Source organism: Pseudomonas sp. FW305-20 (assembly GCF_058788075.1).
In genome coordinates, this window is record NZ_JBYTAJ010000020.1 from 57,672 (window position 1) to 115,308 (window position 57,637).

Consider the following 57,637-nt stretch of genomic DNA (forward strand, 5'->3'; position numbering starts at 1 on the left):
TCGTCTGGATTTCACGCCGCAGGAAGCGTCGATTGCCGTGCACGTCACTTGCAGCACGCAGCACCTTGGTGAAAGCCAGGCTTTGATTGATCTGGCGCGTAAATGCAGCAAAAACGTGGTTATTCCCGAAGGCATTCACTGCTGCGGTTTTGCGGGGGATAAGGGTTTTACTACGCCGGAACTGAACGCACATTCGCTGCGCACGCTCAAGGATGCGGTTCAGCAGTGCAGCGAGGGGATTTCGACCAGCCGCACGTGTGAGATAGGTCTGACGCAACACGGTGGAATTGATTACCACGGGCTAGTCTATTTGGTGGATCGGGTAACGCAGGCGAGGGTCATGCAAGAAAAATAGAACCCTGATGCGCTGCCATAGTCCACAGAATAAGCCCGGACGTTACCGGGCTTTACCCATACTCGGCAGCCCGTCCTGACGGCCAGCGATGCCTGGACCCTCAGTTCAAGGAGTTACATATGAAACGTTCTGTACTGTTAGGTCTGTTCGTTACTGCCTCACTGATGGCGTCCACCTCGTTTGCCGCTGAAGACCTCTGTGCGGTCAACTTGAAAACCATCGAAAATGCCAAGGCACAGACTCCTCCGGAGATGGCTGATCAGGTCATGGAAAGCGTCACGAAAGCCAAGGCAGATCAGGCAAAAGGCACCAAGGAAGGGACTGACGACTGCATCGCCGAGACCGAACAAACCATCCAGCAAATCAAGAACGCTAACAAAGGCGGGAAGTAACCCGGCTCAAGGCCAACCTTCGGGTTGGCCTTGTTGGCGTGCGCTTGGAGCTGCACATTTAAGCCATAACGCGATCCGTATGCGTTGCTGGTGAAATTGCTCCCCAAAAACCGAATTCCTGCGCAGCGCCGTGGTCTTTTGAGTAGGCCTCATCCATCGTGGCTTGTTTTTCGACTCGGCCGAACCGCCCGCTCATACGGCAGCACCGAGACCATCAGTACTAGGAGATATCCATGAAACGTACCGCACTCGCTGGTTTGTTCATGTCTGCTGCAATGTTGGCCTCTCCCGTGTTTGCAGCGGACAACGACCTTTGTACGAGCAAACTGCAGGAGCTCGAGGCCAAAGTGAATTCGCTACCAGCGACCTCCACCAACGCACCGGAGATCAAAAGACTGCTGGCCAGCGCCAAAACTTCAAAAGCCTCCGGAGACGACAAGAAATGCGCCACCGAGGCTATCCAGGGATTGGCGCTGACACACTGAGTTATGAACCCAACCCATGATCACTCGCGACCAACCTTCGGGTTGGCCTTCTGACGTGTGTTGGCGTACACTGCGCAGGCTTGTTGCTCACTTTGATTCACAGAGCAACAGGCTCGGGGCCGTTTAGGATTCGACGCCGGTTGCGAAACTTTAGGTGCATGCCGAGTTGGTAACAGAACTCGTAAATCCACTGTTGCAACTTTCTATAGTTGCCAATGACGAAACCTACGGGGAATACGCTCTCGCTGCGTAAGCAGCCTTAGCCCTTCCCTCCTGGTACCTTCGGGTCCAGCAATCATCAGGGGATGTCTGTAAACCCAAAGTGATTGTCATATAGAACAGAATCGCCGTGCAGTACGTTGTGGACGAAGCGGCTAAAACTTACACAACTCGCCCAAAGCACCCTGCCCGTCGGGTCGCTGAGGGTTAACTTAATAGACACGGCTACGCATGTAGTACCGACAGCGGAGTACTGGCGGACGGGGGTTCAAATCCCCCCGGCTCCACCACTTCATCATCTAAAGACGTCCACGGACGTCTTTTTTTGTGCCTGCGATCCAGTAAATACGGGGCTTTCAGCGCTTATGGGAGCTTTGGAGAGTTTCTGAGTTCCAGGCGGTTTGGTATTCCCAATGATTTTCCAAGGCATCCGGTGCTTTTTGGGGGATACCAAAATGGTGTCAGAGGTAGCTCTCATGCCTGCTCCAGCCCTCCGCCTTTCCGACCGCCAGTTCAAGGCAGTCAAAGCTAAAGCCAACGATTACGTCCTCAGCGATGGTGACGGCCTGCGCCTCCGGGTCAGGAGCAACGGCTCAATGCTGTGGAACTTCAACTACCGCGATCCGATAACCAAGAACCGTATCAACATGGGACTGGGCACTTATCCAGAGCTCTCGTTGGCGAACGCTCGAAAGAAAGTCGTTGAGGCACGTGAGCTACTTGCACAAGGAAATTTTCGAAAGCGGCGTTGTTTTCAGGTCCGGAATACATGCAGTGTGAGCGACCGCCAAATGTCCTCGGCGTACGCTGGGGGTGACGGAGTCCTTCTTCAGCTCAAACCAAGCGGCAGCAACGTTCTCGAATGTGTGTTCTGTCTCCGCTCGCTTGGCTTCGTTCTGAATGTTGCGTTGCACCTTGGGATCTATCGCTATTACCTGATGAGCTTCCGGAGCTCATGCTGAAATTGCCAACGCCACAATCAAAAGAACGACCCGCTGCCTGTTCGAATGGCAGTTGCACACCATGACCCGTCCTGCCGAAGCGGTAACCACCCGATGGGTAGACATCGACTTCGACAGACGGATCTGGACCATCCCCCCCCCGGAGCGCATGAAAAAACGTCGCCCGCATAACATCCCATTGTCTGAACAGGCACTCGCGCTGCTGGAGGCACACAAGTCCCACAGCGGCCACAGGGAGTACGTGTTTCCGTCGGACAGAAATCCACGTACCCACGCCAATAGCCAGACTGCCAACATGGCGTTGAAACGTATGGGTTTCCAAGACCGCTTGGTCAGCCACGGCATGCGCTCCATGGCCAGCACCATCCTGAATGAGCATGGCTGGGATCCGGAACTGATCGAGGCTGCTGAGCATGAAGTCTCCGTTCACCACCGATTCAAGGCGAGCCTTGACCTCAACATCGAACCATCCATTAGTTTGATTTTGATCAACCTCTCCTTGGCTTTGCTAGCTAGACTGAAAATCAATACGACGTAATAAGTCGAGGGTGTACTTCATGTACTGGTTCCGCCGTCACCGCCAAAGCCTATTACACCTCATCCTTGTGGGATGGGTGCTAGCTGTGGCCGTGATGGCAATCCAGGGTTGTCTGGTGCAACCGAATCACAATATAGCCGCGCCACACCATGCCGAGCAGCATGTAGTGGATGGTCATGCTCTCCACACCAGTGGTTGCCTTCAAAACTGTGAGGACACTGCCACGGCGATAAAACCTGCAGCGCAGATTCCTGCGTTGGATCCTATCCAGTGGGCCGTTCTTTTACTGTTAACTGCTGCAGTAGTAATGTGGGTGCTTGCCCCTGAGAAAAAAACCTCCTTCGCCACTCTTGTGCTGAAGCGCCCCGCCCCACCGAAAGTCCCAGCCCGCCTGACTTTCGTCCGTTTCAACGATTAACCCCCCCTGCCTCAGAGTGACAGAGCACTGATTGCTCTGTCCTGCTGCGTCGCTTTTTTGCGGCTCGGTTATTCCTGCTTACCTCCCACAATCTCAGGAGTTCACCATGCAAATGCATTCTAAATTCGTTCTAGCTGCCATCTTGGCTAGCAGCGCACTCATTGCCTCTGCCGAGGATGCGCATCATCCAGCCGATGCACCCGTTGACTCAGCCGAGAACACAGCCTCCGCATCGACGGACATGACAAAAGCCATGACCGAGCAAATGCAGAAAATGCAGGCAGCACATGACAAAGCGGCATCGGCTAAAACGCCTGTTGAACGCCAAGCCGCCATGCAAGAAGGCATGAAAGTGATGAAGGACAGCATGGCCATGATGGGCAAGGAGCAGAGTGCAATGGGTTGTATGGGCATGTCTGGAGCTAAGGACGGCGCAGGCAAAGGAATGATGGGCATGATGATGCAGATGATGGAGCAGCAGTCGTCGATGATGGAAATGCCAATAAAAAAGTAAATGTGCAGTAGCGCTGCGGCACATCACATGGGGCTGGTGCTGGCTGGGTTAACGCAGATCGCACCCGTCTGATGTGTGTTGAGCCTGCCCACTTGTGCACCTGTTTATGCCCCATGACCACGGCGACCATCAGCAAAAGGCGAACAGCAAACACACGCGGCAAAGAGGAGTACCTACCATGAACCATACCGAATCGGCCTACGGTCTCTGGTCGCTGGTCATCATCAACTCACTGGTGTTTATCTTGTTCGCCTTCAGCTTCGTCCGGCCGAAGACGAGTCGCGATTGGCGCTCCTTCGGCATGTTCTCGGCGTTCCTGGTGGCTCTGTTTACCGAGATGTACGGTTTCCCGCTGACGATCTACCTGTTGATGCCCTGGCTCACTCGCAACTTCCCCGGTATCGACTTCCTCTCGCACGATGCAGGGCATTTGCTCGAAACCGTTCTGGGCTGGAAGGTCAACCCGCACTGGGGGCCATTTCACATTATCAGCAACTTGCTGGTCGCTGGCGGCTTCTGGTTATTGGCGGCCGCGTGGCGGGTGCTCTACAAGGCCCAAAGTACTGGGCAACTCGCGCTCGACGGGCCTTATGCGCGGATCCGTCACCCGCAGTACGTTGGCTTCGTGCTGATCATGTTCGGCTTTCTATTGCAGTGGCCGACATTGATCACCCTGGTGATGTTTCCAATCCTCCTGCTCGTCTACGCCAAGCTCGCGAAGCGGGAAGAACGGGAGATGCTTGCGCACTTCGGCGATGCCTACCGCACTTACTGCGAACAGACGCCGGCGTTCCTGCCCTGGTCAACCCCCCGCAGTCCCGACATCCCTACTGACGCGCCTCCCAGTTCAGGAAAACAATCATGAACGCTCCCTGGAAAACCGGCATTGCTCTGGCCCTGACCATGGCCATTTCCTACACGGTCTGTGCGCTGCTCTATGCGCTATGGCCGGCGCAAGGTATCGCTTTTCTCAACGCCTTGTTCCATGGACTCGACTTTGGTCGTCTTCAAGCCCCGCAAGACTACGGGTTAACGGCTTTCGTCGGGCCACTGCTGGTCTTGACCGTATGGGGCGCGATAGTCGGCACCTTGTTTGCCTGGCTGTCCGGCAAGCTCTGTGGCAAGTCTTGATAGCCGCTTCAGGCAGGAGACAGTGATGAACGAATCACACATGCAGCATAGCCAGCACCAGCCGGCGTTTGCATCAGGGAACATGGCGAAAGATCCGATCTGCGGAATGATGGTCGATAAGACCACAGCGTTGTCACGGGAACGTGGTGGGCGCAGCTATTACTTTTGCAGCGATACCTGCCTGCGCACCTTCGAGTCGCCAGAAAGAGAACTGAAGGCGATGAAAACCCGCGTGACTATCGCCCTCACCGGTGTACTGGCCCTGGCGCTTTTGCGTGCGGGCGCCTTCATCGCGCTGGCCGCCGGTGCCACGCTACTGACTTGGGTACCGATCCCTGCGCTCCCTTGGTTCACTTGGGGTATATGGCTTTTCCTGTTGGTCACTCCGGTGCAGTTCATCGGTGGCTGGAGTTTCTACAAGGGGGCGTGGAACGCCATTCGCACCCGTAACATCAACATGGATTTCCTGATCGCCCTCGGCACATCGGTCGCCTATTTCTACAGTGTCGCGGTGCTGTTCTTCCCCGACGTCCTGCCGGTGAAGGTGGCCGAGCGCGACGTCTATTTCGAAGTGTCGGCGGTCATCATCGCCTTCGTACTGCTGGGTAGGTACATGGAGGAGATCATCAAGAAAAAGTCCTCGGCCGCAGTACGGCGCTTACTCGATCTCAAACCGGCGATCGCGCATGTGATTCGTGACGGGCAAGAAGTCGACTTGCCCGCTGAAAGCGTCATGGCCGGCGAGTTCCTGATAGTCAAGCCAGGCGAAAAAATCCCTACCGATGGCGATGTCAGTGACGGTCAGTCAACGGTAGATGAGTCCATGCTGACCGGCGAGTCGATGCCGGTCGACAAACACCCGGGCAGTCCGGTGATCGGAGGTACGCTCAATGGCAGTGGTGTGCTCACTTTCAAGGCGAGCAGGATCGGTGCCGATACCGCACTGGCGCAGATCATCAGGATGGTCGAGGAGGCACAGAGCAGCACCGCGCAGATCCAGCGCTTGGCCGATCAGGTCACTGGCTATTTTGTGCCTGCGGTGGTGGCCGTCGCGCTGTTGGCGCTGGTCGGCTGGTCTCTTGCGGGGAATTTCCCGCAGGGGCTGTTGGCCTTTATCGCGGTTCTGATCATTTCCTGTCCCTGCGCACTCGGCGTGGCGACGCCCGCCGCGTTAATGGTCGGTGTTGGCAAGGGGGCTGATAACGGCATCCTTATCCGGGGCGGCGAAGTACTGGAGCGGGCAGAAAAACTGAGTACGGTGGTGTTCGACAAAACCGGCACCATTACCCGAGGCGAACCCAATGTAACCGACGTGATTTCGTTCGGCACAGCGTCGGAAAACGAGGTCTTGAAGCTCGCTGCCGCCGTGGAGTCCGGTTCAGAACATCCGCTGGGAGCTGCGATAGTGCGCGCCGCCCGGCATCGCGACATCAGCCTGCCGAAAGCGACCGGCATCAATGGCATCGCCGGTCACGGCATCGAAGGCAGTATCGACAGTCGCAAAATCTGGCTGGGCAATCGGCGTTTATTCGCCCGCCAAGGCATTGCAACCGAGGCGGCCGAGGAGCACCTCATCCGCCTGGAAGCCGATGGCAAGACCGCCATGCTGGTCGGTGTCGACGACCGTTTGGTTGGGGTGATTGCGGTGGCCGACACCATTAAACCCGAAGCGGCTGAAGCCGTTGCGGCATTGCAGGCAAGCGGCATCAAGGTCGTGCTTCTGAGCGGTGACAACCACCGTACTGCCGAAGCAGTCGCGCGACAGGTCGGCATTGAGCGAGTGATTGCCGAGGTCTTGCCGGACGACAAGGTCGCAGTGATCCGTCAATTGCAAAGCGAAGGGCAGGTCGTGGCCATGGTGGGCGATGGTGTCAACGATGCACCGGCACTGGCCACCGCTGACATTGGCATCGCCATTGGCTCGGGTTCCGATGTAGCGAAGGAAACCGGCGGCATCATCTTGCTCAAGAACGATGTACGCGACGTGGTCAACGCGATCAAGCTGTCGCGCGCAACCATGGTCAAGATCAAACAAAACCTGTTCTGGGCATTCATCTACAACAGTATCGGCATTCCAATCGCGGCCTTTGGACTGCTTAATCCCATCATCGCTGCCGCCGCAATGGCACTCAGCTCCCTATCGGTAATCGCCAACTCCGCGCTGCTGAAGCGTGCCCGCATTGGCTTGAGTCAGGAGGCTAAATCATGAACCGCGAAGTTTTAATTATCTGTCTTTTGGTGAGTATTGTGGGCATTGCAACGGTGGTTTACCTGTTGGGGCTGACCGGCAAATCGTTCGCCATAGCAGCAATTTTCCTGCTGTGCCCGGTCTTGGTCGGGGTGCAACTTTTTCGCGGCATGCGCCAATTTGATAAGGACATGGCCGAGGCTCATCGGCAACTGAAAAGGAAGAATCTGCCTTGATGCTTTATGCGACTCACCGCCCTAAATATCCAACGCATTGGACACATAAACCGATGCTCTGGCTCGCTATGCTCACATCTACGATAGCGCTTAAGCAGAATTGGAAGTGGCCTTACGTTATAGCCGTCCCTCCCGTTCCCTCCAAGGAGTGCCATCATGAATCAACATAACTTGCCCCAGCACCGCGCGAGGGGAACTAACTGGTACTTTTTAGGCTTCCTGGCCATCGCCGGTTATTTCCTGTTCACCGAACACAGGGCTCACGTTCTTCCGTATCTGCCATTCCTGCTACTACTGGCCTGTCCACTGATGCATTTTTTCATGCACCGTGGGCATGGGTATGGCGGACATGAGCATGGTGAAAGTGGTGAGCATGACAGTTGCTGTGGCCATCAGCACACCAGCGCTCGCAATAGCCAGGAGCATGACCACGATGGTCTACCCGATAACAAGACGAAGTAACCCGATCGTCCACATTTGATCCGTTGACAGGCAATCTCCATTCATAGCTGAGACTGAAGGTGCAGAGTTATCGTCGATGTTCACCTCGAACTGCGTGCGTCATGGCTATGTCGCTAACCATGCGGGACAGGATTGAGGAGCCAGATTAGTTTCCGGGGTATACAGCAATGACCTGGTCTGCGCCTGCTTTGGACAAGCCGATTACCCGGTAAGCATCATGTTTCCCGTTGACTTCCATGCCTGGAGATCCAGCCGGCATGCCATGAACGGCGATCCCGAGAAGGTCGTCACGTTTGCTCATCGCAATGATTTGCTCGGCGGGCACGTGACCTTCAACAAACTTTCCATTGATCATTGCTGTGTGGCAGGACGAGAGTCGTGGAGCAACACCGAGAGCTTTCTTGACGGCGCTAATGTTGGTTTCTAAATGGTCACAAACCTTAAATGAACAGCATTACCGCCAAGTGCGGGCTTTGTTGCATCTGGGGTTTGATCAATTCTGCAGGCAGCATCACCATCACCCGGCAAAACATTCCTACGGCTCCTATGCTGCGGTGCACCTGCAACCACTTGAGCAACAACTTCACTCAGGAAGATCAACATGAACATATGGATCGCAGCCGTCCTGGCCGTCATGGTTTCGGTGCATGTACACGCCGCCACCGAGATCGCCCCTCATGTCGAGCAGGTTGCCTTCAAAAAGGGCTCCGACACTGTAAAGTTCGCCCATTCCATCAAAGGCCCGCTCACCGCGCAGTACCGTCTGAACGCGAAGGCCGGCCAGATGATGACTGTGGACTTCAAGTCTTCCAACGCCTCTGCCTACTTCAATATCACCGCGAAAGGTGCGGACTATGCGCTCTTTAACGGATCGATCATGGGCAATCACTTTTTGGGCCCCTTGCCCGCCGATGGCGAATACACGGTTCAGGTATACCTGATGCGCAACGCCGCTCGGCGCAATGAAGTGGCCAACTACAGCCTTTCATTAAGCCTGAGCGCCGGTGATGCGACGAACAGCAATCAGCCGTTCGACCAGACACTTGAATTGCAGGGCATTGGTTTTCATGTGAAGAGTGTGTCGGTCGATGGAAATCGCGCTCTACACATTGCGCCCCAAGGTCTGGAAATCGATAACTCAGAGATCGTACGCCCCCTCACCGGCACCATCGTCCGAGCCGAGGTCGCCGACCTTGATCGCAATGGCTCCCCAGAGATTTACGTGTTCATCAGGTCTCCGGGGCGCGGGATGCCCGGCGAGCTCATTGCTTACGCTGCCAACCGCAAGAAGTCGCTTAGCGAGATTTATCTGCCAGCTGTCAGCGAGAACCCGAAAACAGCGGTGGGCTACCAGGGCGAAGATGAGTTTGCCGTGGTGGAAAATGCGTTGGTGCAGCGGTTCCCGGTTTATGACAGCACGGATGCCGATGCGGGCAGGACGGGGAAAATTCGGCAGGTTCAGTACACCTTGATGCCTGGAGAGGCTGGGTGGGTTTTGAGGGCTTTGGGGACGACTGAGTATTGAAGGATTGCTCGTTGGTGAATTGATCCCGTTTCGCCCCCACGGCCAAAGCCCAAACACTTCGGATGCAGATCCGAAGCCCTTCTACACTCATCTCTCACACGTTCGAAAACACTCATCAAACGAGCCCCCATGACCACCCTCAAAGACCGCTTGAAGCAAGGCAAGGATGCTCGCAAGAACTGCTCCCGCGGTTCGCAGGCAGCCCTGGGGAAAATAAATCGCGACCCGCTGCCGCTGATCAAAACGTCCAGTGAAGGCCGCATCAAGTCACTGGTCGAGTTGCGCTACGGCCGCATGCTGGTCTCGCCGTTCACCTTCTACCGCGGCAACGCGCTGCTGCAAGCCCACGACTTGGCCGCAACTCCCAGCATGGGTCTGGTATCGCCGATCTGCGGCGACAGTCATCTGATGAACTTCGGCGGTTTTGCAACGCCGGAGCGCAATCTGCTGTTCAGCATCAGCGATTTCGACGAAGCCCATCCCGGCCCTTGGGAGTGGGACTTGAAACGGCTGGTGGCAAGTTTCGTGGTGGCGGCGCGCGACCTGCGTCATGGCGACACGGTCGAAGAAACGGTCTGCCGCCAAGTGGTCGGCGCCTACCAGCAGACCATGCTCGAATGCGCCGAACAAAGCGCCATGGAAACCTGGTACGAGTCCATCAGCTACCGCGATCTGCGGCAACAAGCGAGCAAAGCGACCCTGGAGCATGTAGAGCGCGCCATCGAAAAAGCTGAACGGCGTACCCATGCTGAACTGCTACCGAAAATCAGTGAACGTGACGCACAGGGCCGTCTGGTCATTCGCGATGACCTGCCGGAAATTTTCCATTTACACGAAAACTCCACGCTGCTGGATGCCGACGACGACTGGTTGCGCTTGTCGCACTGGCGTGCACTTTACGACGCGTTCATGCGCGACTATCCCGGTACGCTGCAAGCCGACCGTCGCGAGCTGTTGGCGCGTTTTCACGTTCAGGACATGGCGTTCAAAGTGGTCGGTGTGGGCAGTGTCGGGACGCGATGCCTGGTGGCACTGCTGACCGACGATCAGGAGTTCCCGCTGTTCCTGCAGTTCAAGGAGGCCCGTCGTTCGGTGCTTGCCAGTTATGTGAAGACTAAATCGCGAGTGCGGCATAACGGTCAGCGCGTGGTCGATGGCCAACGGTTGATGCAATCGGCCAGTGACCTGTTCCTTGGCTGGACCACCGGCCCCAGCGGTCGACACTTCTATGTGCGCCAGTTGCGCGACATGAAAGTCTCGGCTGAACTTGAGACGTTCGACGCTGAAACCTTCGCCGCCTACGGCCGCGTTTGTGGTCGCGCGTTGGCCCGCGCCCACGCAAAATCGTCGGGTAACGCCGCACACATCAGCGGCTACATCGGCAAGAGCGATGCGCTGGCCGACGCGTTGTTCAAGTATGCGCAAAGCTATACCGCGCAGAATGACCGCGACTTCGAACGATTCCAGCAGGCCTGCCGCAAGGGCCGTTTGCGGGCGCGATCGGAAGCGGACTTTGCGGCGGATCATTTGCCGTAGGTGAGTCTCACGGGCGTGAAGCGGCGAGCACTCATCGACATGAATTTTTCTTCACCCCACGACCTTTCAGCAACGGGTACATTGCGCTCGCTCATTCAAGAAACTACGGTTTGCCCGCCCTCCCGCGGGCTTTTTTTTGCCTGCGGTTTTGTTGTGTTTTCCCGCTGGCCACGCAATGCTTGCGCGACGATCCCCGTGAACCGGAGCCCCTTATGCCGCTGCTTTCCCTGCCCTGTAAACGCTTGACGCTGGCAGTGCTCGACCCTGAACAGGCGGCGCTGGAAAGCGAGTTCTACCGGCGCAACCTGAGGCATCTCGCCCGGTGGTCGCCGATTCGCCCCGTCGATTACCACAGCCCTGAACGCATCCGCCCGCGCCTTGAAGTGCAAGCCAGCGCTTTCCAGGCGGGTCTGGCGGTGCATTTCGCGTTGCTGGATCCGCACAACGGCCAGATGATCGGCGCGTGCAACTTCAGCGGCATCACTCGCGGGGCATTTCAAGCCTGCTATCTCGGTTACCACATCGACGAATCTCATCAGGGCCTGGGCTTGATGCAGGAAGCACTCGAAGCGGGAATCGGCTACATGTTCGATGAGCAGAAACTGCACCGGATCATGGCCAATTACATCCCTGGCAATGAACGCAGTGCGCGGCTGCTGGAGCGTCTGGGATTTGAACGTGAGGGCTATGCCAAGGCCTACCTGAGTATTGCCGGGCGCTGGCAGGATCATGTGTTGACGGCGTTGATCAATGATCGCTTTGAAACGCCGGAAGAGCGCTGGTCCAGCGGTTGCTCCAGCCGCGCTCGCCCATAGAACGCCAACGCTGTCAGCAAACACGCCAGCCATACGAAGATCCCCGCCCAGAAGGTGTGGGACATGTAGTGCCAGCCTTGCAGAACCCGCGTCGTGCCATAGACGAAACCGAGCAGCAGCGAGCCGTACATCACCGCTTTGGAATAGCGCCAGCGGTAACGACGCGCCACGAAGTACAAAGCCAGCAGGGTGAAGCCGCCCGAAGCATGTCCGCCCGGCCAGCAGCGCCCGTCACCCGCGACTTTCAACAGATCAAAATTCTCATACCACTCCTTGTGCTCGATTTTCCCGCCGTACTGGGTCGTTTCAATCGGGCAGTACACGCTGGTGTGGCTCTTGAGGTAGTGGATCACCCCGGTGCTGATGGAGAACGCAAACACCACGTAGAGGAAATCCCGACGGTGCTTGCTGGCAAACCGAAGTATTGGCGCAACTTTGATCTTTTCCAGGAACGCGATGGTTTTCGAATGTTTTTCGACCTTCAGACGCGGCCAGAGAAACGACAGCAAGGCGCCGACAATCGCTAGTTCTCCTGTCCAGTTCGGGATGATCCGCGCCCATTTGTGAGTGATCTTCTCGAACAGGTGGACGTGATCCAACGGAAACGTCTGCGTGACCGGGTCGTAAAAGAGATCATTGAACGCGATGTCGATTTTGGTCAGGTCGAACAGCAGGAAAACCACGACCGCACAGGCCAGCGGAATGCCGAAGTTCACCCAGTAAAAGCGGTAACGGTAAGACCCAGAAAGTGAATTCATTTAACGGTCACCGAGCGCCAGTCCGAGGCTTCGATGAAACCGAGCATGCGAGGTGCCTGGGGCGTTTCGGCGGAGATAAACAAAGACGCGCCGTAGCCCAGCGTAGAGGCCGGCAACTTGAGGTCTTTCTCCAGTTGCGACATGCATTCGCTGTGGGTCACCAGAATCAGGTTTCGCCCGGCCACCTTGTGCGCCAGCGCGTCACGCAGCATGGTGCCCCTGCAATTGATCAACCAGTCTTCCCCGACCCCGACCTTGTTGAACATGTAGCCAGCGGTCTGCGCTGTACGGATGACCGGGCTGTTGTAGATGTCAGCCCTGTTCAGCCCCAGTCGTTCGAACTGCGCACCGACACCCACCGCGACGCCGCGAGAGCGATCGGTGATGCCATCGTTACCGCTCAGGCAGGCGGCACTGGAGTGATCGCAGCGTTCGACGTGACGCACCAGCACGATCACGTCGCCCTTGGCCCAATTGGCCGCCAACGCCCGTGCGCCGGCCACGTTGCCGTGGGCCAGATCCGGCACAGCGGCCGGCTGCAACAGCCACATAGTGAGCGGAATCACCAACAGCGCCGAGGCGAGCACGACAGCCGCATTGCGATAGCGGGCAAAACGGCTCAGATCAATCGAGCGTTTTATCCCGAACAGACTCAGTCTCAATTCCACATCAAACCGCCTCGCCGGCACGCATCACTGTCATTCGATGCCGCGAGATTAGAGAGGCTGGCGTCGGCAGCCGGTGAAACTCATGTGAAAAAAAGCTTAAGACCGCACGAAGGTCTTGTTACATATCCGCCTTACAAAAACCATTCAGCTCTCGCAATTGCTGCCGATACAGTCCTGCTACACACCTTGCTGGCGACCAAAAACAACAATCTTCCAGCCAACCGACGATCTAGAAGCACAACGTTCCTGGAGGATTTTTGATGAATAGCTGGCTCGGCAATATCAGCGTGAACATGAAGCTGGGCTTGGGGTTCGGCCTGGTCCTGGCCCTGACCTGCGTCCTCGCCCTGACCGGCTGGACAAGCCTGGGCGGGTTGATTGACCGCAGCAACTGGATGAGCGATATCACCCAGCTCAATGCCGGCCTGACCAAGCTGCGCGTGGTTCGCCTGCAATACATGCTGACCAATGGCGACGAAACCGCCGCGCAGAACGTCCAGACCACGCTCGAGGCCTTCTCCACTCAGCAACAGGCGCTGCTGGTGAAGTTCAAGAGCCCGGAAAACCTCAAGCTGCTCAAAGAGCAAGGCGCCGTCATCGACGCCTACAAGACGTCCCTGAACAAAATGCGCAGCGCGTACCGCACCGGGAACAGCGCACGCGACACCATGGGCGCCAATGCCGAGACCGCGAATACGCTGATCAACGCCATCAATACCGCCGTGCAGCAAATGCCGCTGAGCGACCAACGCTTCGAACAATTCCAGGCCATCACGGCAGCCAAGGAAGCCTTCTTGCTGGCCCGCTACGAAGTGCGCGGCTACACCGCGACCACTAACGCCGAGACCGAACAAAAAGCCATCGGCCAACTGGACCTGGCCATCGCCAGCCTGAAACCTCTCAACGTGCATTTCGCCGACACTCAGCAAGACGCCCTGCGTCAGCTGGAAACCGCACTGAGCAACTACCGCAGCGCCTTGCAGGCTTATAAAGCGGCGAACAGCGATGCGGTGCAGGCGCGCAAGGAAATGACCGAGCAGGGTGCGGCTATCGTGACCCTGAGCGACCAGCTGTATCAGATCCAGCTCGACCGCCGTGACGCCGAAAGCGCCCAGGCTCGCACCCTGCAACTGATCAGCACCTTGCTGGCGTTGCTGGTGGGCATCATCGCTGCCGTGATCATCACCCGTCAGATTACCGGCCCGCTGCGCGACACCCTGGCCGTGGTTGAACGCATCGCCAGCGGCGACCTGTCCCAGGACGTCAAAGTGACGCGCCGCGACGAACTCGGCGTGTTGCAACAAGGCATCGCTCGCATGGGCGTAACCCTGCGCGACTTGATCAGCGGCATCCGCGACGGCGTCACCCAGATCGCCAGCGCTGCCGAAGAACTGTCCGCCGTAACCGAGCAAACCAGCGCCGGGGTCAACAGCCAGAAGATCGAAACCGATCAAGTGGCCACCGCCATGCACGAGATGACGGCCACCGTGCAGGAAGTCGCGCGCAATGCCGAAGAAGCCTCCCAGGCGGCCGCCGCTGCTGACGGCGAAGCTCGTGAAGGCGACAAGGTGGTCAACGAAGCCATCGCCCAGATCGAACGCTTGGCCACCGAAGTGGCGCGCTCCACCGAAGCCATGAGTGTGCTGCAACAGGAAAGCGACAAGATCGGCAGCGTCATGGACGTGATCAAGGCCGTGGCCGAACAGACCAACCTGCTGGCGCTCAACGCCGCCATCGAAGCGGCCCGTGCCGGTGAAGCCGGTCGTGGCTTTGCGGTGGTGGCCGACGAAGTCCGTGGCCTGGCTCAGCGCACGCAGAAGTCCACTGAAGAAATCGAAGGCCTGGTGGCCGGTCTGCAGAACGGCACGCAACAAGTGTCCGCCGTGATGAACAACAGCCGCGCCCTGACCGACAGCAGCGTCGCGCTGACCCGCAAGGCTGGCGTATCACTGGAAAACATCACCCGCACGGTGTCCAACATCCAGTCGATGAACCAGCAGATCGCTGCCGCCGCCGAGCAGCAAAGCGCCGTCGCCGAAGAGATCAGCCGCAGCATCATCAACGTGCGCGACGTGTCCGAACAGACCGCCGCCGCCAGCGACGAAACGGCGGCGTCCAGTGTTGAACTGGCGCGGTTGGGCAGTCAGTTGCAGCAGATGGTCAGCCACTTCCGGGTCTAAAAACCTGCTCGCTCCCCTTTCAGCCATCGTGCTGGTTGGGGGAGCGCTGTGTGTCGAAATCCTACAGGTCGATAGGCCCCCTTCCCGAGCCAGCGACGTCTTTTCCCTGCGTCGCACCTTAAAGAGCTGACAGAGCTCAATTGCAACACGCAGTAATGTCGATACTCCACTTATAGGAGTGTTCATCGGCATGGAAAAATACCCGCTACTGCAGTCCCTTATCAAATCCCTTATCAAGCCCCTCACCCCCGAAAAACAAACGGAACTGGAAGAATTATTTAAAGACAAACTGAAGTTCACCTCTGTATTCGACATTACCCGACTTACCGAAAACGGCTTTAAGGAAAAAGTCGAGAATGAGTTCAAGAGCAAATATGCAAAACCGCTGGTCATCTCCAGCGCCAGCCTCGTCAAGTTCTACAACGATGCCAAATGCCTTGCCGCCCAGATCAGCCATCTGTATCGGGAGAAACAATTATCCTCAGGGGAACCCCAACACCGCTGGCACCCGGCAGGCATTCGCGCGGTCGAGAAAGAAGGTCCCACTTACACCAACCTGTTCAAGGAAAACTGGGACGACTCTTGCAAAATCGATTCGATCGCATCCATCGACTCGCCTGTCGCTTATCTTAGAGCGCTCTATTTATTTGCCGAACAACTGGAAATGAGTGCCTCGCAATCAAAAACTGAAATTGCGGTTAAAACAGAAAAAGAAGAAAAAACAGAAACAGAAACAGAAACAGAAACAGAAACTAAAACAGAAACAGAAACAGAAACAGAAACAGAAACAGAAACAGAAACAGAAACTAAAACAGAAAAAGAAAAAGAAACAGATAAAAAAACAAAAGCTAAAACTCCAACCGACAACCGGATACGTTTGAAAACGCGACGGCCGGAACTCGCGGAGTTAGTAATTGACCAGCACAACACTTTCACCCCACAGCCGATGCTCAAAATAGTCAACGACCTCTTGGAAAAAAACATTAAGGAGGCGATGAAGGACGGCCCCGATAAAGAAAAATCCACGTATGAGCTACTGGCGTTACGAAGTTACCCCTTCGCTCTGCCCTATGAAATTTCCCATCATCAATGCCTGTTAGGACTCAGTGGGGAAAAACCGTCGCTGGGCGAACTGAACTACCGCATCACAACACACCTTCCGCTCACACAGACAGTCAACTTTAAGTATGGCCAGATAAGGAACTCCACCCCGAGTGTCGCACAACAGCTGATGTCTGGACTAAGTCCAAAACAGCAGGATTTGTTGATCGAAGACCTGATAGCCACCCCCTCGGATAACTATTGGAAAAAAATCTATGGCACTGCAAAAAAAAACAGCCTGAAGGATCTTGACACCTTTCTGAAGCACACCGGGTTGAACGCAGAGCAACTTGAAGCACTGCTTGCGCAAGGCAAAAACTCCCCCCGCCTCTCCAGCAATTATCCAACGCCCATTGCACTTGACGGACTGTATGGAGCTCGTTACGTCCACGGTCCTTCCTTCAGCAACATCATTGACAACATGAAAGTCGTCGCCAAGGAGATTACCGCTACGTCATATGAGCGACTCCAACGCATGCAACGAATGATCCGCCTGCAACGCTGGCTGGATATTTCTTTCGTCGAACTGGATACCCTGATCATCAGCGCGTTCAACTCGTCGACGCCCATTAATCACGATATGCATCTCGACACTCATACCCTGCGTACCCTAGGGGTCTATCGCCATTTAAAGCGTCGATACTCTATTAACGCCGACGAGTTCGCGGCTGTACTTTATCAGCTATCCCCCTATGCTATCGGCGATCAAGTTTCCTTGTTCGACAGAGTATTCAATCAAACCCGTCTTTTTGAAAAACATCTTGCACTCGATGGTCGGTCATTCTCGACCGATGATACTGATAAGGCATCGCACACGGTCCTCCAACACTTGAGTGCCAGCCTTGGTCTGCCCTTGGCCGAGGACTCACTATTGAAGGTCGTAAAGAACACGCAGAAACACCTTGGCTCTCTCAAGGTTGCCTTGGACACCTTGTCCTCAATCTACAGACAAGCGCGGATCGCTCGAATGTTCGGTATCTCGATCGCCGACTGCACAACGCTGGCTACCTTGTTGGGAGGTGAAAGCGTGACGAGTTGCCTGACGAATCCAATCGATAACATTCGCACACTAAAAGTGACTGCCCGCGAAGGCAATATGAGTGTTGAAGTGGTCGCACGCTTTCACTTGCCTGGGCAGTTCTATCATGACTACCTCCCCACGCTCCTGCCAGGCTCAACACTGAAAACAAGTACTTCATGGTTCGCCAACACAGATACCGTCAATGCGTTTTCAGTGTTGTTTCCCGCCCTTTCCGGCTCGGATAAAGTTGCCACGATCAGTATCTACGGCATTGTTACTGCCGCCCCGAATAGCGTGGTCTCTCTGGCGGGGTGTGGAATCAAGGTGATCCACGGTAATTTCGATGAACTTATCAAGCGAGATGCTTCTTGGGTGACCCTTACAAGGACTGAGCTCAGTGGCAGCGATATAGTACTTCCGCTCTTCAACACCCAGCTGCAACAGACTGAGCCCCTGAGGCCTGATCCCTCCAATATGCTTGATGTACTGATGCAATTGGACTGGATCACAAATTGGCTCAGTGAATCCGTCTACACCATCCCCAAGCTGAAACACCTCCTCCTGAGCACCACGAACAGCAATGATCATGCATTGCAGAACATGCAGCAGCACCTCACCAAACTGAAGAAAGATTCTGACCAGCACAAGATAACTACTGCGGAGATAAATGCGCTGTCGCTACCAAAGCTACCAGAAGATTCAACGTGGTGGTCTCTAATGGCCAGCACGTTGCTTGACGCCAACGGCCTGGTGAAGAACTTCGCACCCACCATCACAGACGATGTACCGAAAAAGCTGGTTGATGTGCTGCAGAGCGTCATAGCGCCACTGGTACTGAACATCGACGCTGCCGAAAACGCCAGGCTCAAAGACGACTGCCAGAAGAAGCTTAAAGACCTGCTGCTACTTGCCCATGACCGACAATTGCACCTGGTCGAACAGCTTTTACAGGAAACCTGTCAACTTCCCATGAACAGTGCAAAGGGTGTGCTGGTATGGGCCAATACATCGGCCTACGAGATCCTGATCGCGACGCAAGACGATGCGAATAACGAATCATACTTAACAAAACTTTCCAAAACGCTGCCCAAGGTACTGCGCCATGCCGAGGCTGCCGTTCAGTTGCACCTGAGCAGAAGCGCCCTGCACTTGTTCCTGGAACACCCCGACTGGTTGGAGCCGTCGGACACGACGCAGAAACTGACGCTTACATTGAGCAGTTTGTATCTTCTGGATCGTTTCAATCATGGGATGACCACCCATCAATACCCTGAAGAGAATGTTCTGAGCTATTTGAAATTCGCCAACTCGGAAGCCACCACAGCCGAAAAAAACAGCTTGCTGGCCGGCTTGCTGAACTGGACAACCGAGCAAGTTACCGTGCTGACAGCAACACTGACACATCAGCAAGCCCGAACCGTGAAAGACCTGGATTGGGTCATGCGTTGCTACACAACCTGTAAAGCCACAGGCCTGACAACGGGTTCACTGCTTGACGCCACTGCCCTGAACAACAACAGCACAACAGACGACTGGAAAAAAATCGGTGAAGCCGTCATGGCTACTAGTCGTTGATCCCACTACATGCTCAAGGAGTGAACATGTCTGCCACGATTGAAAAGCAACTCAACGAAAGCTTGCGTGATGCCCAACTCGCGCTCTACCTGCATGAAATAGTGCCCAACAATGAAGATTTGAAGACGTTGAATATCGCAACGCACCTCAACACTGCCAATGACCTCTATCACTACTGGTTACTTGATGTGCTGGTTAGCCAGGACGTGCCCACCAGCCAGGTGGACTGTGCCATTGCAAGCCTGCAGCAATACATCAACAGCATTCTGGCCAATATGGAGCCTGGGTATAACACGGCGATCATTGCGCCGGATCAGCTCGAAACCTGGCGTACGGTGATGCACCACTATTCGACATGGGCGTCCAGTCAGCAGCTGCACTATTTTCCGGCGATCTACCTTGACCCGACCCTTCGCACAGCCAAGACCGAGAGTTTTCAGCAACTGGAAAATGACCTCAACCAGAACCAACTGACATCCCGGTCCGTTCAAACAGCAGTAGTGAGTTATCTGACGAAATTCGAAGAAATTTCCAATTTGAAGACGCTCAATGGTTATATCGACGGAATCGGCTTCGCCAACAGCACCTATTACTTCATTGCCAAATCCCGCGCCGCCAATACTTACTATTGGCGCTCGCTGGACATGTCCATGCGCCCCGAGAGTCCCCCCACGACTTCCGCTTCTACAACTGATCCTAAAGCTAATTCCGACAGCAAATACGATACGCCAGAGCCACAGGCCTGGTCAGACTGGAAACGCATCAACCTGCCGATCTCCGAAAGCGCCATCGAGCACACTATTCGTCCGGTCATGTTCAACAATCGTCTGTATGTAATCTGGGCTGAGTGTATTTTTCAGGACAAAAACTCTGTGAGCGGCGTTCAAACCAACAGTCGGGCGCCCACCAATCCGCTGTTTCGTTTGAACATGTGCTACAAAAATTACGATGAAAGCTGGAGTACGCCTCAAACCTGTCTACAGGGCTACGGCGGGAACGAAATGTTTCACGCCAAGACACTGACCGAGCTCAAGGGCATTACACATACAGTTGCCGTCCATGATGGGACACACTCTACAGAGTCACTACTCGTTGTCCTCTACGTTGGCAATAACGAAACGGGCAAAACAGAGAACACAGAGCACAACCTGAAAGCCCCGTTCTGGATGGCCGCGCATATTGATAAAGATTCTGAATCCAATGCAACATTCTCCCCCAAGAACGTGCCAGAAAACCCACCCAAACAAGAGGATGCTGAAAATCTACTCGATCGCCTCAAAACAGAATTCGGAAAATGGGTGACGGTATTTCTGCCTGTCAAAGCCGAGACCGAGCGCAATGTAAATCTCCAATTCAGGCACTCGACTTCCAACTTCGATCTGAAGCCACCCCGTATCAAATCCAGCAAACACACTACGTTAGGAACTGCAGAATTCATTGATTTTTCCGACTCGGATATCAAGCACAGCAACTATCAGGAAACCAAGGTTCGCGCCCCTGTTCGGTTGAACATCACCTTCGCCAAGCATTTGATTCATCGTGCCGAAACGAGTATGGACGAGTTGCTGAGCTGGGACTCCCAGCACTTGCAGGAACCTGCGATGGAACAAGGCAAGCGCGAGGAAAAGATGGATTTCTACGGCGCCTATGGGCGCTACTTTGTCGAGTTGTTCCTGTACTTGCCATGGCTGGTCGCCCACCGTTTCAACCAGTCATCCCAATACAGCGAAGCCGAGCGCTGGTTGCATTACCTGTTCAACCCCAGTCGTAAGGATGTCAAGGGTGGTCATCCAAACTATTGGAATACCGTGCCGTTGACCATTCCCACTTCACAGCCTGGCCAATCCACCTATGCCATTCAAGGCCCACAAGACCCGCATCAAATAGCCCTGAGCCATCCGGTGCACTTTCGCAAAGCCTTGTACATGCTCTATATCGATATTTTGATCAATCGCGGCGACATGGCTTATCGCTCATTGGCCCCCGATGAGCTGGCGCAAGCCAAGCTTTGGTACATCCGCGCCCAGGATCTGCTGGGCCCGCGCCCGGACCTCAAACAAACTGACGACTGGACCCCCACTACCCTCGGCGCCTTCATTGCCGCTAAAAACGAGGAATTGCGAACGTTTGAATACAAACAGGGCACTGAAAAAAAACACATCAACTCAAGCGACTCCGACAATCCGGTGCCCGAAATTTGTGTTCGACCTTATGCCCCCCCTCCTTCGGTGCATGCGATAGACACCCCCCATTTGCGTTTACCGTTCAACCCTGTGTTGATCGCGCGCTGGGAAAAACTCGAGAGTCGCCTGCATAACCTCAGGCACAACCTCGACATCGTCGGCAAGCCATTGAGGCTTCCACTGTTCACCGCTCCAGCGATACCAGCCGGACAGCTCGGCGCCAACCCGCAACGGGCCGCAGAGCCGGAAATCTATCAACGCCTGGGTTCGACTATCCCGCCTTACCGGTTCAGCGTCATGCATGCCCAGGCCATGAGCGCAGTGGAGACAGTGATTCAGTTCGGTAGCACGCTGTTGTCATTCATCGAACGCGCCGAGCAGGCCTTCTATCAGGAAACACAGCAGCAACACATCTGGGATATGGCGAACATTGCCGTAGACCTGCAAACCCAGGCGTTGAAAGTCGATCAAAAAAACAAGGAAGCCTTGCTCGCCAGTAAAACGATCGTGCAGGAGCGAGAACGTTATTACAGTGAGCGGGTGGATGAGGTGATCAACCCGGAAGAAGCCGCCGCCGCCGCATCGCACCTGGCGGGACGTATCGCAGAGGCCTCCGCCTACGCGGCCCAGGTGATTGGCCAGGGCTTGAAGGTGGTCCCCAACATTTTTGGCATGGCGGACGGTGGACATCGCGTGGAGGGGATTCCTCTTGCGGTCATGGCTGGAGCTCAAGGCCTGGCGGCAGCAGCGCATGGCACAGGTGAGGCGCTCGAGCGTGCAGCGCAATATCGTCGGCGCCATCAGGAGTGGACTCTCGCACGCGATCAGGCAAGGCTTGAAATCGCGCAACTCGATGCGCAGCTGGCGCTTGAAGCCGAACGAGAAATCGCCTCCGCTCTGCAGTTGCGACAAACACAAACGACACTCATGCAAGCCAGGTCCACCTATACCTTCCTCACCAAGCGCTTTACCAACGCACAGCTTTACCAATGGTTCACCGGCCAGATGTCCATTTTCTACTACCAGGCCTATGACTCCGCTTTGTCGCTGTGCCAATTCACCGAACAATGTTGGTGCTATGAGATGGCCGACACCACAACACAATCGTTCTTTCAACCCAAGACCTGGAACACCACTTATCGCGGACTTGGTCCCGGGGAGCCGATGAAGCTCGGCTTGGTGAAGATGAAGACCGCCTACCTTTTGGGCAACGAGCGCGAGCTGGAAATTCGCAAGACCGTGTCGTTACGCCAACTAAAAGAGAAGGATGCGAAGACGGGGGCAATCCATAAGGTCTGGGAGGATGGTGTCACAAAGGACGGGGTCAAAGATGACCTTATCAAAAACGGCTCCTGTCAATTCGAACTGACCCAGTCCCTGTTTGACGATGACTACCCAGGGCACTGCCTGCGTCGGATCAAGAGCATCAGTATCTCCCTGCCGACGACTCTGGGCCCTTATGAGGACATTCGCGCCCTCCTGACCCAGACCTCCAGTGAAGTCGTCATGCCCGGTGCCGAGAAAAAGTCCATAAAAGGCCAACGCGCCAACCAGCAGGTCGCCCTCTCGACAGGCATCGACGACAGCGGCCTTCTCACGCTGAACTTTCAGGACGAACGCTACCTGCCCTTCGAATACACCGGCGCGATTTCAAAATGGAAGTTGTCCTTCCCCAATCATGTTTCACAGAAAGCCATGCTCGAATCACTTACCGATATCATCGTGCATGTGCAATACACCGCCAGGGTGGATGGGGGTGAGCAATGAACGAACAGAGCTCCGTCCCTATCGCGCCTCCGGCGCTGCCCAAGGGTGGCGGCGCCATTCAAAGCATCGGCAACAACCTCGGTTCGGTTGGTACAAGAGGCACGGCGTCCTTTGAAATTCCCTTGCCTGTTACCCCGGGTCGCGGATTTGCCCCGGCCTTGACCCTGCGTTACAGCAACGCGCAAGGCAACGGTATGTTCGGCCTCGGTTGGGCCCTTTCCCTTGGCACAGTTGCACGACGTACCCGGCTGGGCGTCCCGGCCTACACCGATGACGATCTGTTCGTCGGGCCCGACGGCGAGGTATGGATGCCGGAGCGGAACAAGACGACCGGAGCGTTCATTTCCAAATACGCGCTGAGCAGCAATGGCAAGACACTGGAGCAATACACTGTCGTTCGCTACTACCCTCGAGTCGAAGCGGCTTTCGACCGGATCGAACATTGGTTCAGTGCGACCGACCAACCGGGCTTCTGGTTGATCTACCGCGCTGACGGCAGTCAACATCTGTTCGGAAAAACAGCGGCAGCGCGCCGCGCAGACTCCAACGCCCCCTCGCGGGTAGGTGAATGGTTGCTCGAAGAAAGCATGAATGCTCATGGCGAGCATATTGTTTATGAGTACACCGCTGATGAGGTGACTGCTCGGGGCCCGGCCGATAACCGTGCCCAGCGTTACCTGAGTCGCGTTTGCTATGGCAACTTCACGGCTGACTCGCAGTTGTACTTGTGCAAAGTCGATGGCCTCAAGGATAAAAAATGGCATTTCGAGCTGTGTTTCGACTACGGCGAACGCAGCGTTCGTCTGGAAGACACACCCGGGTACAAAGGGACGCAACCGTACGCTGTACGCAGTGATCCATTCTCGGACTTCGCCTACGGTTTTGAGTTGCGTACTCAACGCTTGTGCCAACAGGTTCTGATGTTTCATTACTTCCCGAATGAACCATCAATGGGCGACAAGCCAGTACTGATTCGCCGCCTCTTGCTCCAGTATCAGACTTGCGCGCTTTCCTACAGCTGTCTGAGTGCGGCGTTGCCCCAAACCTTTGGCGAAACACACACCGATCGATACCAACCGCCTCTTGAGTTTGGCTACTCCGGTTTCACGCTCAAGCCCGAGGCTCGACACTACAAACCTTTCGAGGCACTGGCCAGACTCAACCACCAGGACCAGTTTCAGTTCGTCGATCTGAAGGGAGAAGGGTTGCCAGGCATTCTTCATCGAACCGACCAAAGCTGGCGCTATAGCCAGCCGTTGCGGGACGACAGAGGCGGGGATCACATCGTGTACGCGGCATGGAGCGAACTGCCCCGAATACCGCTGGCGGACAGGCGAAAGTCTCCTCGACAGTATCTCAGTGATCTCAACGATGACAGTCGTCCGGACTGGATCGTGGCGCACCCCGAGTTCAGCGGTTTCTTTACGCTGAATTCGAACGATGAATGGTCGAACTATACCCCGCTTGCCGCTGTTCCCACCGAGTTCTTCCATCCTGAAGGGCAGTTAGCCAGTCTGATGGGGAGTGGGCGCAACGATCTGATCATGATCGGACCGCGCAGTGTGCGCCTGTACGCCAACCAGAAAATAACCGGCTTCGCCCCGGCAACGCAGGTTTCACGTCACGCCGATGAAGATGACCTGCCTCAGCCCGGTAACTCACCCAGTGAACTGGTGGCCTTCAGCGATCTTCTGGGCAGTGGCCAACAGCACCTGATCCGTGTTCGCCACAACGAAGTGAAATGCTGGCCTAACCTGGGCCGCGGACGCTTCGCAAAGGGCCGAGTAATCGCCTCCCTGGACTTTGCATACGAACAGTTCGATGCGTCACGCATCCTGCTGGCCGACCTGGACGGCTCAGGGGCTGCTGACCTTATTTATCTGCAACCCGATTGCGCAAAAATTTTCATGAACCGCGGCGGCAATGGCCTGGCCCCCGCGGTCGAACTGCCCTGGCCCCAAGGACTGCGCCATGACCGGTTCTGCAAGGTCAGCGCCGTAGATCTGCTGGGGCTCGGCTGTTCGAGTCTGATATTCAGTGTGCCGGGGGACGCAACCCGGCATTGGCGCTATGACTTCTTGGAGACCAAGCCCTACTTGCTCGAAACCAGCAATAACAATATGGGGGCTGCCTGCAGCGTCAGCTATCGAAGCTCTGCCCAGGAATGGCTGGATGAAAAAAAACAGCTGCTCAAAAACAACAAACCAGCAATCTCCCACCTTCCATTTCCTCTGTTTTTGGTCAAACAGCAGAGCCAGCACGACGAAATTACCGGCAATCGTCTGACCCAGAAATTCAAATATCGTCGTGGCTTCTACGACAGCATCGAACGAGAATTTCGCGGGTTCGGTCTGCTCTTGCAAACCGACAGTCCAACCCATGGCAAGGGGGCACAAACCAGCCCCCATAGCGCACCGATGCTGACCAAAACCTGGTTCCATACGGGCCAAGCTATCGACCCACTCAATCGTGATTACGACCGCAACGACAAGGACGCCATTGGCCTTCAGGCAACTATCCAGGTTTGGGGCGAACATTGGGGACCACCCGCGCCAACGCCCGAAGCAGCCCTCGCCAACGCCCATGCCCGGCAGCGCGAGCTCGCTCGAGCGCTTGGCGGCCGGACTCTGAGGGTAGAGATTTTCGGCCTGGACAAGGGCACAGAAAAAGAGAGGCAGCCCTATTCAGTGCAACAACATCGATATCGGGTCGTTGAACGCCAGGGCCTGGGTAAATACAGCCCTTACTCGATCATGCAACCGTTGGTTGTGGAATCCATAAGCTACCAGTATGAGCGCATCTCTGATGATCCTCGCTGTACTCACACGATCAATCTTGAATGGGACGCCTACGGCCACCTCACCCACAGTCTGGAGATCAGCTATGCGCGGAGAAAAACACCTGCCGACGCCCCTCCTTTCACGGATACCTGGCTGCAAAAATGGTGGCGCGATGCCCATGACGAGGATCAGCAGTATTACTACCTGAGCGAAACCAAGGCTCAGTTCATTCACATAGCTACAGCACAGGCCCTACGCCTTGGCCTGCGTTACCTACAGCGCACCAATGCTTTGAGGTTGCCTAAATCGCCCTTGGCCGCAGGGCTATCCCCCCAGGATATCCATTATGAAAACCTGCTTGAACGGAGCACTTCAAAGACCTGGGAAGACAGGCGGACCCTGACCGGTTTGTCTGTACAGCGTTACCGCAAACCCGATGCAAGCGGCACCTTCGATGACGGTCAGGCGAGCGTCGAAGGGTTGATTGATCACCAGGAAACCGCCGAATTCAATAAGCTGGCGTTGAGCGTCTACGACGAACACAAATCGGAGGATACGTCTTTTGATGTCACCAAACTTCTCCAGGACAATGGCTACCGAAAAATGCCCATTGCTTTACCGCCTGACGAAGACTGGGACAAAAACAATCCACTCTGGTCTGTACGTCGCAGCTTTTCCACGTATTACAAACTGGCCGGCTTTTACAGGGCACAGACCTTCAGGCAAAGCCAACAGCATGGCCCGACGACCCTCACCCATGACCCCTATTCCTGCCTGATCGCCACTGTCGAACTGCCCGACCAATGCACCACCCGCGCGACAAAGATTGGCTATCGAACACTTCAGCCAAAACAGATCAGCGACCCCAACGGGAATTTCCAGGAAGCGCAATACAGTGAGTTGGGACAGGTACACGCCCTCACCTGGTACAAAAATGGCGTGAGTGAAAATGTCGGATTCAAACCGATGGCCACCTATAGCCGCCCTACCGATGATCGCCCCGACACCGCCATCGATGATCCGGGCAAGGCACTCCAGAATATCGCGAGTGCCTTTTTCTATGACTCGCTCAGCTGGATGGGGCGTATTCCGGCCGTTACAGGCGAAGAGTTGGCCTGGCGCAAAAAAGCAGTGGATAACAATGATCTGCTACCGACTGGGCACATCCGCGCAAGTACCCGTGCTCGCCTGACCGGCCTCAACATCAATACGCTTTACGAGCAAACTCTTCAGACGCGAATAGACGGCGTACAACGCGAACCGGTTCACTGCGTCACGATGCAAGCGGACCGGTTCTGCTCCGACAGCGAAAAACAGGTACGCATCACCATCGCTTGCTGGGATGGCTTTGGTCGACAACTGCAAAAAAAACAACGCGTCGCCCCAGGAAAAGCCCTGGACATCAATGAAGACGGCACCTTGAAACTTGAAAACGACACACTGCAGGAGCGTGATGTCAGCTTTCGATGGCGTGTCAGTGAGCGTGTCGAGTACGACAACAAAGGCTTGGTCATTCGTACCTACCGCCCCTATTTCAGTGCCAGGCATCGCCACGTCAATGATGAATCCCTGCGCAAGTCAGGACTTTGTGATCAGCAATTCCACGACCCACTGGGTCGACTCCTTCGTGTCGTCAATGCCAACGGCGATGAGCGTCGGCACACCTATCACCCCTGGTACTCAACGATCGAGGATGAAAACGACACCCAACCCGACACTACGACTCAGGGAGGTGCTCAATGAGCTCCCATATTCACAGTCACACTCCAACCTTGAACGTCGTCGACAGTCGTGGACTTCAAGTCCGCGAAGTCACCTACTTGCGTAATCAATCCATAACACAGCCTCAAGCCCGCATTACCCGCCACCTGCATGACATCAACGGCCAGGTGCTTGAGCAGCGCTTGCACACCAATAATGCACAGACCGCTGATTTGAAGCAGGTCCGCAGCCTGTCGGGCGCCCTGCTATTGAACTCCAGCATTGACGCAGGCTGGCGCCTGGCCTTCTGTGGCGAGGCCGGTCAAACCCTGAAAAGCTGGGATTCTCGCGGCAGCCATTGGCAAACGGACTATGACGATCAGCTACGCCCGCTGGTCATCAGCGAACAGTCCAAAGGAGGAGTCCTCCAGGCCATCGAGCGCTTTACCTATGCCGATAACTCAAGTGCCCATACGCAAAACAACCAGTGCGGACGCTTGATTCGCCATGATGATCCGGCGGGAAAACGACTGTTGTCCAAGTATGACCAGGCAGGACAACTGCTCAGCGAAACGCGACATTTCCTGAAGGAGCAACAGCCTGCGAACTGGCCGCAAGCAGTCGATGATCGCGATAAGTTGCTCGAAGACCAGACCTACACCACCTCCTGGCAGTACGCACCCACTGGTGAAACCCTCGAACAGACAGATGCCAAAGGGCATACGCAGCGCTTCTGGTTCGATGTCGCTGGCCAACTCAGGAAAGTCACCCTGCAACTCGCGAGTGCCACCCAACAAACGGTGATTCTCGATCAAGTCAAATACAACGCGCAGGGTCAGATCGAATCGCAAACCCTGGGAAGCAAGATCTTAAGTGAAGCGACTTATACGCCTGCGAACGGCCGCACGAACCGGCGGACAATTTCACGGACGGGGGGAAGCATTCTCCAGAAACTGCACTATGCCTATGACGCGGTCGGCAATGTGTTGAGCGTCGAGGACCACACGAAACCGGTACAACACAACGCCAACCAACGCATAAAGCCGGTCAACACTTATGTCTACGACAGCCTTTATCAACTGGTCCAGGCTTCAGGCCGTGAAGAGCAGGGAGCAAGCATTCGCGCCCCTCTTCCCGATTGGTCGACAAGGCAGGGTGACCGGAGCCGACTGCTCAACTTCACTGAGCATTACACCTACGATGAACGTGCAAACCTGATCAAGCTGCAGCATCGCCGCGAAGGCAACAACTACATCCGCAATATGCATATCGCCTCTGGCAGCAATCGCGCATTGCCATGGAAAACAGGCGATGCTCCAGCCGACTTTGCAAAGGGCTTCGATGCCAACGGCAACCTGCAATGGTTGCAGACAGGCCAACCCCTGCAATGGAACGCGCGCAACCAATTACAACGTGTGGAACTGGTCGAACGCGACAGTGAGGGCGCGGATGCAGAAACCTATCTCTACGACGGCAACGGTCAGCGTGTCCGAAAACGGCAGACTAAAAAAGTGCACACCATCACCCATGTCCAGGACGTGAGCTATTTACCGGGACTAGAGCTTCGTGAAAGTGCCACTGAAAAACTTGAGGTCATCACCTTGCAGGCTGGAGGCTCGACGGTACGCTGCCTTCATTGGAGCAAAGGCACTCCAGCACAGATCACGAATGACGCTTTGCGTTATAACTTCACCGACCACCTGGGCTCAACGACCCTGGAACTGGACGCCGAGGGCAGACTGATAAGCGAGGAGGGTTACTACCCCTTTGGCGGTACTGCGTGGAGGGCAGCGCGCAACACGCTGGAGGCGAAATACAGAACCGTTCGCTACTCAGGCAAAGAACGCGATGCCAGTGGCCTCTACTACTACGGGCATCGCTATTACGCGCCGTGGTTGCAGCGCTGGATCAGCCCTGATCCGGCGGGAACCACGGATGGGTTGAATCTGTATCGATTCGTCGGCAACAACCCTGTCACTCATCAGGATTATTTGGGTCTGATGAAGTACGAAATCGAACCATTCAGTACCGCCGCCACGGCAGCTGCACCTCTGAGCACCCAGATAGTCACCGCACACAACACGTTCAACTCGAGATTCATAACGAATACACAAGATATAAACAATTACGTGTTGGCCTATGACCTTACCTGGACCACGCGAGGACTGCTCTACATGGGGGCTGGCAACCAGATAGGGGACATACTTAATAGCCGTGAACACTCTTGGGGACTCACCCACCAACTACGAACAAATATCGGTGCATATCCATCACCCCAAGTCAGGGCAGAACATGCCGTGGCAGCCGGGGCAGGTATGTGCGATGAATTTGCAGCGGTCAGTTCACGTTTGGCGGCCTCTTCATTACGCGGATTCGGGACACCTATCCATATAGCGCAAATACCAGGACATACCTTCACCCTGCTGGGTGATCCCACGCGGGATCCGCTCGTCGTCGACCCCTGGGTGTCCTACCCGATCCCGGATCGACTTTCCCAAAGCCGCTACAACCACCCACAATTGCAGGCATTCAATACCACACCTGCCATGCCCCAGGACCCAGCCTATGCGATTTCACTCGCCAACGTCGCCACTCACACCCCTCTGTACACTGGAGTACGGCCATCAATGCAGCCTCCTTTGCATCAGAACATTCAAAATGACCTCAACAGCCCGGCCGGAGTAAGCAGTTGGGTCTGGGATCAAATGTCATCGCAACAGCAGTCCAGTGACATTTGGGCCATTTCAAATTACACGTCATTCAACTTCGCAAATGTTCCCGTGCCTCATCTGTCCAGGCTTGATGCCACGGCGTTGCTTCCCAGCATCTATGCAATTCAATTCCAACAGCCAAACCCATTCAGAAGGATTTGAATCTCGCGCACTGACTGCATGGGCCAGCACAAACCGGATCGTCCAGGTTTTTCGAATCGTGATGCCTCCTGCAATCAATGAAATCATTGATTGCAGGACACCTTGTTCCATCAAAACTCGCAGAGCTGCCGAACGGCCTTACACGCAAATCGCATTGGTAAACACCAACCGATTGCCGAACGGATCGCTGATCGTCATGTCCTGGCTGCCCCACGGCATCGCCTGGATCTGTGGGTGTGCGAATTTGTATTCCTTGGCCAGCAATTGTTGCTGGAATGCCTCCAGCTCATCGGTCTCGATCCGCAACGCCGAGCCCGGTGTGCTGTCGCCATGGTGTTCGGAGAGGTGCAGCACACATTCGCCTCGGGAGACTTGCAGGTACAACGGAAAGTTGGGCTCGAAACGATGCTGCCAATCGATCTTGAATCCCAGGAAGTCGACGTAGAACTCCACGGCCTTGATTTCATCGAAAATCCGCAGGATGGGGGTGGTTTTGCCGAAGCTCATGGCGTTGCTCCCAGACTGATAAGGCCCACAGTGTAGCTGGGCGAGATGTCAGCGCTTCGGCTTGGTGATGGCTTTCTTTAGTCTCAATGTGCCATCACTGTGACGCAGCACTCGGAATGTTTACTGGAAACCATCACGCAAGTCCCCGTCCCTCGCCAGAAACCGCCCTTCCCTCCTTCCGTTTGCCTGGCCTTCGCTGTAACTCAAGGCACCGTTGACCCAAACCCCATCGATACCTTCCGCCGCTCGTTGCGGATCATTGAAATCAGCCACATCGCGAATGGTCGCAGGATTGAACAACACCAGATCCGCCCAATGTCCTTCACGGATTTCGCCACGTTCCTTCAAGCCAAATCGGGCCGCCGACAACCCGGTCATCTTGTGCACGGCGGTATGCAGCGGAAACAGCCCCACGTCGCGACTGAAATGTCCGAGCACGCGTGGGAATGCGCCCCACAAGCGTGGATGCGGAAACGGGTCTTCCGGCAATCCGTCAGAACCGACCATCGACAGCGGATGCGCGAGGATTCTTCGTACGTCCGCCTCGTCCATTCCGTAATACACCGCGCCGGCCGGTTGCAGGCGTCGAGCGGCGTCAAGCAACGGCACGCCCCACTCGGCGGCGATGTCCATCAGGTCACGACCACCCACTTCAGGGTGCGGCGTTGACCAGGTGATGGTGATGCGATGAGCGTCGGTGACTTGCTTGAGGTCCAGCGTCGATGAACTCGCCGCGTAGGGATAACAGTCACAGCCTACCGGGTGGGTTTTCGCCGCGTGTTCGAGGGACGCTAGCAGTTGTGGACTGCGCCCCCAGTTACCGGCGCCGGCACATTTGAGATGGGAAATGATCACCGGTGTTTTGGCATGACGGCCGATCTGGAACGCCTCATCCATGGCCTCCAGCACCGGCTCGAATTCGCTGCGCAAATGGGTGGTATAGACCGCGCCGAAAGCGGTCAGCTCTTCGGTCAGTTGCATGACTTCATCGGTGGAAGCCGAGAACGCGCTGGCATAGGCAAGCCCCGTGGACAGGCCCAATGCGCCGGCCTCAAGACTCTCGCGCAGTTGCTCGCGCATCGCGCTGATTTCGTCCGCCGTGGCGGTGCGAAACAGGTCGTCGAGGTGGTTGCTGCGCAGCGCCGTATGGCCGACCAGTGCAGCCACGTTCAGCGTGGTGTTCGCCGCTTCGACGGCTGCGCGGTAGTCGCTGAATCTCGGATAAACGAACGCCGCGGCGGTGCCGAGCAGGTTCATCGGGTCGGGCGGATCGCCGCGTAAACTCACCGGTGACGCACTGATCCCGCAGTTGCCGACTATCACGGTGGTCACACCCTGGCTGAGCTTGGGCAGCATCTGCGGCTGGCGGATTACCACGGTGTCGTCGTGGGTGTGAACGTCGATGAAACCTGGCGCCAACACGCGACCGGTGGCGTCGATTTCTTCGGTGGCGCTGGCATCGTGCAAGTCGCCGATGCGCTCGATGCGGCCGTTCAGGATCGCCACGTCGGCGGGATAACCGGGCGCGTTGCTGCCGTCGATAATCAGGGCGTTGCGGATCAGCGTGTCGTACATCAGGTCAGTCTCCCAGCGGCAAATGATCGTCGCCGCCGCGGTAATCGTCGAGGGCGAGTTTGATCCGCCGCAGACGCTCTTGATTGTCTTCAGGATTGGCCAGCGCCAGCTCGGTGGCGAGCACGTCGATGGCCAGCAACATGCCGTAGCGCGCCGCCGTGGGTTTGTAGATGAATGAGGTTTCGACACCTTGCAGCGGCAGCAGCACATCCGCCAATTGCGCCAGCGGCGAGTCGGCCCGGGTGATGGCGAGAATTCGTGCGCCGTAGCTGCGCGCCAGCTCGACGGCCTCGAGCAGTTCGGGGGTGATGCCAGTCAGCGAGCAGGCAATGACGACGCGTTCGGCATCGAGGCTGGCGGCGGTGACGCGCATCATCACCGGGTCGTGGCACACCGCAATCGGGTAGCCGAATCGCACCAGCCGCACCTGCAATTCATCACTGCACAAAGTCGAGCAACCACCCATGCCGAAGGCGTGAATCATCCGCGCCTTGCCCAGCAATTTCACCGCGTCGGCGAAACGCGACTCATCGAAGGCCGACAGATGCTGGCGCAAGGTCGACTCGATATCGCCAACGATCTGTCCATAAAACGCCGACTGCTCGGGCGTGCCCGCCGGGTCCAAAAAACGACTGCCGACGCCGCTGGCCTGGGCCAGTTGCAGACGCAGATCGCGCAAGTCGCGACAGCCGACGGTGCGAGCAAAACGCGAGAGTGTGGCGGTGCTGACTTCCGCTTTCAGCGCCAGTTCATCCAGGCTGGCGGCGGAGGCAAATCCTACGTCGTCGAGCATCAGCCGAGCGATGCGTCCTTCGCCCGCACTGAAGGAATCCTGACGGGCGCGGATCTGGTAGAGGATGTCCATGGCGGGCGGCTCCGGCTAAAGCAGGTAAGAAAGGCCAACGGTCAGACCGAAGGCGACGACCGAGATAATGGTCTCGAGCACCGTCCAGGTCTTGAAGGTCTGGGCGACGGTCATGTTGAAGTATTCCTTGATCAACCAGAAACCGCCGTCATTGACGTGGGAAAAGATAACCGACCCCGCGCCCGTCGCCAGCACCAACAGCTCTGGATGGGGATAACCCAGACCAATGGCCACCGGCGCAACGATACCCGACGCAGTGGTCATGGCCACCGTGGCAGAACCGGTGGCGATGCGCATCAACGCAGCAAACAGCCAGCCCATCAACAGCGGCGACAGCTGGAACACCTGCGCCAGACTGACGATCTGGTCGGTGACGCCAGCGTCTACCAGAATCCGGTTCAAGCCACCGCCCGCGCCCACCAGCAAGGTGATGCTGGCGGTCGGTGCTAGGCATTCGTTGGTGAATTTGAGGATCGATTCGCGGCTGAAGCCTTGGGCCAGGCCCAAAGTCCAGAAGCTCAGCAAGGTCGCCAGCAACAAGGCGATCACCGAATTGCCGATGAACAACAGAAACTGATTGAAACCACTGCCCGGCGTAGAAATCAGATTGGCCCAGCCGCCGACCAGCATCAGCACCACCGGCAGCAGAATGGTCGCCATGGTGATGCCGAACCCCGGCAGGCCGTCGCGTGGTTCACGCTCGAGGAACTGACGCTCCAGCGGGTTATCGTCCGGCAGTTGAATGCGCGGCACGATGAACTTGGCGTAGAGGGGGCCGGCGATGATCGCAGTCGGAATCCCGATCAAAATCGCGTAGAGCAAGGTCTGCCCCACCGAGGCCTGATAGGCCTGCACCGCCAGCATCGCCGCCGGGTGCGGCGGCACCAGCGCGTGGACCACCGAGAGCCCGGCGACCATCGGCAAACCGACCATCAGAATCGACACGCCCACGCGCCGCGCCACGGTAAATGCGATCGGCACCAGCAGGACAAAACCGACTTCGAAGAACAGCGGCAGTCCGACAAGGAAAGCGATGCAGACCATCGCCCAGTGGGCATTTTTCTCACCGAAGCGGTCGATCAACGTTCGCGCCATCTGCTCGGCACCGCCGGACTCGGCCATCATTTTGCCGAGCATCGTGCCCAGCGCGACCACCAGCGCAATATGGCCCAGCGTCTTGCCGACACCCGCCTCATACGCCCCCACCACGCCCGACGGCGGCATCCCCGCCAGCAGCGCCAGGCCGATGGACACCAGGGTGATGACAATGAACGGATTGAGTCGGTAGCGGGCGATCAGAACGATCAGCGCGATGATGGCGATGGCGGCGTAAACCAGCAGCCAATAGCCGAAGGACGGTGTCATGCGGTACTCCTCGAAAGGGTCACGTCGAATGGGTTGTGAAACTCATAAAACATTTCGAGGCGTGATTTTCAAACGAGGTGAAAGTAATTTTCGTGAAGGGATAAGGGTTGTCGCGCAGAGGTATGCGAGGTCGCTAAATATGCAAATCAGATAGGCGAATTTACACCCCGATTTCCCTGTGGGAGCGAGCCTGCTCGCGATGAGGGAGAGTCAGTCAACAGTGATGAGACTGATACACCGCCATCGTCGGAGCGCCGCCCGGAGCCGGCTCGCTACCACAGGGATTTTGCTGGAGACCTCAGTCGTGACTGACCCGGGCGCGTTTGAGCAGCTTCTTGCAGCGTTCGGACAAGTGCAGCACGCGCAGGTGCTTGCCGGCCTTGGTGTAGCGTTCACGCAGCGTTTTTAGCGCAGCTATCGCCGAGTAGTCGACGAAGCTCAGGTGGCGACAATCGATCGTCACTACGGATGGGTCGTTGGCGGGGTCGAACTGGTTGAGAAAAGGCGTAGTCGAGGCGAAGAACAGCGTGCCATGCAGGTGGTAGAGCTTGCTGCCGTCGACTTCAAGATGACTGTCGGCATAGAGCTCGCGGGCCTGCTGCCAGGCGAAGTTGAGCGCCGCAATGATGATCCCGCAAAGCACGGCAGTGGCCAGGTCGGTGAACACCGTTATGACCGTTACCGCGATGATCACCAGCACGTCATTCAGCGGCACTTTGTTCAACACCCGAAGCGAGGCCCAGGCGAAGGTCTGCTGCGAAACCACGAACATCACCCCAACCAACGCGGCCAGCGGAATGCGCTCGATCAACGGCGACAAAAACAATATGAAAAGCAGAATCAGCACACCGGCCACTACACCGGACAGCCGACCGCGACCACCGGAGCTGAGGTTGATCACGGTCTGCCCGATCATCGCGCAGCCGCCCATGCCGCCGAACACGCCGGAGACCATGTTGGCCGCGCCCAGCGCCACACATTCGCGATCCGGGTAGCCACGGCTCTCGGTGATCTCGTCGGTGAGGTTCAGGGTCAGCAGGGTTTCCAGCAAGCCGACCAACGCCATCAATATTGCGTAAGGCACGATGATGCGCAGGGTGTCCAGGCTCCAGGGAATGTCTGGCAGTGCAAAGGTCGGCAAACCGCCGGCAATGTGCGCCATGTCGCCCAAGGTGCGGGTCGGCAAGCCGAGCAGATAAACCGCCAGCCCGACACCCAGAATCGCCACCAGCGCCGGCGGCACGGCGCGCGTCAGGCGCGGCAGCACGTAGACGATGGCCATCGTCACGGCAACCAACCCCGCCATCAGGTACAGCGGTGTGCCGCTGAGCCAGACGTCACCGCTCTTGAAGTGTTCCAGCTGCGCCAGGGCAATGATGATCGCCAGGCCGTTGACGAAGCCGAGCATCACCGGGTACGGCACCATGCGCACCAGCTTGCCCAGCTTCAGCAGCCCGAACGCCAGCATGATCAACCCGCCCAGCAACACGGTCGCCAGCAAATACTGCACACCGTGCTGAACCACCAGCGCAACGATCACCACGGCCATCGACCCCGCGGCACCGGACACCATGCCCGGCCGCCCACCGAAAAGCGCGGTCAGGGTGCAAATGATGAAAGCGCCGTAAAGTCCCATCAATGGATTGAGGTGCGCAACCAGCGCGAAGGCGATGCATTCGGGCAGAAGAGCGAATGACGTAGTGAGCCCGGCCAGGGTATCGGCGCGCAGATGTTTGGGTTTCATGGCTGATCTAAATACAGGCGGGAAAAGAGGGGGCGGATGTTACGGAATTGGGGGCGGCCCGGCCAGTTATTGGGTCGTCAGAAACGCAATCGCGGGCAAGCCACGCTCCCACAGGTATTGTGTCGTTCGCGAAACTGATGAACGACACAATACCTGTGGGAGCGTGGCTTGCCCGCGATGAACGATGACGCGGTCTAGAGCGAACTCACACCATCTCGTCACGAATCCATTCAATCACCGAAGTCCGCTTCGGCACCCAGCCCAGCAGTTCGCGCGCCTTGTTACCACGAACCCGGCTGTTGGAACCCAAACCATAGTTGGCCATTTCATACCCCCACTCGGCTTCGGCCTCTTTCAGCGGCCAGTCTTGTGGCTCACCCAGATTCAGCGCTTGGGCAATCGCAGTGGTCATGTCGATGAACGACGCTTCACCGCTTTCCACGAAGTAGAAAGTGCCCGGTACGTTGTTGGTCAGCACCAGCAGGTACAGGGCAACCACGTCTTCGATGTGCACGTTGGACCAGATGTTCTGGCCGGTACCGACATGCCGGACCACGCCACTTTTACGCGCCTGTTTCAGCAAACGCGGCAACTGCACGCTGTCGCGATTCACGCCCAGGCTGTGGCCGTAGATCAGGGTGTTGCAGATCACTGCCGAGTTCACCCCGTCCTTTGCTGCGGCAAGGATCAGGTTGTCGATGGCCACGCGCGCAGCTTTGTCGATAGTCGGCTCGGGCAGATTATCTTCGTAATAGATAACGTCGCTGGATTTACCGCCCGACGCATCGCCGACAATGCTCGAACCGCTGGTGTGCAGGAACACTTTGTTGGAACCGCGAAGTGTATCGAGCAACGCTTCTACCGCGCCGCGATGGTCGCTGCTGGCGGCGTTGATCACGGCATCGGCAGCGCGGGCCTGTTCGGCCAGTAGGGCGCTGTCGTCAAGCGTGCCGAGCACCGGGGTGATACCCAGAGCGCTCAGTTCATTGGCTTGTTCGGTGCTGCGAACCAGGCCAGTCACCATATGGCCAGCCTGGACCAGGCCGGTGGCGATGGAGCCACCGATAAAACCAGCTGCGCCGGTTACGAATACGTTCATGGAGAGACTCCCAGCGTTAATAAGTGATGCAGCCAGTATCGAGGACCGATGCCAGTGGAAACAGACGGCATCGCCCAATTCACTCTTGCGCAGGGATCACGAATCAGCCCTTGAAATCCGCATTCGCATAAGCCGCCAATTTGCCCTGGATGAAGTCCAGGAAGCATTGAATCCGTAGGGCAAGTTGCGAGTTGCGGTAGTACACCGCGTTGATCGGCTGGCGATAGCCGCTGTTGAAATCCGCCAGCAGCACCTGCAAACGTCCGGCGCGGATGTCATCAATCGTCATGAAGTGCGACAGGCAGGCGATGCCTTGGCCTTCCAGCGCCAAGTGCCTGATCGTCTCGCCGCTGGAGGCGCTGATCGACGCCTGAATCGGCCAACGATCACCGTGCACGTAACGCAGCGGCCATTGGTTGAGGCCTTCGTTGTGGGTAAAACCCAGCAACGTATGCCCGGACAAATCCGCCACTTCAGCCGGTACACCGTGTTTTTCAAGATAGGCCGGGCTGGCGACGATGTGCAGCGGACTGCAGCCCAGCGATCGAGCGTGCAGGGTCGAATCGGCGAGCGTGCCGATGCGGATGGCGATGTCGGTGCTTTGCTCGAGCAAGTCGATGATCAGATCGTTGCTGTTGAGCTCCAGCTGGATGTCCGGATAGAGCCGGCGGAACTCGTCGATGTACGGCACGATGGCGTGCAGCATGAACGGTGACGCGGCATTGATCCGCAGGCGCCCGGACGGGGTTTGCTGACGCGAGGTCAGACGCTCTTCAAGCTCGTCCATCTGATCGAGAATCAGCTTGGCGTGCTCGAAAAAATACTTGCCCTCTTCGGTCAGGTCCATGCGTCGCGTGGTGCGGTTGATTAGCGTGGTATCGAGTTTCGCCTCCAGCCGCGACAGCGTACGGCTGACCGCCGAAGGCGTTTGCCCGACCTGTTCGGCCGCAGCGGAAATCGACCCGCATTCAATCACGCAGACGAAAATCTGCAATTCATCGGATCTGGCTTTCACGGATGCCCCTCATTCAAAACTGGCTTGATAGTAGCTGGATGTGGGGCAAAAGGAACCTTACGCCGGCAGGCCGAACACCTCGGTCAAATGCTGCTCATAGCGCGCCACATCGGCTTCGATATTAGGGCGCTTCATCACATCAACGCACAGGAACGTTGGCAAACCGGTCATGCCGAGGAAGGTGTTGGCCTTGTGGAACGGGAAGTACACCGCGTCCACGCCCTTGGCTTCGAAGAAGTCGGTTGGATCGTCGAAGGCTTGCTGCGGCGCGTTCCAAGTCAGGGACAACATGTATTGCTTGCCCTGCAACAGACCACCGCTGCCGTACTTTTGCGACGCGTCGGAACGGGTGCGACCGTCACTGGCGTACAGGCTGCCATGGCCTTCGGTGAAGACTTCGTCGATGTACTTCTTGACGGTCCAGGGCGCGCCCATCCACCAGCCGGGCATCTGATAAATGATCACGTCGGCCCAAAGGAATTTGGCAACTTCCTCGGCGAGGTCGTAACCCTCGTCGATGAAAGTGGCTTTCACGTCGACGCCGCCGCGATCCAGCACGCTCAGTGCGGCTTCATGCAGGGTGGCGTTGTAACGGCCATCGGAGTGGGCAAATTTTTTGCCGCCATTGAGCAACAGGACTTTTTTCATGGGAAGTCTCGGAAGGTTGGAATTCGATGACGGCAGAGTAGCGATCTGCCTCGCGCTGAATAAGCGCTGAATTCACAAAATTCATTTGACCAATACGCACGAATCGACAGCCGATTGTTGCCATAAACTTGCGTCGATTCTGAACTTGAGGAAATTTCTGATGAGTGAAATGCAAGGTTTCATCCTGCACGCCAAGACCCGCTCGGAAAAATCCGACGCCTTCGAAGCGTTTTTCAGCGGTTATGTGCAAGCAAGCCGCGCCGAACCCGGTTGCATCGAGTACCACATGTTGCGCGACAAACAGGACCCGACGCTGTTTATCTTCTACGAGATCTGGCAGTCCCAGGCTCACTTGGACGTGCACTCGAACCTGCCGCACATGAAGCAATTCCTCGAGCAACGCGATGAGTACCTGGAACGGGATTTCGATATCCGCACGATCGACATGCTCAGCCCGTCGTCCGCTACCCGCTGATCAGCAAGTGGCCGCCGAGCACGCCCAGGCCGATAAAGAACACACGCTTGAACAGCACGGCGCTGATCCGCTGGCGCAGCCATTGCCCCAGCAACATGCCGAGCACCGCCGGGATCAGCGCCAGCAACGACGCACTTAACTCGCCACCGCCCAGTGCGCCGCGCCATAACAATCCGCCGGCCAAGGCCAGGGTCGAGACGGTGAACGACAGACCCAGCGCCTGCACCAGTTCATCCTTGTTCAAGCCCAAGGCTTGCAGATAAGGCACGGCCGGAATCACGAAGACGCCGGTGGCCGAGGTGATGACGCCCGTCAACAGACCGCCAAGCGGACCGAGCCAACGCTCAGTGTGACGGCCGACACGCAAGGTCGGCAGACACAACCCGCTCAACGCGTAGAGCAACAGCGCAGCGCCCAATCCCCGCACGACCCAATGACCACCGGCCATGCCGATCCACAACGTGCCGGCCCCGGTGCCGATGAAGATCGCCAGCAGCATCGGCCACAGGCGTTTGATTAACCCTCGCAGATGCCCGCCGAATGCCAGTTGCCAGACATTGGTGAGCGTTGCGGGGATGATCAGCAGCGCGGCAGCCTGCGACGGCGCCATAGCCAGACCGAGCAAACCCATCGCGATGGTCGGCAGACCGAGGCCGATCACACCCTTGATCATGCCGGCCAGCAAAAAGGTCGCAATGACCATCAAAGAAAGGGCCAGACCGAGGTTTTGATAGAACGCGGCGAGAGTATTCATGGCGCTATCGTGAGCCTGGATTGGCTGCTTGAAAATCTGCCATATACTGAGGCAGCCTCTTGCTCAGCAAGAGGCATGATCGTTCCCACGCTCTGCGTGGGAATGCAGCCCGTGACGCTTCGCGTCGCATGCCAAAGCGGACGCAGAGCGTCCAGTGAGGCATTCCCACGCAGGAGCGTGGGAACGATCTTTGGGACTGACGATGCACTTCGACCTGACCGACCTGCGCCTCTACCTGAACATCCTCGACAGCGGCAACATCACCGCCGGCGCGGCTCGCAGTCATCTGTCCCTGGCGGCGGCGAGTGCGCGCATCCGCGCCATGGAGGCATCGTTGGGGATCGAATTTCTGCAGCGAGGTCGTCGCGGGGTCAGCCCGACCCCGGCCGGCAAGGCCCTGGCGCAACACGCCCGCGTCCTGCTGCAACAAGCCGAACGCATGCAGCAGGACCTGGCGGAATACGCCAACGGCGTCAAAGGCCAGGTGCGGCTACTGTGCAACACCACGGCAATCACCGAATACCTGCCGGAGTTGCTTGCGGACTTTCTTCGCGACCAGCCTAACCTCGACATCGATTTGCAAGAACTGCCCAGTGCACGCATCACCCACGCCTTGCGCCAAGGTGCCGCAGACCTGGGCATCGTCTCCGACGCCGTAGACACCGATGACCTGCAGACCCGCCCGTTTCGCGACGATCCGCTGGTGCTGATCATGCCCCGCGATCATCCCTTGGCACCCGCAGATGTCGTGAGCTTCAGCGACACCTTGCACCACGACTATGTCGGCCTGAACGCCAACAGCGCGTTGGCGGTGTACCTGGAAGAACAGGCGCTGCACACCGGGTCACGCATGCAAATGCGCATCCGCGCCGACGGTTTCGATGGCATGATGCGCATGGTCGCTCGGGGGGCCGGGTTGGCGATCGTCCCGCTTGCGGCGGTTGAGCGCTGGCGCGACGAACAATCTTTCAAAAGTCTCGCCCTGCAGGAACCTTGGGCTCAACGCAAACTCCTGCTCTGTGCGCGGGACTTTGAGACGCTGCCCGGCTATGCGAAGGCCTTGCTGCACGCCTTGACTCTCCCCTGAGGGGCAGACTTTACCCTTGGGCTTTCATCTTTGAGGGCAATGCGCGTTTCTGGACAGCTCAATGTCGAGTACAGACAACTGAGCGGCAGACGGGCGCTATAGGGTGCGACTTCAGTTCTCTAGTCCACTGCCCCGGAGTCCACATGACCGCACCTATTACCGTTCTTCGCGATACCCATCCACTGCCGGTGCTCGACGCCTGCAAATGGGAAAAACTCGAAGGCGACCCGCACACCGTCAACCTCAACGCCTACACCAGCGAAGACGGCAGCAAGATCATGGGCACCTGGATCTGCACGCCGGGCAAATGGTATGTGGAATACGTGAAGTGGGAATACTGCGATTTCCGCGAGGGGTACTGCATCATCACCCCAGAAGGAAAAGAGCCGATCCATCTGCGCGCCGGTGATATTTTCGTCATCGAGCCGGGCATGAAAGGCACGTGGGAAGTGGTTGAAACCGTGCGCAAGTATTTCGTGTTTGCCTGATGCAAAAAAACCGGGAGATCACCCGACGTGATCTCCCGGTAAATGTCGATAGGAACAATGCTGCCCCTGTGGGAGCCAGCTTTTGTGGTGAGGGGGTTTACCCCCGTTCGGCGGCGAAGCCGTCGTAAAACCTGCCTACACGGTATGCCTGAGGGAATGCGGGGGAGCGCTACGCACTCCAACGGGGGCAAGCCCCCTCGCCACAATCCCGGAAAACTCCTTATTGCGGTTTGCGATAGCTGTTGATGATCGCCGAGAAGTCCTTGCCACCTTCCCCACGCTGGCTCATCGCCTGATACAACTGCTGGGCCACCGCGCCGAGCATCACCGGTTGGTGCGCCTGACGTGCTGCTTCCGTGGCCAGCCCCAGATCCTTGAGCATCAGTTCGGCACCGAAACCGCCGGTATAACCGCGCGAGGCCGGCGCCGTTTCGACGATGCCCGGCCACGGGTTGTACATTTCCGAACTCCAGCAACGCCCTGTGGAACTGTTGATGATCCCGGCCAGCACCGTGGTGTCGATGCCGAGCGCATCACCGAGCGCCATCGCTTCGCTGACACCGACCATCGAGATCGCCAGCAGCAGGTTGTTGCAGATTTTGGCGATTTGCCCGGTGCCGACTTCGCCGCAATGAACGATGTTGCGGCCCATCTGCGCCAGCACGGGTTGCAGGGTGGCGAACAGCTCAGGGGGGGCGCCGACCATAAACGTCAGGGTCCCGGCTGCCGCACCACCGGTACCGCCCGACACCGGTGCATCCGCCATGGCCACGCCTTGCTTGGCCGCCGCCGCGGCAACATCACGCGCCGTCTGCGGATCGATGGTGCTGCAATCGACTGCCGGCACGCCCTTGGCGATACCCGCCAGCACGCCGTCTTCACCCAGCCACACGCTGCGCACATGCACCGCGGCGGGCAGCATGGTGATTACCAATTCTGCGCCTTGAGCCGCTTCACGCGCCGAAGCGCTGATGCTGCCGCCCAGTTGCTCAAGCTCCGCCAGGACGGTTTTGTTCAGGTCGACCAGGTTCAACGAATGGCCGGCCTTGATCAGGTTGCGCGCCATCGGCGCGCCCATGTTGCCGAGACCGATAAAAGCGATTTTCATGACCGGCTCCTTAACGCAAGTTAATGGTGGTGTTCACACCGTCGTTGACGCTGTTGTCATCGAACCAGCGACTGGTGACAGTCTTGGTCTGAGTGTAGAACTGCACCACTTGCTTGCCATACGGACCGAGGTCGCCGAGTTTGGACCCGCGCGAACCGGTGAAACTGAAGAACGGGACCGGCACCGGAATCGGGATGTTGATGCCGACCTGGCCGACGTCGATTTCCGTCTGGAATTTACGCGCCGCCGCACCGCTTTGGGTGAACAGGCCAGTGCCGTTGCCGAACGGGTTGGCGTTGACCAGTGCGATGGCCTCATCGAGGGTATCGACTTCCAGCACCACCAGCACCGGACCGAAGATTTCCTGGGTGTAGATCTGCATCTCCGGGGTGACGCCGGAGAACAGGGTAGGGCCGACAAAGTTGCCCTTCTCGAAACCAGGAACCGTGATATCGCGACCGTCCAGCTCCAGCTTGGCGCCTTCCTTGATGCCGCTCTCGATCAGATCCAGAATCCGCGCCTTGGCCTTTTTGGAAATCACCGGACCGACGTCAGTGCCCGGCTCGCTGCCGGCATTCACTTTGAGTTTCTGCGCCAGCACCTTCAGGTCAGGCAGCCATTGTTTGGCCGCGCCCACCAGCACCACCACGGAGGTGGCCATGCAGCGTTGCCCGGCCGCACCGAAACCGGCACCGACCAGCGCATTCAGCGCTTGTTCGCGGTTGGCATCGGGCAGTACAACGGCGTGGTTCTTCGCGCCCATCATCGATTGCACACGCTTGCCGTGCTTACCGGCCAAGTCGTAGACGTGCGTGCCGACGGCGGTCGAACCGACGAAGGAAACAGCCTTGATGTCCTTGTGGGTGCAGAGCGCATCCACCACGTCTTTACCGCCATGAACGACGTTGAGCACGCCTGCCGGAACGCCGGCCTCGATCGCCAGTTCCACCAGCAGCATGGTCGACATCGGGTCCTGTTCGGACGGCTTGAGCACGAAGGTGTTGCCGCAGGCGATGGCCATCGGGAACATCCACAGCGGAATCATCGCCGGGAAGTTGAACGGCGTGATGCCGGCGCAAACGCCGATTGGCTGACGCAGGGTGTAGGTATCGACGCCGCCCGCAACGTTCTCGGCGAACTCGCCCATTTGCAGGCTGCCGATGGAGCAGGCGTGCTCGACCACTTCCAGGCCGCGGAAGATATCGCCTTCAGCGTCGGCGATGGTTTTGCCTTGCTCGTTGCTGAGCACCACGGCGATGCGCTTGGAGTGTTCGCGAATCAACGCCTGGAGCTTGAGCATGATGCGCATCCGCGCGCCGATCGGCGTCAGCTTCCAGGTCTGGAAGGCGCGATGGGCAGCACTGATCGCAGCGTCGACTTCCTGCGCGGTCGCGAATGGTACTTTCGCCAGCACTTGCTGGGTCGCCGGGTTGACGATGTCGTGCCACTCGGTAGTCTGGGACTCGACCCACTCGCCGTCGATCAACAGCTTTACCGTTTGGACAGTGGTTTCGTTTGGCGTGAGCGAAGCGTTCATGTTGGGTCTCCGGAAGTTGTTCTTATTTAGAGAGCTATCTGTATAGCCAAGGCGAGACTGTCGCCTTGAAACGAGACGTGTGTCGCGAGTTGGTTCTCGGACTGTTTTTGGAGTATAGATGTGCAAACTTCTAATAAGAACGCACATAAAAGCCGGTCCATCATGCAAAAAAACATCACGTCTCTAGGCTCGTTGAACTGGGATGACCTCAAGTTTTTCCTTGAAGTCGCCCGCACCCGCAAGGCCAGCACCGCAGCCAAGCGCCTGGCGGTCGACTACACCACGGTGTCGCGGCGCATCAGCTCGCTGGAAGCTGCGTTGGGCACGTTGCTGTTCGAGAAATCCCGGACCAGCGGTTTTGTCCTGACTGCCGAAGGCCAGCGGTTGCTCGGTTATGCCGAGTCGATCGAAAGCACGCTGCACATGGCCTGTGAACAGGTTTCGGGTTCTGGCGTTGCGTTGTCCGGGCATGTGCGCATGGGCTGCACCGAAGGCTTTGGCAGCTTTTTCATCACTCCACAGCTGAGCCATTTCGTCGACGCCTACCCGGCAATCTCCGTGGACATCCTGCCGCTGCCGCACTTCATCAGCCTGTCCAAGCGCGAGGCGGACATCGTCATCGCCCTGGAGCGCCCGGAGCATGGGCCATACGTGTGCTGCAAACTCTGCGACTACAAATTGCAGCTCTACGCGACGCAGGATTATCTGGACAAGCACCCACCGATCCGCCGCCCGGCTGACCTGGGTAAACATTCATTCATCAGTTATGTCGACGATCTGGCGTTCAGCTCGGAGCTGTTGTACCTGGCGAATGTGTTGCCCGGCGCCAGTGCCAACCTGCGCAGCACCAGTGTGATTGCGCAATTCGTGGCCGCGCAGCAAGGGCGGTCGCTGGCGATTCTGCCGTGCTTCCTGGCCGCCCAGGATCCGCGATTGCTGCCGGTGTTGCCGAAGGAGATCAACATCACTCGACAGTTCTGGATGTACTGCCGCGAGGATCTGCGCAAGCTCAAGCGCATCACCCTGTTGTGGGATTACATCCGGGAGGTGACTGAGCGGAATCAGGGTCTGTTGATGGGTGAAAGTCGCGAGACCCTGTTCGCCGATTAGTCGGCGCTCACCACGATCGACACCCGGCGGTTCTCGGTACGGCCGGCCGGTGTGTTGTTGGAAGCAACCGGTTCACTGCTGCCGAGGCCGCGCAGCAGGATGTTTTGTTCCTTCATCCCGACAACGGTCAGCACCTTGCCGACGCTTTTTGCGCGGCGCAACGAGAGCTGCTCGTTGTAAGACTCTTTGCCCGAGGCGTCGGTGTGACCGTCGACCCGCACTCGTTCTATTTCACCCCCCAGCAATGCCTTGCCGATACGCTCGACGATGTCGGTGCTGGCTGGGTTGAGGCTGTCGTCGTCACTGCCAAACAGCACTTTGCCGGACAAGCCAAAGGCCCAGCCCTCATCGGTCAATTCGAAGCCTTGCTGCTTGAGCACAGCGATCTGCGCCGGAGTCAGGCCTTTTTGCGGCGCCGTCTGGCAACCGCTCAATGTCAGCAAAGCCATCAATAAGGTGAAGGTGAAAAATCGCAGGGAACGCCGGGTCAGTGAGAACACAAAATTTAGCTCCTGGTTTGAACATCGGCGACAGAGTGCTCCGACCCTGCCGTGTGCTGTGCGCCTCGGGAAAGACGCTTGGCTTGGTACATCGCCGCGTCGGCGGCGTTAAGCAAAGCACCGGGTGTGGTCCCATGGTCGGGGTACACGGCGATGCCGATGCTGAGTGAAGTCAACACCTGGGTATCGCCCGGCAACGGGATCGGTGCTTCCATGCTGGTGATTATTTTGTCGGCAATCCACTCGGCATCCTCGATCCGGTGCAGCGGCGTCAGCAGGACGGCAAATTCGTCACCGCCCAGGCGTGCCACCAGATCCCCTTCGCGCAGTTGCGCTCGAACCCGATTGGCCACGGCCACCAACACCGCATCGCCAGCGGCATGACCGAAGCCATCATTGATCTCCTTGAACCGATCACTGTCGAGAAACAGCACCGCCACTTGCTCGTTGAGTTTGTTGGCATTACGCAGCGCTCGAATCAGCCGTCCTTCGAAAAACGCCCGATTCGGCAACCCGGTGAGGCTGTCATGGCTGGCCTGGTGGGCCAGGGTTTCGTTTTCGCTTCGCAGGTGGGTCTGCCAGGATTCAAGCTCATCGAGCAAGGCATTGAAGTCATTGCCCAGGTTGTCGAGTTCGGCGATGGCGGCGGGAGGCACACGCTGATCGAAGGCTCGCTCGCTGCGGGCGGCGTGAGCCACGAACGCCAGGCTGCGCAATGGCCCCGTGATTGCGCGAAGTTGTCGGCGCGCCAGATAGAGCGCCACCCAAGCACTGACGGCGGTACACAAAACGATGCCGAGCAGACCGCTGAGCAGAAACCGCAACAGGCTGCCCCCGTGACCGGTGAGCTGGATGCTTCCAATTGCCTGACCTTGATGGACGATTGGCATGCTGATCGGTTTTTCCAGAAAGGCCTTGGCAATCTGCATTTCGAGGTCCGAGAAGAAGCCCGTTTCCGGCCGCTCCCAGCGAGCCAGCAACGTGCCTTGCTCGTCCAGCACTTGGGCATCGGCCACTTCTTCGGTGGACGCAATCAATGCCAGCGCTTCGCTAGCGGCAGACTTGTCGTTGAACACCACCGCCGCTTCCACGGTGTAATTGATCGAGCGCGCAATCAGGTGCAAGTTGTGGTCGGCATAGACCCGCAAGGCCAGTACGCCGAGCAACGTCAGCGAGATACTGGCCATGGCCACGGCCACGAGTGCGACGATCAAATGTCCGCGCCCGATGACCGAGCGCAAGGTTGGGCGGTTACCCGGCTTGAAAAGACTCATGGCGCCGCCGGCTTGCGGCGGGACAGTTGCAGCACACTGGGGTGAATACGCACGCCGCTTCGGGCGACGGAATCCAGGTTGACTTCAAAGGACACTTGCTCATCGCTGACCCGCAGGCAAAACAGACTGCCGACGGTACAGGGGTCGTCGCGTTCGCTGATGCTCAGCACCGGACGCCCTGCCAGCGAAGCGAATAGCCGGCTACGTTCATCACTGGTCAGTTTGCCGATATACACCGCATCGCACTCACCGGTAATCGACGGGTTGTCGGCCAACAGACGTCGCACCGTGACGGGGCGACCGGTGGCCTGGGTCGTGCCTTTGACCAGATCGTCGGTGTATTCGGTGGGGCCCACAATGCACAAGCGCAGTTGTGCTGGCTCAACAGGCCAGCGGGCATAACTGAGAATCCCGAGGACCACCTGAGTGACGGATTGTGCGCGCTGATCGGCCATGCTCACAGGCGTTTGCGACTGAGCGAAAACGATGCCGGTGAACAAACAGAGAAGGCCGGCGAACAGCACGTGTTTGCACCTGGTAACGCGCTGTGTCGTCCAGACAGCGACCTTCATGCAGGGATTCTCTTCGATCGTAGCGAAATGATGCCGCAACGATAGCACAGCGTTCAAACGCCAGCGAGGCGGCGTCCTACGGCACTTCAGTCAGTTTCCGGCGCCTGACGCCGTCCCTTTCAATCCCTTGATTCGACACCCTCATCCAGTTCCAGCATCAACCCGCTCAAGCGTTTGACCTTGCGCCTCACCGCCTCTTCGAATACGCCGGTACGCGGCTCGATCAGGGTGAACCAGTTTTTGGCGCGGGTAATCCCGGTATAGATCAATTCCTTGGTAAGCACAGGGTTCAGGGCATCCGGCAGAATCAACGCGGTGTGGGCAAATTCCGAGCCCTGGGATTTATGCACTGTCATGGCGTACACAGTTTCCACATCATTGAGCCGGCTCGGCAGTACAAAACGTACGCCACCCTGACCATCATTACGCGGGAACGCCACACGCAGTACCTGTTTCCCAACCTCTGGCCCCTCGCGTTCCGGCAGCTTGAGGGCAATGCCGATGTCGCCATTCATCAAACCCAGGCCATAGTCATTGCGGGTCATCAGCACCGGTCGACCTTCGTACCACTGCTGGTCGCTGTCGATCAGCCGGGCCTTTAGCAGCGCGGCGGTCACGCGTTGATTCAAACCTTCAACGCCCCACGGCCCTTTGCGTACGGCGCACAACAACTGGAAGGTGTCGAAGGCTTGCAGGACTTGGCGAGCCCAATCGGTCCAGCAGGGATCATCAAGCGTGCTGTCGAGCGGTGGCCGCAGGCTGCGTAACAGACTCAGGTAATGCCGATAACCCTGCGGTCCATCGCCATGCCCCTCAAGCAGCAAGCGTTCCAGCGCCCGGTCCTGCTCCCCCTTGAGGGGCAGGGAAAACACGTCGTCATGGCTTCGCGCTGCCAACAACTTGCGAGCTTCCTCGGGTTGCTGCTGGTTGACCCAACGAGCCAATTGGCCGATGCCGCTGCCCTCGCCGAACCGACGCGAATGACGCAGCATCACAACTTGCTGGGCCAGCGGATGAGTGCCCTGGGTGTCTTCCCGCAAACCGCTGGCATCCAGGCTTTCACCACTGACCGCTTGCAGCCACCGGCGAGTCTGCGGGCTGTACCAACCGGCCTCGGCGTCGCGGCACAGGTCGCCCAGCACCGCGCCGGCCTCCACCGATGCCAGTTGATCCTTGTCACCGAGCAGCACCAGACGGGCATGAGCCGGCAACGCATCGAGCAGGTTGGCCATCATTTCCAGATCGATCATCGAGGCTTCGTCCACCACCAGCACATCCAGCGGCAAGCGATTACCGGCGTGGTGACGGAAGTGTCGAGTACCGGGGCGACTGCCGAGCAGACGGTGCACAGTGGTGACATCTGACGGGATCTTCACGCGTACGGCTTCATCGACTTCCAGTGTTCTGACCTGCTGACTGATGGACTCCGTCAGTCGGGCTGCAGCCTTGCCGGTGGGTGCCGCGAGACGGATGCGCAGCGGCTTGCCCGCCTCCACCGCCGGCGCCTGGAGCAACGCGAGCAAACGCACGACCGTCGTCGTCTTTCCGGTCCCCGGGCCACCGGTAACGATGCTGAAAGCGCTGCGGGTGGCGAGGGCGCAAGCGAGCTTCTGCCAGTCAATCACTTCCCCGGGCCTGGCTGGGCCGAACAAGCTGGTGAGGCGTTGGGGCAAATCATCCGGTGTGGTTTCGTGTTCGACCAGGCGTTGACGCAGCGACGTATCGATACGCCGTTCGTAAGCCCAGTAGCGACGCAAGTACAGGCGTTTGCCCGACAACACCAATGGCCGATGTTGCGCCGCCTCACGACCATCGACCGCCAATGCGACCAGGCTGCTGGAAGCCAGGACCTTGCACCAATGGGCACCGTCCAGCGCCTCAAGCAATTGCGACGGCAACAACATTGCGCCACTTTGCACATCACCTTCCGGTGGTAGCGACAGGGCGAAGTCCGGTTCCTTGAGCGTCTCGAACAGATCCAGGCACACATGACCGTGGCCCAGTTGATGGCTGGCCAACGCCGCGGCCAGCAGCACCAGTGGATCATCGCAGGGAGCGAGCTCGTGAAGAAAAGCGACGAAGGCTTTATCCAGCGCTCGCAGCCAGCCGCGCTCAACCCAGCGCGTCAGCAGTAGCAGCAAGTCATCGGCGCGACTCAACGGCGCCAGATCCACGAGGCTTTCGGCTGTCAACGAAGTCGGCAGCAAATCAGCGAAGGTGCGACTCATAGCAAAACTCCCTGTTCCCAGGCGGGTTCGGCCTTGGGTTCTGGCTTGCCCTGGAACAGCCGGTCGAGACGTTCGATCAACTCTTTTGGTGGACGGGCAAAATACACGCCTTGGCTGGGCGCGCGCGTACCACGCAGGAACAGGTACAACGCACCGCCGACATGCCGGTCGTAATCGTAATCGGCTAGTCGCGCCTTGAGCTGGCGATGCAGGGCCAACAGGTACAGCACGTATTGCAGGTCGTAACGGTTGTCGAGAATCGACTGCTCCATGGCCTGCTCGGTATAGGCCGCGTCATCGACGCCCAGCCAGTTGGATTTGTAGTCGGCGACGTAGTAGCGGCCGTCGTGTTCGAACGTCAGGTCGATGAAGCCCTTGAACATGCCATTGAGCAACACCGGCTCGGCAGCCACCCGGGCCACGCCGTTGTGGGTGTATTGGCGCACCAGTTCATCGAGCTTGAGCACATCGACCTTATGGCTGGCGAACCAGAATTCCATCTCGACGCGGTAGTGGGTCAATTGCTCGAATACCACGGGAGCCTGCCCACCACCGATATGCAGCGGAGAGGTAAGCAGATGCTGCAGCCAATCGCTCAGGGCGGTTATCCAGCCTTCCCAGCCACGTCGATTGCAACGACGGGCAATGGCGTCTTCCACCGCTTTTGGCGTGGCGGTAAAACCTTCGTCACCGGCCCATTCGAGCAAACCATGGAGAAAGGTGCCGGGGTTCGGGCCGCGAGGGAATCGATGGATATCCGCGCCGCCGGCCACTACTTCGCGTGGTGCTTGCGGATCGAGGCGTTCGTCGTCGAAGAGCTTTTGCGCTTGCGGGCTTTCCGGCGCTTCATCAGTGCCCACGCTCATGCTGTCGCCAATGCGCAGGGCACTGTAAGAGGCAATCCACCAGTTTTCGCTGGCCTTGCGCTTGGGTATCAGCGGAGCAAGCAACGTCGCATCGTTGCGAGGTGGATGGTAGTGCTCGACGGTCGCTTCAGGCATTTCACCGTAGCTCAGCGCAGGACAGTCCTGCTGCAGGTCTTCCAGCCACCGCTTCAAGCCTGCCGACTCGGCCAATGGCACTCCGCCGCCCAGCAGATAACCCAATGCCGACAGGTGCAGCACCGAGCTGTTGTTATTGCCGCGTTTGAGATCCGTCACTCCGAGCCAGCAGGCGTGTTGCGCCCGGGTCAAGGCCACGTAAAGCAAGCGCAGATCCTCGGCCAGTCGCTCATCATCCGCCTGAACAATCAACTCGGCCGTCGGCTTCAAGGTCACTTGGGCCTTGCCGGTGGCGTCGTGGTAATGCAGCGGCAGACGACTGCCATCCACTGGCTTCGCCGAGCAAACGAATGGCAGGAACACCAAGGGATACTCAAGCCCCTTGGACTTGTGAATGGTCACGACCTTGACCAGTTGTTCGTCGCTCTCAAGACGCAGGATCTGCTCTTCGCCGGCCTGACCGGACAACGCCAGGTGCTCGGACAAATGACGGATCAGCGCTTGCTCACCATCGAGTTCGGCGGCCGCCTGTTGCAGCAATTCGGACAGGTGCAGCAAATTGGTCAGCACCCGCTCGCCGTCACTGCGCAGAATCAATGTCTGAGGCAGCTGAAAGTCATGCAGCAATCGCCGCAGCATCGGCAACACGCCCTGCTTGCGCCAGAGCTCGCGATAATGACGGAACTGCATGACCCGCGCTTCCCAGGCCAGTTCGTCCTGATTCAGCCGTTCCAGCTCAGCCAGCGACAGGTTCAGCGTGATGCAGGCCAACGCGGCCCGCAGTGGACGCTCGACATCCGGCTCGGCACAAGCCTTGAGCCAGGTCAGTACGTCGTGGGCCTCTTGGGCGGCGAACACTGAATCCTTATCCGACAGATAGACGCTGCGCACGCCACGGGCGGAGAGTTCGCCGCGCACAGCCTGGGCCTCTTTACCGTCGCGGACCAGGATCGCGATATCCGCTGGCAACAGACCTCTGAAGTCCTTGCCGTCCTGTATGAAACCCGCGCGACCGTGCTGCCCACCGTTAAGCAAAGTGGTGATTTCACTGGCGCAGGCGGCGGCGAGTTGTTGTCGGTACACCGCGCCGGACAGCGGCTGATCGGCGGACAGGTGCCAGATGTTCAGGGCGGGCACGACCTGGCCGTCGATGTGCAGAACTTCTTTGCGCCCTTGGGATTCGACCGGCAGGAACGGTACCGGGTTCTCGCCGCTCTTTTCACGAAACAGGAACGCGCCCCGACCGGTTTCGCGAGATTCGGCGCGCTCGAACACATGGTTCACCGCACGGACCATGCCATGGCTGGAACGGAAATTCGTACCCAGAGTATGCAGTCGGCCAGTGGTTGCCTGGCGGGCGCGCAGGTAAGTGTAGATGTCGGCACCGCGGAACGCGTAGATAGCTTGCTTGGGGTCGCCGATCAGGAACAGGCCGCATTCGGGATTGTTGTCTTCGATGCGATAGATGCTCTCGAAGATCCGGTACTGCACAGGGTCGGTGTCCTGGAACTCATCGATAAGCGCCACTGGAAACTGCTCGCGAATCAGGGTCGCCAGCCGCTCGCCGCCATCGGATTGCAATGCTGCATCGAGGCGAAGCAGCATGTCATCGAAGCCCATCTCCGCACGGCGACGCTTTTCTTCCTCGAACCGTGTACCGACCCACTGGGCGGCGTGTTGCAGCACGGCGGCATCAGGTGTCGGCAATCCATCGAGGCAGGTCTTGAGGCCGGGCATGGCGTCCAGCCCGGGATGACGGGGTACTTCACCCTTCCAGGCTTCGGCCATACCGTCGGGAGTCAGGCGCGTGAATCCGGTGCCGATATCCAGCTGCTCAAGGGATTCGTCTTCAGCCCAGGCCCTGATCTTTTCGAACCAGGGTTCGAAATAGCGCGCCTGCATCTTGCGACCGTCGACGCTCTTGCTCGCGACACCCTGGTGACAAATGGCAAGCAGTTCGTCCGCCCACTGGCGCCAGGGCATCTTGAGTTCGAGCAAGGCTGCCCGTCGCTCTTGCAGACACGCCGTGATCAGCTCGGCAGGTTCTTTACCTTCAACACTGTCTCGCTCACTGGCGAACAAACCACGTACTCGAGGCAGCAAGGCTGCCGGACCACCCCAATTCCCACGCACCCAGTTCAGCGCATCACCTTGCATCGGGTAACAAAACAGACGCCAGTAATCGCGCAGGACTTCGCCCAGCAAATCGCTGTGATCGGTTTCCAGGGTCTGTGTAAACAGACTGCCACTGTCGAACGCGTGCTCGCGCAACATGCGCTGGCACCAACTGTGGATAGTCGAAACTGCCGCCTCGTCCATCCACTGCGCAGCGATGTCCAAGCGGTTCGCGCATCCGGACCACTGCTCGGGAAGGTACTCCTCACGAAGCTCCGCGATAAGGCTGTCGGGCGCCGGTGTTTCATCACGGAAAAACCGTGCAGCTTCAGCGAGACGCGTGCGGATACGCTCGCGCAGTTCTTTGGTCGCGGCATCGGTGAACGTCACAACCAGGATTTGCGGCGGCAACAGTTCACGTCCGAAGCCGCTCGACTCTGCGCCGTGGCCAAGGACCAGACGCAGATAAAGCGCGGAAATGGTGAAGGTCTTGCCGGTCCCGGCGCTCGCTTCGATCAATTGGCTGCCGCGCAGGGGAAATGCCAAGGCCAGAGGTTTTGTGGTCATGCGCGCGGCTCCTCGCTGTTCAATGAACGCCAAGGCGCTTCAAGCAACGGCCGGTACAACGCGTTGCCCCAATCCGGGAACGTTTCGTCTGCGGCAAGCGAGTCGAAGTCGGCGAACTGTCGGGCGAGTGCGGGGCTTTCGCGACGCTCGCCGTCGGTGGTCAGGCCATCGCCTTCATAGGCTTTGCGGGCTGCGGTCTGGGCTTTGACCGGATCAGTTTGACCCAGCCATGCGAAGCCGGTCTTCACCGCAATCGGCAATGGTTGACGCATGCCCGTCTGCCAAGCCATTAACAGGTCGCCCAGAATCCGCAAGGCGGCATCCTCCGGCATCGGACCGAGCAGCAGACTGTCGTCGCTGGCCACCAATGCAGTGGTCATCGCCATACCACTGGCGCAGGCAACCAGGTGATTGACCCATGGCCGTGTCAGCCGATGCCATTTGCGCGACTTGATTGAGCCGATGCTGTTGGGGATTGTAGTGACGGACAGCAAACCACCGTCCGCTCGCTGATGCAGACCGCTGAGCCAGCCTTCCAGGCGCAGCCCCTGCAACTCCAGACTCACTGGCAGAGCGTTGGTCAGAGGTGTTGGCCATAACGCCAAAAGCTGCTGATAACGCTGCAACAGATCCGGCAACGGTTCGATCAACTCTCGCTGAAGGCATTCGCCAAATCCGGCCATAGGCAGGAGCCCACTGTTTTGCAGACGTTTTGCCTGCGCTTCCAGTACCTGGTCGGTGCTTTCCAGATGTCCCAGCGCCGCTTCGAGCAAGCTGTCGCTGAGGCTGTAACGTTGCAACGCGTCGAGTACGAATGGCTCTTCATCAGCCAAGGGCACTTCAGCCGCTTCGAAGTACACTTTCAGCCGTTGACTGAAAAAATGCCGCACAGGATTACGCAGGAAGTCCTGCAGTTGTCCGAGACTTAGCGGCTCCTCCTGAACATACGGATCAAGGACTTCGGTATCAGTCGACGGCTCACCGGTTTGATGCAATACCTGCCATTCATTGGCGTAGCTGAACAAGTCATCGCCTTCATGAAAGTAGCGGGCGCTGAACGGTTGCAACGGATGTTCCTGAGTGATGGCCTCAAGCAAATCTTCGTCGACATCATGCAGTCGCCAACCGCTGGCCAGATGATCGCGCAATTGGCCAATCAGTACCGACGCGGGGCGTTCACTGTTATCGCGAATGCTGCGACCGACCCAGCTGATATAGAGTTGGTCCCGTGCCGACAACAGGGCTTCCAACAGTAGATAGCGATCATCTTCGCGTCGGGAGCGATCGCCAGGGCGGTAATCACTGCCCATGAGATCGAAGTCCAGTGGCGGTTGTGCACGCGGGTAGTCCCCGTCATTCATGCCCAGCAGGCAGACGAGTTTGAACGGGATCGCGCGCATGGGCATCAAGGTACAGAAGTTAACTGCACCGGCCAGGAAACGCTGGGACAGGCGGCCTTGGTCGAGGCCGGCGAGCCAGGCTTCACGGACCACGGTCAATGGCAGCTCATCATGCAAACCAACTGACTCGCAGGTCTCAAGCCAGGTTTCACGCAGCTCTTCGAGTTGGGCCAATACGTAGTCGTCATGTTCGTTACTGGCCAGGAAAAACAACTGAACCAGTGCGTGCAAGCGAAAGCCCCATTGTTTGGGAGCGGCAGGTTGAGAGAGCTCCTGGTGCGCAATCTCCAATGCGTCCAGCAGCGCAACCAAAGGGCCGATGAGCGCGGCGTCCAGACCACCGATCTCGTCGTAGGGTTCGATACCCTCGCAAGCACCGGCACTGCCTACGGCATAACCGAGCAGCATCCGTCGCAGGCCGAAACGCCAACTGTTTTGTTCCAGCTCCTGCGGCAGACCGAGACCCGCGCGCTGTTCGGCATTCATGCCCCAGCGGATGCCTGCGCCTTCGATCCAACGATGCAGTGTCGGCAGATCGCGTTCCTCTACACCGAAGCGAGCGCGCAGTGCAGGAACATCCAGCAGATCGAGGATCTCACTCACGGGGAAACGGCTGTCGGGCAGTTTGAGCAGGTGTTCGATAGCAATCAGTAGCGGGTCACGGCCGCGTTGGCCTTGATCTGCGAGTGTGAAGGGAATGAAACGCGGGTCGTGGCGTTCAAGCTGAGCAAACACCGCTCGAATATGCGGTGCGTAGCTGTCGATGTCCGGGACCATCACAATCACATCGCGAGGCCTTAAGTCCGGATCAGCACTGAAGCGTGCGAGCAACTGGTCGTGGAGGATCTCCACTTCGCGCTGGGCGCTATGGGCAATGTGAAAACGGATCGACTCGTCCTTCGCCGGATCGACAGCTGGCCAGCGCTCGCGAGTCTCGTTCAAGGGACGCAATTCAAGAATGTCGTCCTGCAATTGATTGAGCATGTTCTGTGGCTGGCTGTCGCTGAACAGGTCAATACGGCCATCGCGGAATGCCGAGCGATAGCTGCTGGGATCGTCGTAGCTGTCGAGCAGATTGATATAGTCCCGCCCCTGTTTGCCCCAAGCCGCCAGTAGTGGATGGGCATGCTGGTGAAGGGTTTGCGGGTCGAGCACTACCGGCATTCCGCTCTTGCGAGCCTGACGCTTGTATTGATGCCGCAACAGGTCTTTATCGGCGACGATGTCTGCCCAATGGTGACGACACGGGTTGTGTACGCAGAGCAGAACCTGGCTGAAACGGGCCAGCCCCGCCAGTGCTTCCAGGGCTTGAGCAGGCAGAGAAGAAATCCCGAAAACGATTACCCGCGAAGGCAATCCGCCAGGGGCTACGTCGAGGCTGTTGATGCGCTCGATAAACCGCTGATGGACGCCGGCTCGACTTTGCGCCATGCCTTGTTCACCCACATCCAGCAACAGCGCACGCCACAACTCTGCCTGCCAGCAGTTAGCCGGGGTCAGAGGTTTGGTTTCACCTCTGCCATTTCGTAGTTGATGACGACCTTCGGCCCAGTCTTCAAGCCAATCGGCCCGATACACTTGGTATTGGTCAAACAAATCCGCCAGCCGCTCGGCCAACTGATAGCGTTTGCGTAAATCGGTGTCATGGGTCAGGAAGCGCTGCAGCGGTTCGAAGTGCGGTTGATTGATCAACTGCGGAAGCAGGCGCATCAGACGCCAAGTCAAGGGAGCTTTATCGAGCAGGGATTTGACCGGGATTTCGTCACGCCCAAGCACCATGCGATAGAGCTGCCACATGAAGCTACCCGGTAACTGAACGTCGATGGCTGCGGCGATTCCGCAGCCACCCATGTCGTCATCTTCAGGATCTTCCGCTAGTGCCAGCTTCAGCCATTGAGCGATGCCGTTGCTCTGTACCAGGGCAATTTCATTTTCCAAGGGAGCCAGCGGGTAACGCCGCATCCAGCTGACCACCAGGCTGCGCAACTCGTCCAGGCGATTGCCGTGAACCACCATAAAACCAGCACTGAGGGACGTCGCGTCCGGCATAAAGGCTTCCTTGGAAAAATACAAAAGCTAGGGCCGAACCTTAGCATTGTCGGGAGACTGTGACAGCCGGGAGCCGTCCGGGATTGCTGTACGAACTTTCCCGCGGACAAAAACAAAACCCCTACCTGCATACGCAGATAGGGGTTTCGGAATTTAATCTTGACGATGACC

The 57,637-nt window shown here is 57.7% G+C and carries 40 protein-coding genes, 1 other RNA gene and 6 pseudogenes (1 of these 47 running past the window's edge); 26 read left to right on the forward strand and 21 right to left on the reverse strand.

What is annotated here, in order from left to right; all coding sequences use genetic code 11:
- From AC3WP4_RS18100 to AC3WP4_RS18120, 5 genes and pseudogenes are all read left to right on the forward strand, one after another.
- Window positions 1-355, forward strand: the 3' end of a protein-coding gene (locus AC3WP4_RS18100; RefSeq protein ID WP_102616067.1) for an FAD-binding and (Fe-S)-binding domain-containing protein. Its footprint begins 2,465 nt before the window's first position; only the last 355 of its 2,820 coding nucleotides appear in the window; its start codon lies off the left edge, out of view; it ends in the stop codon at window positions 353-355.
- 119 nt (window positions 356-474) lie between these two features.
- Window positions 475-747: a PA2433 domain-containing protein gene (locus tag AC3WP4_RS18105; protein ID WP_076028711.1), complete on the forward strand. Its 273-nt coding sequence runs from the start codon at window positions 475-477 to the stop codon at window positions 745-747.
- A 233-nt stretch (window positions 748-980) separates the two neighbouring features.
- Window positions 981-1,232: a PA2433 domain-containing protein gene (locus AC3WP4_RS18110; protein WP_074873630.1), complete on the forward strand. Its 252-nt coding sequence runs from the start codon at window positions 981-983 to the stop codon at window positions 1,230-1,232.
- Between the two features lie 115 nt (window positions 1,233-1,347).
- Window positions 1,348-1,741: a transfer-messenger RNA gene (ssrA, locus tag AC3WP4_RS18115) on the forward strand.
- A 186-nt stretch (window positions 1,742-1,927) separates the two neighbouring features.
- Window positions 1,928-2,182: pseudogene (locus AC3WP4_RS18120) on the forward strand (Arm DNA-binding domain-containing protein); the annotation flags it as partial.
- Here AC3WP4_RS18120 and AC3WP4_RS18125 read toward each other — a convergent pair.
- Window positions 2,180-2,380 (reverse strand): annotated as a pseudogene (locus AC3WP4_RS18125) (phage integrase central domain-containing protein); the annotation flags it as partial. The pseudogenes AC3WP4_RS18120 and AC3WP4_RS18125 overlap by 3 nt on opposite strands.
- Here AC3WP4_RS18125 and AC3WP4_RS18130 point away from each other — a divergent pair.
- From AC3WP4_RS18130 to AC3WP4_RS18165, 8 genes and pseudogenes are all read left to right on the forward strand, one after another.
- Window positions 2,380-2,822: pseudogene (locus AC3WP4_RS18130) on the forward strand (tyrosine-type recombinase/integrase); the annotation flags it as partial. The pseudogenes AC3WP4_RS18125 and AC3WP4_RS18130 overlap by 1 nt on opposite strands.
- Window positions 2,823-3,475: 653 nt before the next feature.
- A complete protein-coding gene (locus tag AC3WP4_RS18135; RefSeq protein ID WP_074873622.1) occupies window positions 3,476-3,883 on the forward strand; it encodes a hypothetical protein in 408 nt (135 codons plus the stop codon).
- An 88-nt stretch (window positions 3,884-3,971) separates the two neighbouring features.
- A pseudogene (locus AC3WP4_RS18140) lies at window positions 3,972-4,025 on the forward strand (hypothetical protein); the annotation flags it as partial.
- Window positions 4,026-4,061: 36 nt separating this feature from the next.
- Window positions 4,062-4,748, forward strand: a complete 687-nt coding sequence (locus AC3WP4_RS18145; RefSeq protein ID WP_102616068.1) for a methyltransferase family protein — start codon at window positions 4,062-4,064, stop codon at window positions 4,746-4,748.
- Window positions 4,745-5,014 carry a DUF5676 family membrane protein gene (locus AC3WP4_RS18150; protein ID WP_074873618.1) on the forward strand — a complete coding sequence of 90 codons (270 nt, stop codon included), beginning with the start codon at window positions 4,745-4,747 and terminating at the stop codon, window positions 5,012-5,014. The genes AC3WP4_RS18145 and AC3WP4_RS18150 overlap by 4 nt, the downstream gene beginning before the upstream one ends.
- On the forward strand, window positions 4,977-7,223 hold the full coding sequence (locus tag AC3WP4_RS18155) for a heavy metal translocating P-type ATPase (RefSeq protein ID WP_235864991.1): 2,247 nt from the start codon (window positions 4,977-4,979) through the stop codon (window positions 7,221-7,223). The genes AC3WP4_RS18150 and AC3WP4_RS18155 overlap by 38 nt, the downstream gene beginning before the upstream one ends.
- Complete coding sequence (locus tag AC3WP4_RS18160) at window positions 7,220-7,438, forward strand: hypothetical protein (protein WP_074873614.1); 219 nt, start codon at window positions 7,220-7,222, stop codon at window positions 7,436-7,438. Before AC3WP4_RS18155 ends, AC3WP4_RS18160 begins: the two co-directional genes overlap by 4 nt.
- A 156-nt stretch (window positions 7,439-7,594) precedes the next feature.
- The gene (locus tag AC3WP4_RS18165) at window positions 7,595-7,900 is read left to right on the forward strand and encodes a DUF2933 domain-containing protein (protein WP_102616069.1); all 306 of its coding nucleotides are present in this window, start codon (window positions 7,595-7,597) and stop codon (window positions 7,898-7,900) included.
- A 145-nt stretch (window positions 7,901-8,045) separates the two neighbouring features.
- Here AC3WP4_RS18165 and AC3WP4_RS18170 read toward each other — a convergent pair.
- Window positions 8,046-8,345 (reverse strand): annotated as a pseudogene (locus tag AC3WP4_RS18170) (DUF411 domain-containing protein); the annotation flags it as partial.
- 156 nt (window positions 8,346-8,501) lie between these two features.
- Between AC3WP4_RS18170 and AC3WP4_RS18175 the strand changes: the two are divergent.
- The 3 genes from AC3WP4_RS18175 to AC3WP4_RS18185 all read left to right on the forward strand — a co-directional run bounded on the left by AC3WP4_RS18175 (window position 8,502) and on the right by AC3WP4_RS18185 (window position 11,776).
- A complete protein-coding gene (locus AC3WP4_RS18175) occupies window positions 8,502-9,425 on the forward strand; it encodes a hypothetical protein (protein ID WP_102616071.1) in 924 nt (307 codons plus the stop codon).
- Between the two features lie 129 nt (window positions 9,426-9,554).
- Window positions 9,555-10,961 (forward strand): DUF2252 domain-containing protein, encoded by a 1,407-nt coding sequence (locus AC3WP4_RS18180; protein WP_074873608.1) that lies wholly within the window; start codon window positions 9,555-9,557, stop codon window positions 10,959-10,961.
- A 212-nt stretch (window positions 10,962-11,173) separates the two neighbouring features.
- Entirely contained in the window at window positions 11,174-11,776 is a 603-nt protein-coding gene (locus tag AC3WP4_RS18185) for a GNAT family N-acetyltransferase (protein ID WP_102616072.1), read from the forward strand.
- Here AC3WP4_RS18185 and AC3WP4_RS18190 read toward each other — a convergent pair.
- Together AC3WP4_RS18190 and pmrG are read right to left on the reverse strand one after the other, a co-directional pair.
- Window positions 11,689-12,534, reverse strand: a complete 846-nt coding sequence (locus tag AC3WP4_RS18190; RefSeq protein ID WP_102616073.1) for a phosphatase PAP2 family protein — start codon at window positions 12,532-12,534, stop codon at window positions 11,689-11,691. The genes AC3WP4_RS18185 and AC3WP4_RS18190 overlap by 88 nt on opposite strands.
- Window positions 12,531-13,202, reverse strand: a complete 672-nt coding sequence (pmrG, locus tag AC3WP4_RS18195) for a lipopolysaccharide core heptose(II)-phosphate phosphatase PmrG (RefSeq protein WP_076028720.1) — start codon at window positions 13,200-13,202, stop codon at window positions 12,531-12,533. Before pmrG ends, AC3WP4_RS18190 begins: the two co-directional genes overlap by 4 nt.
- A 395-nt stretch (window positions 13,203-13,597) precedes the next feature.
- Here pmrG and AC3WP4_RS18200 point away from each other — a divergent pair.
- The 6 genes and pseudogenes from AC3WP4_RS18200 to AC3WP4_RS18225 all read left to right on the forward strand — a co-directional run.
- Window positions 13,598-14,524: pseudogene (locus AC3WP4_RS18200) on the forward strand (methyl-accepting chemotaxis protein); the annotation flags it as partial.
- Between the two features lie 144 nt (window positions 14,525-14,668).
- Entirely contained in the window at window positions 14,669-15,382 is a 714-nt protein-coding gene (locus AC3WP4_RS18205; RefSeq protein ID WP_371916907.1) for a methyl-accepting chemotaxis protein, read from the forward strand.
- A 190-nt stretch (window positions 15,383-15,572) separates the two neighbouring features.
- On the forward strand, window positions 15,573-19,079 hold the full coding sequence (locus tag AC3WP4_RS18210) for a Tc toxin subunit A (RefSeq protein ID WP_102650633.1): 3,507 nt from the start codon (window positions 15,573-15,575) through the stop codon (window positions 19,077-19,079).
- Between the two features lie 26 nt (window positions 19,080-19,105).
- A complete protein-coding gene (locus AC3WP4_RS18215) occupies window positions 19,106-23,029 on the forward strand; it encodes a Tc toxin subunit A-related protein (protein ID WP_102616400.1) in 3,924 nt (1,307 codons plus the stop codon).
- A complete protein-coding gene (locus AC3WP4_RS18220; RefSeq protein ID WP_102616401.1) occupies window positions 23,026-27,552 on the forward strand; it encodes a SpvB/TcaC N-terminal domain-containing protein in 4,527 nt (1,508 codons plus the stop codon). The genes AC3WP4_RS18215 and AC3WP4_RS18220 overlap by 4 nt, the downstream gene beginning before the upstream one ends.
- On the forward strand, window positions 27,549-30,383 hold the full coding sequence (locus AC3WP4_RS18225; RefSeq protein ID WP_102616402.1) for an RHS repeat-associated core domain-containing protein: 2,835 nt from the start codon (window positions 27,549-27,551) through the stop codon (window positions 30,381-30,383). Before AC3WP4_RS18220 ends, AC3WP4_RS18225 begins: the two co-directional genes overlap by 4 nt.
- A 138-nt stretch (window positions 30,384-30,521) precedes the next feature.
- Here AC3WP4_RS18225 and AC3WP4_RS18230 read toward each other — a convergent pair whose 3' ends face one another.
- The 8 genes from AC3WP4_RS18230 to mdaB all read right to left on the reverse strand — a co-directional run bounded on the left by AC3WP4_RS18230 (window position 30,522) and on the right by mdaB (window position 39,201).
- Window positions 30,522-30,890: a glyoxalase superfamily protein gene (locus AC3WP4_RS18230; RefSeq protein ID WP_074873591.1), complete on the reverse strand. Its 369-nt coding sequence runs from the start codon at window positions 30,888-30,890 to the stop codon at window positions 30,522-30,524.
- A gap of 120 nt (window positions 30,891-31,010) precedes the next feature.
- Complete coding sequence (locus AC3WP4_RS18235; RefSeq protein WP_102616416.1) at window positions 31,011-32,468, reverse strand: N-acyl-D-amino-acid deacylase family protein; 1,458 nt, start codon at window positions 32,466-32,468, stop codon at window positions 31,011-31,013.
- 1 nt (window position 32,469) lies between these two features.
- Window positions 32,470-33,330, reverse strand: a complete 861-nt coding sequence (locus AC3WP4_RS18240; RefSeq protein WP_074873589.1) for a MurR/RpiR family transcriptional regulator — start codon at window positions 33,328-33,330, stop codon at window positions 32,470-32,472.
- 15 nt (window positions 33,331-33,345) lie between these two features.
- Entirely contained in the window at window positions 33,346-34,695 is a 1,350-nt protein-coding gene (locus AC3WP4_RS18245) for a GntT/GntP/DsdX family permease (RefSeq protein WP_102616403.1), read from the reverse strand.
- A gap of 298 nt (window positions 34,696-34,993) precedes the next feature.
- Complete coding sequence (locus tag AC3WP4_RS18250) at window positions 34,994-36,439, reverse strand: SulP family inorganic anion transporter (protein ID WP_074873585.1); 1,446 nt, start codon at window positions 36,437-36,439, stop codon at window positions 34,994-34,996.
- A 205-nt stretch (window positions 36,440-36,644) separates the two neighbouring features.
- Window positions 36,645-37,538, reverse strand: a complete 894-nt coding sequence (locus tag AC3WP4_RS18255; RefSeq protein ID WP_102616404.1) for an NAD-dependent epimerase/dehydratase family protein — start codon at window positions 37,536-37,538, stop codon at window positions 36,645-36,647.
- 103 nt (window positions 37,539-37,641) lie between these two features.
- The gene (locus AC3WP4_RS18260) at window positions 37,642-38,553 is read right to left on the reverse strand and encodes a LysR family transcriptional regulator (RefSeq protein ID WP_074873581.1); all 912 of its coding nucleotides are present in this window, start codon (window positions 38,551-38,553) and stop codon (window positions 37,642-37,644) included.
- A 57-nt stretch (window positions 38,554-38,610) separates the two neighbouring features.
- A complete protein-coding gene (gene mdaB / locus AC3WP4_RS18265; RefSeq protein ID WP_074873580.1) occupies window positions 38,611-39,201 on the reverse strand; it encodes an NADPH:quinone oxidoreductase MdaB in 591 nt (196 codons plus the stop codon).
- Window positions 39,202-39,361: 160 nt separating this feature from the next.
- Between mdaB and AC3WP4_RS18270 the strand changes: the two genes are divergently transcribed.
- Complete coding sequence (locus AC3WP4_RS18270; protein WP_102616405.1) at window positions 39,362-39,676, forward strand: putative quinol monooxygenase; 315 nt, start codon at window positions 39,362-39,364, stop codon at window positions 39,674-39,676.
- On the opposite strand, the gene AC3WP4_RS18275 is transcribed toward AC3WP4_RS18270, so the two are convergent.
- Window positions 39,666-40,430: a sulfite exporter TauE/SafE family protein gene (locus AC3WP4_RS18275; RefSeq protein WP_102616406.1), complete on the reverse strand. Its 765-nt coding sequence runs from the start codon at window positions 40,428-40,430 to the stop codon at window positions 39,666-39,668. The genes AC3WP4_RS18270 and AC3WP4_RS18275 overlap by 11 nt on opposite strands.
- A 202-nt stretch (window positions 40,431-40,632) precedes the next feature.
- Between AC3WP4_RS18275 and AC3WP4_RS18280 the strand changes: the two genes are divergently transcribed.
- Window positions 40,633-41,517 carry a LysR substrate-binding domain-containing protein gene (locus AC3WP4_RS18280; RefSeq protein WP_102616407.1) on the forward strand — a complete coding sequence of 295 codons (885 nt, stop codon included), beginning with the start codon at window positions 40,633-40,635 and terminating at the stop codon, window positions 41,515-41,517.
- A gap of 143 nt (window positions 41,518-41,660) precedes the next feature.
- On the forward strand, window positions 41,661-42,005 hold the full coding sequence (locus AC3WP4_RS18285; RefSeq protein ID WP_007946320.1) for a cupin domain-containing protein: 345 nt from the start codon (window positions 41,661-41,663) through the stop codon (window positions 42,003-42,005).
- Between the two features lie 220 nt (window positions 42,006-42,225).
- Here AC3WP4_RS18285 and mmsB read toward each other — a convergent pair whose 3' ends face one another.
- Both mmsB and AC3WP4_RS18295 read right to left on the reverse strand, forming a co-directional pair.
- On the reverse strand, window positions 42,226-43,113 hold the full coding sequence (gene mmsB / locus AC3WP4_RS18290) for a 3-hydroxyisobutyrate dehydrogenase (protein WP_102616408.1): 888 nt from the start codon (window positions 43,111-43,113) through the stop codon (window positions 42,226-42,228).
- Between the two features lie 10 nt (window positions 43,114-43,123).
- Window positions 43,124-44,650 carry a CoA-acylating methylmalonate-semialdehyde dehydrogenase gene (locus tag AC3WP4_RS18295; RefSeq protein WP_102616409.1) on the reverse strand — a complete coding sequence of 509 codons (1,527 nt, stop codon included), beginning with the start codon at window positions 44,648-44,650 and terminating at the stop codon, window positions 43,124-43,126.
- A gap of 162 nt (window positions 44,651-44,812) precedes the next feature.
- Here AC3WP4_RS18295 and AC3WP4_RS18300 point away from each other — a divergent pair, with 162 nt between their 5' ends.
- Window positions 44,813-45,760 (forward strand): LysR family transcriptional regulator, encoded by a 948-nt coding sequence (locus AC3WP4_RS18300; RefSeq protein ID WP_102616410.1) that lies wholly within the window; start codon window positions 44,813-44,815, stop codon window positions 45,758-45,760.
- Here AC3WP4_RS18300 and yfiB read toward each other — a convergent pair.
- From yfiB to recC, 6 genes are all read right to left on the reverse strand, one after another.
- Window positions 45,757-46,260 (reverse strand): outer membrane lipoprotein YfiB, encoded by a 504-nt coding sequence (yfiB, locus tag AC3WP4_RS18305; RefSeq protein ID WP_102616411.1) that lies wholly within the window; start codon window positions 46,258-46,260, stop codon window positions 45,757-45,759. The genes AC3WP4_RS18300 and yfiB overlap by 4 nt on opposite strands.
- Window positions 46,261-46,265: 5 nt before the next feature.
- Entirely contained in the window at window positions 46,266-47,534 is a 1,269-nt protein-coding gene (gene dgcN, locus AC3WP4_RS18310; RefSeq protein WP_102616412.1) for a diguanylate cyclase DgcN/YfiN, read from the reverse strand.
- Window positions 47,531-48,106 (reverse strand): regulatory sequestration protein YfiR, encoded by a 576-nt coding sequence (gene yfiR, locus AC3WP4_RS18315; protein ID WP_102616413.1) that lies wholly within the window; start codon window positions 48,104-48,106, stop codon window positions 47,531-47,533. Before yfiR ends, dgcN begins: the two co-directional genes overlap by 4 nt.
- Before the next feature lie 119 nt (window positions 48,107-48,225).
- Entirely contained in the window at window positions 48,226-50,334 is a 2,109-nt protein-coding gene (gene recD, locus AC3WP4_RS18320; RefSeq protein ID WP_074873561.1) for an exodeoxyribonuclease V subunit alpha, read from the reverse strand.
- Window positions 50,331-54,017 (reverse strand): exodeoxyribonuclease V subunit beta, encoded by a 3,687-nt coding sequence (gene recB / locus AC3WP4_RS18325; RefSeq protein ID WP_102616414.1) that lies wholly within the window; start codon window positions 54,015-54,017, stop codon window positions 50,331-50,333. Before recB ends, recD begins: the two co-directional genes overlap by 4 nt.
- Window positions 54,014-57,466 (reverse strand): exodeoxyribonuclease V subunit gamma, encoded by a 3,453-nt coding sequence (recC, locus tag AC3WP4_RS18330; protein WP_102616415.1) that lies wholly within the window; start codon window positions 57,464-57,466, stop codon window positions 54,014-54,016. The genes recB and recC overlap by 4 nt, the downstream gene beginning before the upstream one ends.
- Window positions 57,467-57,637 lie beyond the last annotated feature (171 nt).

What these genes read in the sequence shown, in the direction of transcription:
- AC3WP4_RS18285 (WP_007946320.1), top strand. Translation starts at nt 41,661, where the DNA reads ATGACCGCACCTATTACCGTTCTTCGCGATACCCATCCACTGCCGGTG.
- recD (WP_074873561.1), bottom strand. Translation starts at nt 50,334, where the DNA reads ATGAGTCGCACCTTCGCTGATTTGCTGCCGACTTCGTTGACAGCCGAA.
- yfiR (WP_102616413.1), bottom strand. Translation starts at nt 48,106, where the DNA reads ATGAAGGTCGCTGTCTGGACGACACAGCGCGTTACCAGGTGCAAACAC.
- AC3WP4_RS18275 (WP_102616406.1), bottom strand. Translation starts at nt 40,430, where the DNA reads ATGAATACTCTCGCCGCGTTCTATCAAAACCTCGGTCTGGCCCTTTCT.
- AC3WP4_RS18205 (WP_371916907.1), top strand. Translation starts at nt 14,669, where the DNA reads ATGCACGAGATGACGGCCACCGTGCAGGAAGTCGCGCGCAATGCCGAA.
- recC (WP_102616415.1), bottom strand. Translation starts at nt 57,466, where the DNA reads ATGCCGGACGCGACGTCCCTCAGTGCTGGTTTTATGGTGGTTCACGGC.
- mdaB (WP_074873580.1), bottom strand. Translation starts at nt 39,201, where the DNA reads ATGAAAAAAGTCCTGTTGCTCAATGGCGGCAAAAAATTTGCCCACTCC.
- mmsB (WP_102616408.1), bottom strand. Translation starts at nt 43,113, where the DNA reads ATGAAAATCGCTTTTATCGGTCTCGGCAACATGGGCGCGCCGATGGCG.
- AC3WP4_RS18105 (WP_076028711.1), top strand. Translation starts at nt 475, where the DNA reads ATGAAACGTTCTGTACTGTTAGGTCTGTTCGTTACTGCCTCACTGATG.
- AC3WP4_RS18190 (WP_102616073.1), bottom strand. Translation starts at nt 12,534, where the DNA reads ATGAATTCACTTTCTGGGTCTTACCGTTACCGCTTTTACTGGGTGAAC.
- AC3WP4_RS18245 (WP_102616403.1), bottom strand. Translation starts at nt 34,695, where the DNA reads ATGACACCGTCCTTCGGCTATTGGCTGCTGGTTTACGCCGCCATCGCC.
- dgcN (WP_102616412.1), bottom strand. Translation starts at nt 47,534, where the DNA reads ATGAGTCTTTTCAAGCCGGGTAACCGCCCAACCTTGCGCTCGGTCATC.
- AC3WP4_RS18220 (WP_102616401.1), top strand. Translation starts at nt 23,026, where the DNA reads ATGAACGAACAGAGCTCCGTCCCTATCGCGCCTCCGGCGCTGCCCAAG.
- recB (WP_102616414.1), bottom strand. Translation starts at nt 54,017, where the DNA reads ATGACCACAAAACCTCTGGCCTTGGCATTTCCCCTGCGCGGCAGCCAA.
- AC3WP4_RS18295 (WP_102616409.1), bottom strand. Translation starts at nt 44,650, where the DNA reads ATGAACGCTTCGCTCACGCCAAACGAAACCACTGTCCAAACGGTAAAG.
- AC3WP4_RS18270 (WP_102616405.1), top strand. Translation starts at nt 39,362, where the DNA reads ATGAGTGAAATGCAAGGTTTCATCCTGCACGCCAAGACCCGCTCGGAA.
- AC3WP4_RS18175 (WP_102616071.1), top strand. Translation starts at nt 8,502, where the DNA reads ATGAACATATGGATCGCAGCCGTCCTGGCCGTCATGGTTTCGGTGCAT.
- AC3WP4_RS18230 (WP_074873591.1), bottom strand. Translation starts at nt 30,890, where the DNA reads ATGAGCTTCGGCAAAACCACCCCCATCCTGCGGATTTTCGATGAAATC.
- AC3WP4_RS18160 (WP_074873614.1), top strand. Translation starts at nt 7,220, where the DNA reads ATGAACCGCGAAGTTTTAATTATCTGTCTTTTGGTGAGTATTGTGGGC.
- AC3WP4_RS18180 (WP_074873608.1), top strand. Translation starts at nt 9,555, where the DNA reads ATGACCACCCTCAAAGACCGCTTGAAGCAAGGCAAGGATGCTCGCAAG.
- AC3WP4_RS18145 (WP_102616068.1), top strand. Translation starts at nt 4,062, where the DNA reads ATGAACCATACCGAATCGGCCTACGGTCTCTGGTCGCTGGTCATCATC.
- AC3WP4_RS18300 (WP_102616410.1), top strand. Translation starts at nt 44,813, where the DNA reads ATGCAAAAAAACATCACGTCTCTAGGCTCGTTGAACTGGGATGACCTC.
- AC3WP4_RS18185 (WP_102616072.1), top strand. Translation starts at nt 11,174, where the DNA reads ATGCCGCTGCTTTCCCTGCCCTGTAAACGCTTGACGCTGGCAGTGCTC.
- AC3WP4_RS18255 (WP_102616404.1), bottom strand. Translation starts at nt 37,538, where the DNA reads ATGAACGTATTCGTAACCGGCGCAGCTGGTTTTATCGGTGGCTCCATC.
- AC3WP4_RS18165 (WP_102616069.1), top strand. Translation starts at nt 7,595, where the DNA reads ATGAATCAACATAACTTGCCCCAGCACCGCGCGAGGGGAACTAACTGG.
- AC3WP4_RS18110 (WP_074873630.1), top strand. Translation starts at nt 981, where the DNA reads ATGAAACGTACCGCACTCGCTGGTTTGTTCATGTCTGCTGCAATGTTG.
- AC3WP4_RS18150 (WP_074873618.1), top strand. Translation starts at nt 4,745, where the DNA reads ATGAACGCTCCCTGGAAAACCGGCATTGCTCTGGCCCTGACCATGGCC.
- AC3WP4_RS18215 (WP_102616400.1), top strand. Translation starts at nt 19,106, where the DNA reads ATGTCTGCCACGATTGAAAAGCAACTCAACGAAAGCTTGCGTGATGCC.
- AC3WP4_RS18240 (WP_074873589.1), bottom strand. Translation starts at nt 33,330, where the DNA reads ATGGACATCCTCTACCAGATCCGCGCCCGTCAGGATTCCTTCAGTGCG.
- AC3WP4_RS18280 (WP_102616407.1), top strand. Translation starts at nt 40,633, where the DNA reads ATGCACTTCGACCTGACCGACCTGCGCCTCTACCTGAACATCCTCGAC.
- AC3WP4_RS18225 (WP_102616402.1), top strand. Translation starts at nt 27,549, where the DNA reads ATGAGCTCCCATATTCACAGTCACACTCCAACCTTGAACGTCGTCGAC.
- AC3WP4_RS18250 (WP_074873585.1), bottom strand. Translation starts at nt 36,439, where the DNA reads ATGAAACCCAAACATCTGCGCGCCGATACCCTGGCCGGGCTCACTACG.
- AC3WP4_RS18210 (WP_102650633.1), top strand. Translation starts at nt 15,573, where the DNA reads ATGGAAAAATACCCGCTACTGCAGTCCCTTATCAAATCCCTTATCAAG.
- AC3WP4_RS18135 (WP_074873622.1), top strand. Translation starts at nt 3,476, where the DNA reads ATGCAAATGCATTCTAAATTCGTTCTAGCTGCCATCTTGGCTAGCAGC.